The organism is Pseudobacillus sp. 179-B 2D1 NHS, from assembly GCF_045370945.1.
GTDB lineage: Bacteria > Bacillota > Bacilli > Bacillales > Domibacillaceae > Pseudobacillus.
On the sequence record NZ_JBIQDP010000015.1, the window covers coordinates 57,672 to 115,342 of the forward strand.

Annotated in this window: 51 protein-coding genes (1 of these 51 only partly in view); 11 read left to right on the top strand and 40 right to left on the bottom strand. The window is 42.3% G+C overall.

What is annotated here, in order from left to right:
* Positions 1–41: 41 nt before the first annotated feature.
* Positions 42–1,397: a right-handed parallel beta-helix repeat-containing protein gene (locus tag ACH0BF_RS15315; RefSeq protein WP_406909618.1), complete on the bottom strand. Its 1,356-nt coding sequence runs from the start codon at positions 1,395–1,397 to the stop codon at positions 42–44.
* A 451-nt stretch (positions 1,398–1,848) separates the two neighbouring features.
* Positions 1,849–2,910: a permease gene (locus tag ACH0BF_RS15320; protein WP_406909619.1), complete on the bottom strand. Its 1,062-nt coding sequence runs from the start codon at positions 2,908–2,910 to the stop codon at positions 1,849–1,851.
* Positions 2,911–3,578: 668 nt separating this feature from the next.
* Here ACH0BF_RS15320 and ACH0BF_RS15325 point away from each other — a divergent pair.
* Both ACH0BF_RS15325 and hpaB read left to right on the top strand, forming a co-directional pair.
* Positions 3,579–3,851, top strand: a complete 273-nt coding sequence (locus ACH0BF_RS15325) for a hypothetical protein (protein ID WP_406909620.1) — start codon at positions 3,579–3,581, stop codon at positions 3,849–3,851.
* Between the two features lie 356 nt (positions 3,852–4,207).
* Positions 4,208–5,653, top strand: coding sequence for a 4-hydroxyphenylacetate 3-monooxygenase, oxygenase component (hpaB, locus tag ACH0BF_RS15330; RefSeq protein ID WP_406909621.1), 1,446 nt, complete (start codon positions 4,208–4,210; stop codon positions 5,651–5,653).
* 49 nt (positions 5,654–5,702) lie between these two features.
* Here hpaB and ACH0BF_RS15335 read toward each other — a convergent pair whose 3' ends face one another.
* The 4 genes from ACH0BF_RS15335 to ACH0BF_RS15350 all read right to left on the bottom strand — a co-directional run bounded on the left by ACH0BF_RS15335 (position 5,703) and on the right by ACH0BF_RS15350 (position 8,805).
* Positions 5,703–5,870, bottom strand: a complete 168-nt coding sequence (locus ACH0BF_RS15335; protein WP_182917087.1) for a hypothetical protein — start codon at positions 5,868–5,870, stop codon at positions 5,703–5,705.
* 48 nt (positions 5,871–5,918) lie between these two features.
* Positions 5,919–6,866: an alpha/beta hydrolase family protein gene (locus tag ACH0BF_RS15340; protein WP_406909622.1), complete on the bottom strand. Its 948-nt coding sequence runs from the start codon at positions 6,864–6,866 to the stop codon at positions 5,919–5,921.
* Positions 6,863–7,390, bottom strand: a complete 528-nt coding sequence (locus ACH0BF_RS15345; protein ID WP_406909623.1) for a helix-turn-helix domain-containing protein — start codon at positions 7,388–7,390, stop codon at positions 6,863–6,865. Before ACH0BF_RS15345 ends, ACH0BF_RS15340 begins: the two co-directional genes overlap by 4 nt.
* Positions 7,391–7,572: 182 nt before the next feature.
* Positions 7,573–8,805 carry an MFS transporter gene (locus ACH0BF_RS15350; RefSeq protein ID WP_406909624.1) on the bottom strand — a complete coding sequence of 411 codons (1,233 nt, stop codon included), beginning with the start codon at positions 8,803–8,805 and terminating at the stop codon, positions 7,573–7,575.
* A gap of 529 nt (positions 8,806–9,334) precedes the next feature.
* Between ACH0BF_RS15350 and ACH0BF_RS15355 the strand changes: the two genes are divergently transcribed.
* The gene (locus ACH0BF_RS15355) at positions 9,335–9,784 is read left to right on the top strand and encodes a GNAT family N-acetyltransferase (RefSeq protein ID WP_406909625.1); all 450 of its coding nucleotides are present in this window, start codon (positions 9,335–9,337) and stop codon (positions 9,782–9,784) included.
* 370 nt (positions 9,785–10,154) lie between these two features.
* On the top strand, positions 10,155–10,688 hold the full coding sequence (locus tag ACH0BF_RS15360) for an ECF transporter S component (RefSeq protein WP_406909626.1): 534 nt from the start codon (positions 10,155–10,157) through the stop codon (positions 10,686–10,688).
* A gap of 335 nt (positions 10,689–11,023) precedes the next feature.
* Here the strand turns inward: ACH0BF_RS15360 and mqo are convergent, their stop codons facing one another.
* From mqo to ACH0BF_RS15415, 11 genes are all read right to left on the bottom strand, one after another.
* The gene (gene mqo / locus ACH0BF_RS15365) at positions 11,024–12,550 is read right to left on the bottom strand and encodes a malate dehydrogenase (quinone) (RefSeq protein ID WP_406909627.1); all 1,527 of its coding nucleotides are present in this window, start codon (positions 12,548–12,550) and stop codon (positions 11,024–11,026) included.
* Positions 12,551–12,973: 423 nt separating this feature from the next.
* Positions 12,974–13,522: a GNAT family N-acetyltransferase gene (locus tag ACH0BF_RS15370; RefSeq protein ID WP_406909628.1), complete on the bottom strand. Its 549-nt coding sequence runs from the start codon at positions 13,520–13,522 to the stop codon at positions 12,974–12,976.
* Between the two features lie 230 nt (positions 13,523–13,752).
* Complete coding sequence (locus tag ACH0BF_RS15375) at positions 13,753–14,715, bottom strand: tRNA dihydrouridine synthase (RefSeq protein ID WP_406909657.1); 963 nt, start codon at positions 14,713–14,715, stop codon at positions 13,753–13,755.
* 246 nt (positions 14,716–14,961) lie between these two features.
* Positions 14,962–16,335: a 23S rRNA (uracil(1939)-C(5))-methyltransferase RlmD gene (rlmD, locus tag ACH0BF_RS15380; RefSeq protein ID WP_406909629.1), complete on the bottom strand. Its 1,374-nt coding sequence runs from the start codon at positions 16,333–16,335 to the stop codon at positions 14,962–14,964.
* A gap of 219 nt (positions 16,336–16,554) precedes the next feature.
* Positions 16,555–18,351: an ABC transporter ATP-binding protein gene (locus ACH0BF_RS15385; RefSeq protein WP_406909630.1), complete on the bottom strand. Its 1,797-nt coding sequence runs from the start codon at positions 18,349–18,351 to the stop codon at positions 16,555–16,557.
* Positions 18,332–20,074 carry an ABC transporter ATP-binding protein gene (locus ACH0BF_RS15390; RefSeq protein WP_406909632.1) on the bottom strand — a complete coding sequence of 581 codons (1,743 nt, stop codon included), beginning with the start codon at positions 20,072–20,074 and terminating at the stop codon, positions 18,332–18,334. The genes ACH0BF_RS15385 and ACH0BF_RS15390 overlap by 20 nt, the downstream gene beginning before the upstream one ends.
* 74 nt (positions 20,075–20,148) lie before the next feature.
* The gene (locus tag ACH0BF_RS15395; RefSeq protein WP_406909633.1) at positions 20,149–21,336 is read right to left on the bottom strand and encodes an MFS transporter; all 1,188 of its coding nucleotides are present in this window, start codon (positions 21,334–21,336) and stop codon (positions 20,149–20,151) included.
* Entirely contained in the window at positions 21,333–21,773 is a 441-nt protein-coding gene (locus ACH0BF_RS15400; RefSeq protein WP_120036208.1) for a MarR family winged helix-turn-helix transcriptional regulator, read from the bottom strand. Before ACH0BF_RS15400 ends, ACH0BF_RS15395 begins: the two co-directional genes overlap by 4 nt.
* A gap of 111 nt (positions 21,774–21,884) precedes the next feature.
* Positions 21,885–22,799 carry a diacylglycerol kinase gene (locus ACH0BF_RS15405; RefSeq protein ID WP_120036207.1) on the bottom strand — a complete coding sequence of 305 codons (915 nt, stop codon included), beginning with the start codon at positions 22,797–22,799 and terminating at the stop codon, positions 21,885–21,887.
* A gap of 111 nt (positions 22,800–22,910) precedes the next feature.
* Positions 22,911–23,708, bottom strand: coding sequence for an arylamine N-acetyltransferase (locus ACH0BF_RS15410; protein ID WP_406909634.1), 798 nt, complete (start codon positions 23,706–23,708; stop codon positions 22,911–22,913).
* Between the two features lie 118 nt (positions 23,709–23,826).
* Positions 23,827–24,390, bottom strand: a complete 564-nt coding sequence (locus ACH0BF_RS15415) for a thioredoxin family protein (RefSeq protein WP_406909635.1) — start codon at positions 24,388–24,390, stop codon at positions 23,827–23,829.
* Positions 24,391–24,778: 388 nt separating this feature from the next.
* Here ACH0BF_RS15415 and argC point away from each other — a divergent pair, with 388 nt between their 5' ends.
* From argC to ACH0BF_RS15435, 4 genes are all read left to right on the top strand, one after another.
* Positions 24,779–25,816, top strand: coding sequence for an N-acetyl-gamma-glutamyl-phosphate reductase (gene argC, locus ACH0BF_RS15420; protein WP_120036204.1), 1,038 nt, complete (start codon positions 24,779–24,781; stop codon positions 25,814–25,816).
* A gap of 23 nt (positions 25,817–25,839) precedes the next feature.
* Entirely contained in the window at positions 25,840–27,072 is a 1,233-nt protein-coding gene (gene argJ, locus ACH0BF_RS15425; RefSeq protein WP_406909636.1) for a bifunctional ornithine acetyltransferase/N-acetylglutamate synthase, read from the top strand.
* A gap of 62 nt (positions 27,073–27,134) precedes the next feature.
* The gene (argB, locus tag ACH0BF_RS15430; protein ID WP_406909637.1) at positions 27,135–27,905 is read left to right on the top strand and encodes an acetylglutamate kinase; all 771 of its coding nucleotides are present in this window, start codon (positions 27,135–27,137) and stop codon (positions 27,903–27,905) included.
* Entirely contained in the window at positions 27,902–29,068 is a 1,167-nt protein-coding gene (locus tag ACH0BF_RS15435) for an acetylornithine transaminase (RefSeq protein ID WP_406909638.1), read from the top strand. Before argB ends, ACH0BF_RS15435 begins: the two co-directional genes overlap by 4 nt.
* 47 nt (positions 29,069–29,115) lie before the next feature.
* Here ACH0BF_RS15435 and ACH0BF_RS15440 read toward each other — a convergent pair whose 3' ends face one another.
* The 8 genes from ACH0BF_RS15440 to gatC form a co-directional block, all read right to left on the bottom strand.
* The gene (locus ACH0BF_RS15440; RefSeq protein ID WP_406909658.1) at positions 29,116–29,853 is read right to left on the bottom strand and encodes a TPM domain-containing protein; all 738 of its coding nucleotides are present in this window, start codon (positions 29,851–29,853) and stop codon (positions 29,116–29,118) included.
* Positions 29,853–30,431, bottom strand: a complete 579-nt coding sequence (locus ACH0BF_RS15445) for a LemA family protein (RefSeq protein ID WP_406909639.1) — start codon at positions 30,429–30,431, stop codon at positions 29,853–29,855. The genes ACH0BF_RS15440 and ACH0BF_RS15445 overlap by 1 nt, the downstream gene beginning before the upstream one ends.
* Before the next feature lie 101 nt (positions 30,432–30,532).
* On the bottom strand, positions 30,533–31,303 hold the full coding sequence (locus ACH0BF_RS15450) for an alpha/beta hydrolase (RefSeq protein WP_406909640.1): 771 nt from the start codon (positions 31,301–31,303) through the stop codon (positions 30,533–30,535).
* 74 nt (positions 31,304–31,377) lie between these two features.
* On the bottom strand, positions 31,378–32,124 hold the full coding sequence (locus ACH0BF_RS15455; RefSeq protein WP_406909641.1) for a nuclease-related domain-containing protein: 747 nt from the start codon (positions 32,122–32,124) through the stop codon (positions 31,378–31,380).
* Positions 32,067–32,333 (bottom strand): hypothetical protein, encoded by a 267-nt coding sequence (locus ACH0BF_RS15460; RefSeq protein ID WP_406909642.1) that lies wholly within the window; start codon positions 32,331–32,333, stop codon positions 32,067–32,069. The genes ACH0BF_RS15455 and ACH0BF_RS15460 overlap by 58 nt, the downstream gene beginning before the upstream one ends.
* Positions 32,334–32,746: 413 nt before the next feature.
* The gene (gene gatB, locus ACH0BF_RS15465) at positions 32,747–34,177 is read right to left on the bottom strand and encodes an Asp-tRNA(Asn)/Glu-tRNA(Gln) amidotransferase subunit GatB (protein WP_120036197.1); all 1,431 of its coding nucleotides are present in this window, start codon (positions 34,175–34,177) and stop codon (positions 32,747–32,749) included.
* A 12-nt stretch (positions 34,178–34,189) separates the two neighbouring features.
* A complete protein-coding gene (gene gatA / locus ACH0BF_RS15470; protein ID WP_120036196.1) occupies positions 34,190–35,647 on the bottom strand; it encodes an Asp-tRNA(Asn)/Glu-tRNA(Gln) amidotransferase subunit GatA in 1,458 nt (485 codons plus the stop codon).
* A gap of 12 nt (positions 35,648–35,659) precedes the next feature.
* Positions 35,660–35,950, bottom strand: a complete 291-nt coding sequence (gatC, locus tag ACH0BF_RS15475; RefSeq protein ID WP_120036195.1) for an Asp-tRNA(Asn)/Glu-tRNA(Gln) amidotransferase subunit GatC — start codon at positions 35,948–35,950, stop codon at positions 35,660–35,662.
* A 335-nt stretch (positions 35,951–36,285) separates the two neighbouring features.
* Between gatC and ACH0BF_RS15480 the strand changes: the two genes are divergently transcribed.
* Positions 36,286–37,293, top strand: a complete 1,008-nt coding sequence (locus ACH0BF_RS15480) for a ketoacyl-ACP synthase III (protein ID WP_406909643.1) — start codon at positions 36,286–36,288, stop codon at positions 37,291–37,293.
* A gap of 276 nt (positions 37,294–37,569) precedes the next feature.
* Here the strand turns inward: ACH0BF_RS15480 and aceA are convergent, their stop codons facing one another.
* A complete protein-coding gene (aceA, locus tag ACH0BF_RS15485; RefSeq protein WP_406909644.1) occupies positions 37,570–38,853 on the bottom strand; it encodes an isocitrate lyase in 1,284 nt (427 codons plus the stop codon).
* Between the two features lie 373 nt (positions 38,854–39,226).
* On the opposite strand from aceA, the gene ACH0BF_RS15490 reads away from it, so the two are divergent.
* A complete protein-coding gene (locus ACH0BF_RS15490; protein WP_120036192.1) occupies positions 39,227–39,853 on the top strand; it encodes an HAD family hydrolase in 627 nt (208 codons plus the stop codon).
* Positions 39,854–40,079: 226 nt separating this feature from the next.
* Here the strand turns inward: ACH0BF_RS15490 and ACH0BF_RS15495 are convergent, their stop codons facing one another.
* The 3 genes from ACH0BF_RS15495 to ACH0BF_RS15505 are packed head-to-tail and all read right to left on the bottom strand — an operon-like array spanning position 40,080 to position 43,303.
* Positions 40,080–42,050, bottom strand: a complete 1,971-nt coding sequence (locus ACH0BF_RS15495) for an ABC-2 transporter permease (RefSeq protein WP_120036191.1) — start codon at positions 42,048–42,050, stop codon at positions 40,080–40,082.
* Positions 42,025–42,924: an ABC transporter ATP-binding protein gene (locus ACH0BF_RS15500; RefSeq protein WP_120036190.1), complete on the bottom strand. Its 900-nt coding sequence runs from the start codon at positions 42,922–42,924 to the stop codon at positions 42,025–42,027. The genes ACH0BF_RS15495 and ACH0BF_RS15500 overlap by 26 nt, the downstream gene beginning before the upstream one ends.
* A complete protein-coding gene (locus tag ACH0BF_RS15505) occupies positions 42,911–43,303 on the bottom strand; it encodes a GntR family transcriptional regulator (RefSeq protein ID WP_120036189.1) in 393 nt (130 codons plus the stop codon). Before ACH0BF_RS15505 ends, ACH0BF_RS15500 begins: the two co-directional genes overlap by 14 nt.
* Positions 43,304–43,455: 152 nt before the next feature.
* Between ACH0BF_RS15505 and ACH0BF_RS15510 the strand changes: the two genes are divergently transcribed.
* Complete coding sequence (locus ACH0BF_RS15510) at positions 43,456–43,587, top strand: hypothetical protein (RefSeq protein ID WP_259455690.1); 132 nt, start codon at positions 43,456–43,458, stop codon at positions 43,585–43,587.
* A gap of 49 nt (positions 43,588–43,636) precedes the next feature.
* On the opposite strand, the gene ACH0BF_RS15515 is transcribed toward ACH0BF_RS15510, so the two are convergent.
* The 11 genes from ACH0BF_RS15515 to purH all read right to left on the bottom strand — a co-directional run.
* A complete protein-coding gene (locus ACH0BF_RS15515; protein WP_406909646.1) occupies positions 43,637–44,827 on the bottom strand; it encodes a CamS family sex pheromone protein in 1,191 nt (396 codons plus the stop codon).
* A 12-nt stretch (positions 44,828–44,839) separates the two neighbouring features.
* Positions 44,840–46,849 (bottom strand): NAD-dependent DNA ligase LigA, encoded by a 2,010-nt coding sequence (gene ligA, locus ACH0BF_RS15520; RefSeq protein ID WP_406909647.1) that lies wholly within the window; start codon positions 46,847–46,849, stop codon positions 44,840–44,842.
* A gap of 17 nt (positions 46,850–46,866) precedes the next feature.
* Positions 46,867–49,068, bottom strand: a complete 2,202-nt coding sequence (gene pcrA / locus ACH0BF_RS15525; RefSeq protein ID WP_406909648.1) for a DNA helicase PcrA — start codon at positions 49,066–49,068, stop codon at positions 46,867–46,869.
* 35 nt (positions 49,069–49,103) lie between these two features.
* Positions 49,104–49,796, bottom strand: coding sequence for a heptaprenylglyceryl phosphate synthase (gene pcrB / locus ACH0BF_RS15530; RefSeq protein ID WP_406909649.1), 693 nt, complete (start codon positions 49,794–49,796; stop codon positions 49,104–49,106).
* A 158-nt stretch (positions 49,797–49,954) separates the two neighbouring features.
* The gene (locus ACH0BF_RS15535; RefSeq protein WP_120036185.1) at positions 49,955–50,272 is read right to left on the bottom strand and encodes a YerC/YecD family TrpR-related protein; all 318 of its coding nucleotides are present in this window, start codon (positions 50,270–50,272) and stop codon (positions 49,955–49,957) included.
* 21 nt (positions 50,273–50,293) lie between these two features.
* Positions 50,294–51,316 (bottom strand): DUF3048 domain-containing protein, encoded by a 1,023-nt coding sequence (locus ACH0BF_RS15540; protein WP_406909650.1) that lies wholly within the window; start codon positions 51,314–51,316, stop codon positions 50,294–50,296.
* A gap of 39 nt (positions 51,317–51,355) precedes the next feature.
* Positions 51,356–53,092, bottom strand: coding sequence for an adenine deaminase C-terminal domain-containing protein (locus ACH0BF_RS15545; RefSeq protein ID WP_120036184.1), 1,737 nt, complete (start codon positions 53,090–53,092; stop codon positions 51,356–51,358).
* A gap of 257 nt (positions 53,093–53,349) precedes the next feature.
* Positions 53,350–53,964: an S-layer homology domain-containing protein gene (locus tag ACH0BF_RS15550; RefSeq protein ID WP_406909651.1), complete on the bottom strand. Its 615-nt coding sequence runs from the start codon at positions 53,962–53,964 to the stop codon at positions 53,350–53,352.
* 474 nt (positions 53,965–54,438) lie between these two features.
* Positions 54,439–54,819: a DUF302 domain-containing protein gene (locus ACH0BF_RS15560; RefSeq protein ID WP_406909652.1), complete on the bottom strand. Its 381-nt coding sequence runs from the start codon at positions 54,817–54,819 to the stop codon at positions 54,439–54,441.
* A 138-nt stretch (positions 54,820–54,957) separates the two neighbouring features.
* Positions 54,958–56,232, bottom strand: coding sequence for a phosphoribosylamine--glycine ligase (purD, locus tag ACH0BF_RS15565; RefSeq protein ID WP_406909653.1), 1,275 nt, complete (start codon positions 56,230–56,232; stop codon positions 54,958–54,960).
* A gap of 23 nt (positions 56,233–56,255) precedes the next feature.
* Positions 56,256–57,671: the 3' portion of a bifunctional phosphoribosylaminoimidazolecarboxamide formyltransferase/IMP cyclohydrolase gene (purH, locus tag ACH0BF_RS15570; RefSeq protein WP_120036180.1), read on the bottom strand. Its footprint extends 120 nt past the window's final position; only the last 1,416 of its 1,536 coding nucleotides appear in the window; its start codon lies off the right edge, out of view; it ends in the stop codon at positions 56,256–56,258.

Sequence of the window (57,671 nt, forward strand, 5' to 3'; positions counted from 1 at the left end):
ATATTTCCTCCTATTATTTCACACTTAAAATATAAAGTGCTCTATAAAGGAGCAGCAAGCGTCACATGTCTGCCGTCCCCTCCAGCTATTGGAATTACACAAGTATTTGTATTCTTTCCAATCCATAGCTTCATGTTTGTTTTTATACTTATATTAATACCCCGAGCCGCCACATACTTGTTTAGTGACTTGTTTTTCCTGCTAAGAATATTTTCTGAAATCGTCCCTTCATTGTAATTGGAACGAAAAGCAATAGCAGACGTCGCTACATATGAGCGGTCTTGCACATCCTGTATCGTGTTCTTAGTCACCATAAATTGTTTATTACGAATGTATAGATGGATACCATTGGCATAGCAATTTATCAAAGAGTTTCCTTTTATTATCAAATTCTGTGTATAGGAAGCTTGGATGGCACCTGAAATCGTGTTTCCCTGCTGTCCTGCATTTTTTATTTGGTTGTTCTCAATTGTACAATCCCTGGCATGATTAGAAGATGCACCTGCCACAACGATCCCATATCCCTTGCCAATCCCATCAATTTTATTGCCTTTTGCCGTGCATTTCTGGGAGCCGAACACTTCTTTCCCCTCGTTGCCTTTTGCATTAACGAATGCTATGCCGACTTTTGTATTCTTGATGGTATTGTAGTTAAAAGTAATATTTTCTCCACCATGAGTATCCAGCGCCTCCCATAGAGGAATGTCTTCGATAATAGTGTTAGTTACCGAGCTGTTCATGCTTCGGGGATAGTCCCGCAAATTACTGTTGTTAGCACCTGCCCTTGAAAAAAACACGCCATAAGCATTTCCCTTTACTCCCGGAGAAACTCTTTTAATATGACTTTTGTTGATATGCGTATTCTTTACAGATAATCCACCGATACCAGCATAGCCAACATCCTCGATCACTGTGTTCTTTACAGATACTCCCTCGGCAAATTGGGCTTCAATTCCGTAAAAGCCAATATCATGAATAAAACAATCCTCGATGACAACATTTCTAACATAGCTTGTTGCTTTGGCTCCTTTAATCTTTATGCCGACCCCTGCCGTATCAGCGGCTTTATTGCCTGCTCCCTGGAGTTCCAAACCATATATTTTCACCCCATTGCCTACTGTTAAAAGAGTCCTATGCTTTGTATCGTTATAGATTTTGGCACCATAGCCAATAACAGTTGTATTATCTGGTATTGTTAAGCCACTAACCTTAAACGAACTTCCTGCGGGCAATACTACTACCTTGCCCGCAGAATGGATTAATTCATTCTGCAATTCCGTTGTCTTATCAGCTATTCCATAACTTTTACTTTCTTCTGCCTCTACAGTAGAACATTCAAAAACGGATACAAGGATAACCGTTAAGAAACTTACCATGTATATTTTCAAAAGCTGCATCTCGTTCTCCCTTTACAAACCCAGCCCCTTAAAAACAATTAACGATTGCTTATCAGTTCTTTAGGTTTATATATTTTTTTATTTAGTTCATTAGACTTGATCAATAGCTATTTTTCACAAAACACACTATATATTTCGTTCTTTTTATCTAATATTTTATAGGGATTAAGACCCAATACATTCACCCATAGTCTCTAACTGTACGCATAAAGCTGAAAATGATTTGTTGTAATGAGCGCATGTTTTAATTAAATCTTGCAAACAAGGACTGAAGTTATTCATAAATCAAGAGAACATTTACAGAAAAATACACAACGAAAAAGCAGCCGATGATTATCGGCTGCTTTTTCTCTTTTCCATCCTTTATTTGATTCAAATTGGAAGCTAAGACTGTTTAAGTAATCTTGATCTATTATTCTTCGAGGTTGTTAGCATTGGTCTACTCCTGAATTTATAAAAGCCATTTCCCTGCTATGCCGCCTGCTATGCCAAGGATAACAACTGACATGATGACAAAAACCAATACTTTTTTTGGAAATGATTTAGCTACCATTAATAGAGACGGCAGACTAACAGCTGGCAATGTAATCAACAGGGCCGCCGCTGGACCGCTGCCAATCCCGACAGAGAGAAATGTTTGAATGATTGGAATCTCGGCAGCCGTTGGAATGACAAACAGCATGCCGGCAACCGCAAACAAAATGATAGCCATGAGGCTATCCGCTTCTCCTTCATTTAATTGCGGAAATAGCCACACACGCCCGGCTCCTAAAAGCAGCACGGACAGTATATATGCTGGTACCACATAAAGAAGCATGCTTCCTGCGCTCTTCAGCCATCTTGCTAAAAAACTTCCTTCTGGTTTCTCTTCTACCATCATTTGTTCTATATCAACCGGCTCGACATCTTTCACAAATCGGTTCGCCAAGTAACTAACACCAAACGTTAAAATTAAACCGAACACAAGACGCAACAATGTAAATTTCCATGATAAGACAAATGTCATGAAAATAAGTGTAGCTGGATTAATCATCGGATTGCCGATCCAGAAAGCAAGCGCTGCTCCAACAGAAACATTTTTTTTGCGAAGGCCAACGGCGATCGGAGCTGCACAGCAGCTGCACATCATACCTGGGACAGCAGCCATTCCCGCAATGGCAGTGCTGCCAAATGATGATTTTCCAAGAAATTTAAGAAGCCATTGTGTCGGAAGTAATACTTGCAGCAAAGATCCTAGCAGGATGCCGAGAACCGCTGCTTTCCATACGGATGAAAAATAAACAATTGCGTAATCCACAGCCGACTTCCACGAAGGCGTGACATCCGATAGATTCCCTAAAATAGAAGAGCCGATGGAATGTGTATGAGCGGATAAAATAGATTTATTATAATAAGGCCACCATTTTACATAAAGTAACCCAGCAGCTGCAATGAGTATAAACGCAACCACAAACCACAGTGTTTTCCGCTGTTCTGATTGTTGATGTTGAGATGTAGTGTCTAACTGTGACATGGGACCCTCCTGTATATATTATTTTCTAGACATAATATTATATCACAAAAGCGGTAATTGATTATTCTTCCCTCCCTGTGATTATTGCAGGAGCCAACCGGAATCCATTCATTATCTTTTTTAAAGGTGTGTAAGCTGTCTATCCTCTTAGTCCTCTAAGTTATTCCCCCTCTCGTTTCCAATTGATTCTTATATTTTATTCAATGATCTTATGTAATTTAAACGCGAATAGAAAAGACATAGAATTTTACTAAATTGCTTGATAGGTACCACAATAGACTCTGAAGTACTAACTGAAGAAGTGCAGCCACTTCCTTTCTGTTGATAGCCCTCCCGCCAGTATTTAACTGTCATCAAAGTGAATTTCTAATAAGTCTTTAAAAGCATTTGGGATAAACAGGTCATTACCTATTCTCTTGTTTTTCTCTTTCTTTTATCCACCTTGCTTTTCACTCTTGAACAAGTAAAAATCTCCTTCCATTATTGAAAGGCCTTTCATTTTCAGCGTTAAAAGAATATTCAATTTTATCTCAAAAAAGGTGTTGACCCCACTATATAATTTGTTTAAACTTATAAAAAATTAACGGTTGATTAGGGAATTTAAACAAATAAAATAAAAATCCAGTTAATTGAAAGACACATCTTGATAGGGAAAGACACAAAAGAATTTGCAAAAAGAAGAAGTTTTCTGTTGCGCAGCTAATCAGACAAAAGAGAAAAAGTCAAATCTTCATGTAGCGATGCAGAGTCTACAGGAGGAACTTTATTATGTATGGAGGAAACTTGCTATGTGGATCATCACTGTTCATTCTAAAAGCAATTTAACTGTATTTGAATTTGATACTCAAAAAGAAGCAAAAGAAGCTTTTAAAAGAATTCAAGGTTATAAAATACTTACAGAAGTTATTTACTTTAATGATCACTCCTTAGTAGAAGCGTAGAGCTTGACGACACGTTGCACAATAGCTCTTTATCCATCCGCTGTCGAATTTTTATCGGCGGCGGATTTGCTTTTATCCTAAAAAAACACGTTAGCCCTTATATAAATAAACCAATTGATTGATGCTCCCCCAACAGCAAGCTGATGCTCTCCTGTAACTTAAATGTCTATTCACTATATTCCTTCCTCCTGGCTGCCTAATTTGGACATTCACCCTAACTATTCATATTTGCTGGCTATTTAAAACAAAGCTTTTCACTTTTAAAAAATACGGAACAGACTAGCATGTTAGCTAATAAAATGAAACAATAGCTGAATGCATTTTGGGAATTCTCAATAAATTGAGGGAGTGATGACGTGGGAGCTATTAACGGAAAAGACTTTATTAGCCGCTTGGATCAACTGAATACTGAAATTTGGTTTGACGGTGAAAAAATCGAGGGAAAGATCTCTGAGCACCCTGCCTTTAAAGGACTTCTTCAGACAAAAGCTTCCCTCTATGATTTACAATGTGATCCCCATTTAAAAGAAGAGATGACTTTTCTTTCCCCAGAAACCAAGGAATCGATCGGGCTGTCCTACCTGCAGCCTAAAACAAAAGAAGACTTAATGAAACGGCGGAAAATGACGGAACGTTGGGCAAGGCACACTGGAGGTATGATGGGAAGAAGCCCTGACTACTTGAACACTGTTTTGATGAGCTTTGCCTCTTCTTCAGAATTGTTAACAGGCAAAGCCAATTGTTTTCCAGAGAATATTCAATCATTATATAAATTGGCACGAGAAAAAGATCTTTCGTTTACACATACGTTTATTACACCTCAGGTCAACCGTTCCCAAGTCTATATCGAATGCTCCGATGAGCCCATCTCCGCTAAAGTGATTGATAGAAATAAAGAAGGCCTAGTCATTAAAGGGGCTCGTCTCTTGGCTACTCAAGGAGGATTAACTGATGAAGTATTGGTGTTCAATGCCCCTAGGTTTTTCTGTGATGAAGCCTTTGCTTTTTCCATCCCTTCTGACACAAAAGGATTGAAATTTATTTGCCGTGACACCCTGGTGGGAGGGGAATCTCTTTTTAATCATCCACTCAGTTCTCGTTATGAAGAGATGGATTCTATCCTTGTCTTTGACGACGTATTGGTTCCCTGGGATCGGGTATTCTTTTACGATAATATGGAAGCCGCCAACACCTTCTTTGCTCACAGCTCTTTCTCTCCCTTTGCTATACATCAAGTAGTCACTAGACAGATCGTTAAAACTGAATTTATTTTAGGCATGGCTGAGCTGCTTATTGAAACAATTAATGTTAGTGAATATCAACATATTCAAGAAAAGCTGTCAGAGATCATTATCGGTCTTGAGACAATGAAGGCATTATTAGAGAAGTCAGAGAATGATGCAAAGCTCGATGAATGGGGCTCTATGCGGCCTAGCTTTATTCCACTTCAGGTGGCTAGTAATGTTTTTCCTAAGATTTATCCTCGCTTTAGTGAGATTATCCAGTTAATCGGAGCCAGCGGGATGGTTTCTTTGCCAACAGAAAAAGCCTTTCATTCAGCTATTAGAGCCGATCTCGACCAGTACCTGCAAGGAGCCAGTAAAACAGCGGAGGACCGGATCAAAATATTTCGTTTGGCCTGGGACCTTACCATGAGTTCGTTTGGCACAAGACAAACCCAATATGAAAGATATTTTTTTGGCGATCCTATTCGATTATCAAGCACTTTATATAAAGACTATCCAAAGGATGACTATGTTCAAGTGATTAACGAATTTCTGCACTTGAAAGCTCAGGGCTAGTATACCTTTCTATGTTTATCGCCAGTTTAGAAACTTTGAGAATCAGCTCTCATAACATTAAAGAGCCTTCTTCATGTAAAGGCTCTTGTTCATTCTTATTTCTGTTATTTATTTTTCTTGATAACTTATCAATATCTTCTATTGGGAGCAGTACGCCTGAATCCTCATGTAAAGAAACGGAAAATCTCAAGGCTGCATCTGCTTCCTTTCCTGCCATTCATTTTCTGATCTTTTAAACTTTACATTTCAACACAACTCTAGTAACTCAGACAGATTTATGGCCACTCGTAACATATCTCTCCAACCATGCAGCCATTAGCTGTAACCCTTCTTTATGAAGCGGCCGCTCTAAAATTGTTTTCATCAACTTTTTCATTTGCAAAATGTTCTTCGGCTCCTTTTGCTTTCGCAGGCCATGCTCCATGCCTTTAACAATATGATACTCGCTCTCTCCTTGTACAAGCCCGGCCAATTCCTCCAATACAGAACTTTCCACAAGCGGATCCTTGTCACCATGCAATGCAAAAACGGGACAGGTCACTTTCTGCAAAGCTGCTCTTGTATTATAGGCCTCGTGCTCACGGAACCATTTCGCCGGCTGCCGCACCCCCTGAATTCGAATCGTATCACGGCTTGATTGCTTTATTTTTTGAAATATTTTTTCCGTCTTTTTTTCATTTTTTTCATCTACTTTCAGTTTCCGGTTCAACCAGCCTTTCCATCCCGGCATGGCAAACAGTTCCCGATAGGCCTGCTGACGTTGATGATAAAGTGCCTCCATTAAGTTATCAACACCTCCAGAGAGAAGCATGCAGCCATCCACGGTCATCTCTGCAGCAATGTCTGTTGCCAAAATAGTGCCTTCACTGTGACCGCACACAATCACAGCTGACACGTTTGGCTGTGTCTGCAAAAAAGTGACGGCTGCTTTAGCATCATGCAAAAGATCAGACAAGCCCGCGTTTATCAAGCTTCCACTCCGCTTTCCTGCTCCACGCTTGTCGTAGCGCAGCGTGATAAAGCCGAGTTCTGTGAAAAAGTGGGCTAATTCTTGATACAAATAAGTTTGATACTTCCCTTTGGGTCCGTTTCCATTACGGTCAATCGGACCAGAGCCAGCAATCAATAAAATAGCCGGGAATGCTCCTTCTTGTTCCGGGCATGCGAGCGTCGCAAAAATGTCCTTTTCAAGAATAACCTCTGTTTCAATCATGACTTCTCCCCCTCGGGAATAATGATGGTTGCTAATTGTTTTACCTTCCGCTCTGGTGATGGTTCATTCTGAACAGCCTCCATAATTAACGTACCAATTTTGACAGCCAGTTCTCTGAACTCCTCGTCGGTAACATGCAGCTCCGCCACACGGTAGCTCACGCCGTCTTTTTGCAAATCGACATTATCCCCGCTTAAATACTGGTCGTACATGCTAATTAACTGGGCTACGAACGTAGTAAATAAATCCAAATGCTCTGCTTTCGATAAATTCAGAAAATCATTAGGCGTCTGTTGTTTTAACGCAAACACCTTTTCAATTGTTCCGCGAACCGGGTTTTCTTGCACTACTTCAATAAAATCAGCATCAAGGAGCGTATTGATATGGCGATACAACGAAGGGATCGGTACATCTGTAATCCGCTCTGCTAGTTGCTGAACCGTCTGTTCTTTGTTGCGGACAAATGATTGAATAATTTTCATCCGGACGGGGTGCAAAATTACTTTTAAATTTGATTTACTCATTCTATTCACCTCTTTATTATTAATTATGATAATAATATCCTTTTTAATATAAATCAACAAATAAGGAATCTGATTTTTTCGAGAGTAACCAAATAAGCGGTCCTTATTGAGCCAACAAAAAACCACCAGTCAAAGATGCCATCGCCTCTTAGCTGGTGGTTATATGAACACTTTTTTTCAGTTTACAATTCGTATTTCTCCATAGGCTGTATAGCCGTGAGTTTATTTCTAAATGTCCTTTTTCTAAGTGTAAGCATAACCATAAAGGAAATGCAGTATAAAGCGGCCAGATAAATCATCGCCACGGTCATATCATAGCTTTGTAAGATGTAGCCAACGAGAATAGGTGAAAGTCCTCCGACCGCTCTGCCGAAATTAAAAATCGTGTTCGTCGCTGTACTGCGAATTTGAACCGGATAATAACTGCTTATTAATGCCCCGTATCCGGCAAACATTCCATTTGAGAAGAAGCCGACAATAGCACCGCCTATTAATACACCTGCGCTCCCAGTAGCATAGGAGTATAAAAACACCGCGCAAGCAGAAGCAAGAAGGAAAATTCCAAAGGCACGCTTTGATCCAAACCGATCCATAAACTGTCCAAAGGTCAACATACCGACTATCATCCCAACTGCTGTGCTAATTGTCCAAAGAGCCGAGCTTGAAACAGACAACCCTTGTGACTGCTGCAGCATGGACGGCAGCCAGATCATTAACCCATTGTAGCCAGCAATCTGAACAGTTGCCATAATGCTTAATGCGATAGTTGTCATCGTTGTCCGAGGAGACTCAAACAACTGAATTAACTTTCCTTTTGCCTCTTTACTACCTGCTTTTTTATCCTTTTGGGCAGCCAGCCATTCTGGGGATTCTGCCAAGTTTCTTCTTACAATCACAGCAAAAATAACAGGCACCACTCCAACGAAGAACAGGGCTCTCCATCCCAACACAGGGAGAATCACCGCACTTAAAAGCGCTGCCAGAATTACACCGTATTGAGCGCCTACACTGACATAAGAAGAAGCTCTCCCTTGTTTATCCTTTGGCCAGGCCTCTGCAACTAGCGCCATACCAATCCCATATTCTCCGCCAGCACCTAATCCTGCAATAAATCTAAATAGGTAGACTTGTTCCATATTTGTTGCCAACCCTGTTAAAGCTGTGCCGACAGCAAATAATAGAACAGTATAAGTAAACACTTTCACCCGGCCAAACTTATCCGCTAACACGCCGAAAATCATGCCGCCTAAGAGCATGCCGATATTGGTGATGGAAGAGATCAGCCCGCCCGTTGCCAAATCAATATGAAACTCGGCAATAATCATAGACATCGCAAAAGAAATAAACATGATATCCATGCCTTCTAAAGTTAAACCAGCTACTGATGCTACCACTGTTTTTTTACGGTAATCCATTTTGTAACACCCTCTCATGTTTTTCATGATGAAACATATCTCTTTTGTCTTTTGAGGGAATGGATGTATAATTTTCCATTCTCTTTTCAAGCCTCACAGGACTTTGTTTAAAAGAGGTATTGATAATTTTAGACAAAATAAATACCCTTTCGTCTGAGAGGACAAAAGGGCATAAATAGGCATAGTTAAATAGAATATCCAATATTCATTCGCCCTTTTCAGCCTCTCAGGACCGTATTAAAGGTAATGTGATGTCGATATTTATACTAGCACACTAAAAGACTCGCTTCAATACATATATTATGGAAGAAGGTTTTATTTGTACAGCATGATAAAGTCCTCCATTCGTTTCTATAATCAAGAGAGAACTCACTAATCATTAGATAATAAATGACACGGGGATAGTCAAAGTATCCTACTTATTAAGTTTCTAGATATCGATAATGACCGTGCTTACAGTTTAAGTCATTTGCTGCTCGGTTCAGCTATATATTATTCACCCATCATTCTTTTTTACTGAGGTGCTATGATGACTATAAGAAAAGCCAACCAGCTAGAAACCCACTATATTCTTCATCTTACTGGGAATGTACTGCAGGAGAGTTCCATGGGGCACATAGCCAACAGTCCCCACATTGCTTACCAGATGTTTATGCCCTATATTCAAAATGGTGCTTACTATTTAATCGAGGAAGACAAACATCGGCTAAAGGGCTGGCTTTTGCTAGGAGTAGATAGAAATGTCATGACGGGTCATGACATGGGGCACCTTCTCCAATTATATGTTTTTCCTAGATACAGAAAAGCGGGTATCGGAAGAGAATTATTGAAAGAAGCTATCAAACAACTGCAGCTCCACGGAGCAAAAACCATCCAGCTTAATGTCTACGCCGGTAACCCGGCAAAAGCTATGTACGAACAATTTGGCTTTACTGATGTTTCTACCATTATGGAATTAAAGGTCGATGAAAAGTATTAAATAAGAATGAAGTTCTCTTTCGTTTATGTTTAGAACACAAAAATGGATGTGTTCTCTTTTTTGGTGGCAGAATGCTGCCTGGCAATTAAAGTCCTATAATGGCAAGCCCCATAAAAGCAGGTCATCCTTTTTCGGATACCTGCTTTTTTATAATGGGAAAGACGCACTTTGCCTAATTATTCTTTTCAAAGCCCTTCTTATTTTACATACAGGAGAAGCAATCATGGTGACGCTAAATATTCTCACCTTACAGCTAATTGAATGGCCATGAACTTTTTTAATATGGTTATTACTAGAAAAATAGTATTAGGTATTTATTAAGTAGTCGATTAGGAGTATGATAATATTTAAAAAAGAAAGAGGTCATCATATGGATTCGACATTCTCACCGGCCAGCGCAGCCAAAACTAAAACAAGAACCATCGTCATTAATGCGCTGTTTATTACGCTTACCCTTGTAGCTACCATGTTTATTAACATCAGGCTCCCAATCATGGGCAACGGAGGCCTCATTCATTTGGGGAACGTGCCTCTTTTTATAGCAGCCCTCGTTTACGGCCGAAAAACAGGAGCTGTAGCAGGTGCCTTCGGAATGGCATTATTTGATCTTTTCTCCGGCTGGACCATATGGGCGCCGTTTACATTCGTTATCGTAGGTGCAATGGGATTTGTAGCTGGTCTTATCTCTGAAAAGATGCCCGGCAAAAGAGCGGTTGTCAATACCCTGGCAATTGTCGCTGCCTTGTTGATAAAAATTGTAGGCTACTATTTTGCTGAAGTTATCCTTTATGCTAACTGGGTACAGCCATTCGGCTCTATTCCGGGAAATGTAATGCAGGTTGTCACCGCTGGTCTTATTGTTGTACCAATTGCAGGACGTCTAAAGAAAATTGCTAGAAAATAATAAATAATGAAGAAAATCCTCTTAGCTGGCCTTCACTAAGGGGATTTTCTTCTTTTTATGCTAACAAAGCCTAAAGATTTCACTCACTTATGACAAATATTTGATTGCACTTTAAATTTTTTACTGTTTGCCCAGTTTTAAAGACGATATGACAGAAGTGATCTTCTTAAGAAGTCAGGAAATGCCGTTTTTGACCGCATCTTTTCTCTCTTACATAGGAAAAAGACTCCCCACCAAAAGTGAGAAGTCCTTTTTCATAGAGTCGTAAAACTCGTATACTATCATTATATTATATGCTTGATCTTTCGGTCACAGCCCTTTATTCGACCTGCTTATTAGGATACAGACACACTTTCGCCGGCTGCCTCTAGTGCTTTACTGTCGCTTAAACCAAGTGCTTGCGCTGTTGAAGTGTGAACTTCATGCAAAAGCTCTGGATTTTTCATGAGTGACATGCCGTAAGAAGGAATCATTTCTTTGATCTTCTGTTCCCATTCTTTCATATGTTGCGGGAAGCACTTTTGAATGACCGCAAGCATAACCTGAACGGCAGTAGAAGCTCCTGGGGAAGCACCTAATAATGCTGCGATCGAACCATCAGCTGCACTTACCACTTCCGTACCAAACTGAAGCGTTCCTTTGCCGCCTGCCTCTGTATCTTTAATAACTTGCACGCGCTGGCCGGCAACAACAATATCCCATTCCTCGCTCTTCGCATTCGGAATAAACTCACGCAACTCTTTCATCCGTTGTTCTTTTGACAACATAAGTTGCTGGATCAGATACTTTGTCAACGCCATCTCTTTCACTCCTGCCGCCAATAACGTTGTAATATTGTGCGGTTTTACAGAGGAAATCAGATCCATGTTTGAGCCATTCTTTAGAAACTTAGGCGAGAAGCCAGCGAACGGACCAAACAGCAATGATTTTTTATTATCGATATATCGTGTATCAAGATGCGGAACAGACATTGGCGGAGCCCCAACTTTGGCTTTTCCGTATACTTTTGCATGATGTTGTTCCACTACTTCTTGATTATTACATACCATGAATAATCCGCTAATCGGAAATCCACCAATATGTTTTCCTTCAGGAATGCCTGATTTTTGCAGTAACTCTAAGCTTCCTCCTCCAGCTCCAAGGAAGACAAAATCGGCAGTATGGTATTCCATTTTACAGCCATCCATATCATGTACTTTTACTTCCCACAAACCATTTTTTGTGCGTTTAACACCTTCAACACTATGTTTATAATTGATATCGACATTTTGAGTTTTTAAATGATCAAATAGCATGCGTGTTAAGGCGCCAAAATTGACATCTGTCCCCGTGTCAATTTTTGTTGCCGCGATGGCTTCGTCTGCTGGACGGTCCTGCATAATAAGCGGAATCCATTCTTTCAGTTTTTCTGGATCATCAGAAAACTCCATCCCTTTGAAGAGAGGATTTTTTGACATTTCTTCAAAACGTTTCTTCAAGAACGCTACATTTTGCTCACCCTGCACCATACTAACGTGAGGTAGTGGCATGATAAAGTCCTGTGGATTATTGATCAGCTTACTATTTACAAGGTAGGACCAAAATTGCATTGAAACTTGAAACTGTTCGTTAATATTTATCGCTTTGCTAATATCTACAGACCCGTCTGGTTTTTCAACTGTGTAATTAAGCTCGCATAGTGCTGCATGCCCTGTTCCTGCATTGTTCCACTCGTTAGAGCTTTCCTCTCCAGCATCCGCAAGCTTTTCAAACACTGTAATATTCCAGTCCGGTGCTAATTCTTTTAGGAGTGTTCCTAAAGTCGCACTCATGATTCCGGCGCCAATTAAGATGACGTCTGTTTTATTTTCTCTGCTGCTCATTTTTACCATCCTTATACCCTAAGATTTGCAGAAAAGATGTAGCCGCTCCTTCTTAGGCATCACAAGCAAGCCAAGGCGTGACCTGATCACACACCTTTTCTGTATCAATTGCATCCTATTTACAGTATATCACTATTATTTATAGATTAAAATATCACTATTATATGATGGTTATAATCCACTAAATATATGGGAAAATTTTAAAATCCGACCAAAAAGTTTTCATCCAGCTTGCTGCAAGTAAAAAAGCAGCTGCTCCCCCATACCGAATGCTATCGAGATGCGCCTAGCCCCCACATATGTTGAATGTCCCCTTCAAAGCGGCTGGTTGTTTAAAAGACAAAAGAGCGGTTGTTATGCGATTTCTCCCTATATTCCTTAAGACGCTCATTAATCCAGAATGGGCAGCCGTGCTTTTTTCTTTTATTTCTTCTTAATTCTTCCCATCACAATGGTATTGTAGTAGTTTCCATCAGTTAATAATTTGTCATCTTTCAAAATGCCTTCTATTGTAAAGCCAAGACTTTCATAGAGTTTTACTGCTTTGTCATTCGTTTCAAGAACATGTAAGCTTATTTTTCTTATTCTATTCGAGTCTCCCCATTGAATTAATTCTTTTAAAAGATTTCGTCCAATGGCGTATCCCCAATAATCTTTTAAAACAGCAATACCAAATTCCACTCTATGGGATGTTCTTCTCAATTTGTTTCCGACCGCTCTTACAAACCCTACAATTTGATGATCAACTTCAGCTATTAGAAAGAGGTTGTTACTACCTTCTGTATCGTCTGCAATTATCTTTTTGAAGCCGGATTCATCTATAAAATCTTCTCCCTGTTCTCTATCTAAATTCTCGGTTTCCCCATCTATTTGTAATCTTACCTCAGACAAGGCTTTCACATCTGTTTCCACTGCGGATCTAATTGTGTAAAACAAATCATTAATAAAAAATTTTTTCGATTCACTCCTCATAAAAGACGCTCCTCCGGATAATTCACATTTTGAAAGGCGCTGCGGAACGCTTCAAGAATTTATATTGAAAGGGAAAAGCATTAAAACGGGCACTTCCAAAACTTGCAAACAAGATAGAGAAGGGAGAAGATTAAAATACACTATAATCTTCTCCCACTCTCTTCTCTTCATTAGATACAGCTCCTTCATGGACTGCATCTTTTAAAACACGTTTCACTGTCCCCGCCCCATCAACATTCTTTTTCAAAGTTATCAAGCAATGCCCGCACTTCATCTGTTGATTTTGTGTTCATTAATTGGTTTCTTAATTCACCAGCTCCACGGAATCCTTTGACATAAATTTTGAAAAAGCGATGAAGCCCTGTGATGGAACGTGGCAGTACTTCCGCATATTGATCTTGAAGATCAAGCTGCAGTCTTAAAAGATCAAGATACTCTTTACTGCTATGCTCTTTTGGCTCTTTTTCAAAAGCAAAAGGATTTTTAAAAATACCTCGCCCGATCATCACACCATCAATACCATATTGTTCAGCAAGCTGCAGCCCAGTTTGACGGTCAGGAATGTCTCCATTGATTGTCAGCAGCGTATTTGGGGCGATCCGGTCACGTAATTTTTTGATTTCCGGAATTAGCTCCCAATGCGCAGCTACTTGGCTCATTTCCTTTCTTGTGCGTAAGTGAATAGAAAGGTTCGCAATATCCTGTTTTAAAATATGCGTTAGCCACTCTTCCCACTCATTTACATCCTCATAGCCAAGCCGTGTTTTCACACTGACAGGCAATCCGCCCGCTTTTGCTGCTTGAATAAGTTCTGCCGCAACGTCTGGACGCAAAATAAGGCCACTGCCTTTCCCTCTTGATGCCACATTTGGTACAGGGCAGCCCATATTAATATCGATACCTTTAAACCCTAACTCTGCCATGCCAATACTCATTTGACGGAAATATTCGGGATTATCCCCCCAAATATGTGCTACCATTGGCTGTTCATCTTCTGTAAAAATCAAACGGCCACGCACACTTTTCATACCATCTGGATGACAATAGCTATCCGAGTTTGTAAACTCTGTGAAGAATACATCCGGTCGACCGGCCTCACTTACTACGTGACGAAAAACAACATCTGTCACATCTTCCATTGGTGCAAGTACAAAAAATGGCCGTGGTAAATCACGCCAAAAATTATCTATCATTTCAAACTCAAATCCTCTCACTATGAATACCACTTCAAATTCTCGGTCAAAAAATATAAAATCAAATGTCCTGCTTCTTTTTCACTTATATCATGCCTAATAACTTATTATCAAACACAAGTATGTTGGATATTTATCATTTATAAAAATCGGCAATGGTTATTTTACTAAAATCAACCCCGAATGATATTGTTATATGCAAAAAAGCAGGTGGTATAGATTTTTTCTATATCAACTGCTTTTCTATTATACCAATTCCAACCACGCGACCGCTTCACAATGTGTCGTTTGTGGAAACATATCAACTGGCTGTACATCAAGTGTTCTGTAGCCACCGTCTTCCAGTATGCGCAGATCACGTGCTAAAGTAGCCGGATTACAGGAAACATAGACGACTTTTCCCGGCTTCATATCAATAATGGTTTCTAAAAGGGTTCCATCACAGCCTTTTCGGGGCGGGTCGACAACGAGGACATCTGCTCTGTTGCCCTGCTTATACCATTCTGTGATCACCTCTTCTGCTTTGCCAACGGCAAATTCAGCATTTTCAATTCCATTCAGCCGGGCATTTCTTTTTGCATCTTCAATGGCTTCTGGCACCACTTCAACCCCAAAAACTCTTTTGGCTTTTTGGGCAAGAAATAGGGAGATCGTGCCGATGCCGCAATAGGCGTCAATGACTGTTTCATTTCCGGTGAGATCCGCATATTCAAGCGCTTTGTCATACAGCACTTTCGTTTGTACCGGATTCACCTGGTAAAAGGATCTAGCTGAAATCGCGAACTTGACGTCGCCGATATAGTCATAGATCACTTCGCTTCCCCAGAGCACCTTTGTCGTCTCTCCCATAATAACGTTTGTCCGTTTTGAATTAACATTATGAACAATTGATTTCACATGAGGCAGCCTCGTGATCATCTCTTCTACAATTTTATCTTTATGGGGAAGCTCAGCTGTCCGGGTAATAAGGACGATCATTAGTTCCCCTGTTTGCTTTCCATAGCGGGCCATAATGTGGCGAAGCACCCCTTTGTGAGCCACTTCATCATATGCTTTAATGTCTAACTCACTGCAAATCTCCTTTACCGCCTGGATCGCTTCATTTACTTCCGGAAGCTGGATGATGCTCTCATTCGTATCAACAATTTCATGGCTGCGCGGCTTGAAGAAACCAGCAATCAATTTACCGTTCCTCTCTCCCACGGGTACCTGCGCCTTGTTACGGTAATACCATGGCTCTTCCATGCCTAAAACAGGATGCACGTTCACATCCTCAAGTTTTCCAATCCGGGTAAGTACTTCCCGGACTTGCTTTTCTTTAAATTGCAGCTGTCCTTCATAGCTAATGTGCTGCAGCTGAGTTCCTCCATATTTGTGCATGTCAGCAGCTGGCACATCTATACGGTGTGGGCTTCTTTCAAAAAGTTCAATCAGCCGGCCGAAGCCATAGCCTTTATTTATTTTCGTCACTTGAATGCGGCCTGTTTCTCCTGGCAGCGCACCCGCTACAAACAGCGGATAACCTTCTACTTTTGCTACCGCATTTCCATCATGAGTTAAATCTTCGAATTGTACTTCTATCATTTGATTTTTTTGAACAGGGGCTTGAATTTTTGCCACGATTATCCACCCTTTTTGTTTTTTCTTAAGAATCGAAAGCTATTCTATCACAGTTTCCTCAGAATTCGCAAAAAAGCCAATCTCAAGAAGTTTGTTTCCCTTTATGATAAGATAAAATCTTTTCTTAAAAAAAGAGCTCGAATGAAAGATTACATTCCCTCTGCTCATCATAAAACAAAGCCTGCCTTTCACCCATTTATAACGGTGAAAGGCAGACTTTTATAACTGCGAAGCCGTGGCGAGACTGGCGTAATGCCCTTCCGTCTCTATAAGTTCTTCATGATTTCCTCGTTCAACAATCCGTCCTTGATTAAGCACAAGAATTTGGTCGGCCCGGCGGATCGTGTTCAACCGATGGGCAATCACAACGGTCGTCCTTCCTTCCATCAGACGATTGAGTGCTTCTTGAATATGCATTTCAGTAATGGTATCAATGCTGCTCGTTGCTTCATCTAAAATTAAAATAGCAGGATCTGCTAAGAGGGCTCTCGCAATAGCGAGCAGTTGCCTCTGTCCCTGGCTAATCCCTGAGCCTTCAGACTGTAGTTTTGTTTCATAGCCGTCCGGCAGCTTCATAATGAAGGAATGGGCATTGGCAGACTTGGCTGCTTTCACTACTTCTTCATCTGTTGCGTCTAAACGGCCATAGCGAATATTCTCTTTAATCGTCCCTTCAAATAAAAAGGAATCCTGGAGCACAAAGCCCATATGCTTTCTCAGTTCTTGACGCGGGATAGTGGACGTATTATAGCCATCTATGAAGATGGCTCCGTTGTCCGGATCATAAAAGCGGGCGAGAAGATTAATGATCGTTGACTTCCCTGATCCTGTCGGTCCGACAAGTGCTACCATGTCTCCTTTGTCCGCTTTAAAACTGACCTCTTTAATCGTTTCATTTCCCTTCTCATAAGAAAAGGATACTTTCCGAAACTCAATATCTCCGCGAACATGGTGTAATGGAAACTCATCAGCTTGCTCTTCTTCCTTTTCTGTATCTAAAATATCAAAGACTCGCTCTGCTCCGGCAAGTGCTGAAAGCAAGGTGTTAAATTGATTTGCAAGATCATTCAGAGGACGCGTAAACTGCCGCGAATACTCGGCAAACACGACAATGACCCCAACAGTCACATAGCCATGCAGTGCTAATAATCCCCCTGCTCCGGCAATTAATGCGAAGCTAATATTATTCAGCATGTTCATCAACTTCGGAATAAAGCCCGAATATGTCTGCGCCCAAAAGCCAGTTTCCTTCAACTTTGCATTTCTTTCATTAAAAGCGAGCGCAATCTTTTCCTCTTGGGAAAACATCTTGACAATATGTTTGCTTGACACGGCCTCTTCAATAAACCCGTTTAACTCACCTAAATGGCGCTGCTGCTCCTTGAAAAACCGCCGTGTCCGGCTTGTGATCCATTTCATGCCAATGTATAGAAGCGGAACAATCAACAGAGTTATCGCTGTCAACATCGGGCTTAAATAAAGCATAACGATTACCGCTCCTGTCAGCGTCAATACACTGGAAGCAACTTGAATTACGGAACTGTTCAGCGTGCTGCTGATATTTTCAATATCATTCGTTACCCTGCTCATCAGCTCTCCATGCTGGCGTTTGTCAAAGAAGGATAACGGCAGTTGTTGAAGATGAGTAAATAACTCGGTTCTCATTTCAAATACCGTCTTCTGGGCAATACCGACCATCCAGTAGCTTTGTAAAAAAGTAGCTAAAGAATAAAAAATATAGACAACCCCAAGCAGGGCAAGCAGAAGAACAAGACCTTTTTCATCTTTCGTAATGATGAAATCATCAATTGCCATTCCAACAAGATACGGTCCGAGCAGACCCAACGCAGAACTAGCGGCCACCATGAGAACAACAAGAAAGAGAAGTCCTTTCCTTCTTGCCAAGTATCCAGCCAGCCTTTTCAACGTTGGCACAAGTTCCTTCACTTGCGGCTTTGATCCGGGATGACCGTGACGGCTATGAGAATGAGCAGGCTTAATGGCTGGCCTTGACATACGGCATCCCTTCCTTTCCGTATTGGGAAGCTAAAATGCGTCGATACAGTTCGCTTCCAGCTATAAGATCTTCGTGACTGCCAGATGCGGTAATACGGCCGTCTTCCAGCAAAATAATCTGGTCTGCCTGCAGTGCTGTGCTAATTTTTTGTGTAATAATTATGGTTGTGCAATTCTCTTCCTGGAGAGCAGATAAGAGCCGTGCTTCTGTTTTTACATCAAGAGCGCTTGTGCTATCATCCAACAGCAATATGAGCGGCTTGCGGATAAGTGCGCGGGCAATAGACAGCCGCTGCTTTTGACCGCCTGATAAATTAACACCCTTCTGTCCGATCATCGTTTCATATTTATTCGGCAACCGTTCAATGGTTTCCTCAATTTGAGCTCGCCGAGCCGCTTCCACTATTTCTTCCATAGAAGCATCTTCTTTTCCCCAAGAGATATTCTCTCTGATAGTCCCCGTAAACAAATGGGATTCCTGCGGCACAAAGCCAATTTGTTCACGAAGGGCCGCCGGCTGAATAGAGCTGATGTTCTGACCATCAATTAAAATTTCACCTGAATCCGGTTCGTATAAGCGGGGAATTAAATAAAAAAGCGTTGATTTCCCGGATCCGGTTGCCCCTAAAACGGCTGCTGTTTTTCCAGGTTCAACCGAAAAAGTAAGCCCATCGAGAACAGGCTCCCTAACCCCCGGAAAAGAAAAAGTGACATGTTGAAATTCAATTTTACCGCCTAAAGGTTGAAAGTCACTTCCTTTTAAACGCTGGTCCCCTTCTTCCTCCGGCTGTTCAAGGAGCTCGCCAATTCGCTGACTCGAAGCCCGTGCTCTTGAAAAAGCCATTAAGATAAATGTAAACATAGATAAAGAAGAAATAATCCGCGTAGCATAGTTAATTACAGCAACAATCTGTCCTGCCGTTGCTGAACCGCTTGTGAATTCAGAAAAGCCGAACCACAAAATAGCAATCAAGCTGCTATTCATGACAAGAAGCAGAACAGGAGTCGTCGTTTCTACCGTACGCAGAACACGGGTCGTCTGTGTCATCAGCTTTTCGCTCGCCTGCCGAAAACGGCTGACTTCATATCTCCATCTGAGAAAAGCTTTAATAATACGAATGCCTATCAAGTTCTCCTGCATGACATTATTTACACCATCAAGCCGCTGCTGAACTGATTGAAAGAGAGAGGCACTTCTCTTCATCATATTTATTAGAAAAACGAGCATAAGCGGGATCGTTATCAGCAGAATCATTGTCAGCTTGGCATGAATAAGCAAAGCCATTACCGTGCCGAATATGACCATCAAAGGAGCACGCAACATAATCCGCAAGCTCATAAAAACGGCATTTTGCAGCTGAGTCACATCATTGGTCATTCGTGTAATTAAAGAAGAGGCCGCAAACCGGCTGTAGTTGGCGAAAGAAAATGACTGGACTTTTTCCATCATTTTCTCACGCAAATCAAAGCCGAAGTTTTGGCCGACGTGAGCGGCCACAAACGAGTTAATAATCCCGGAAGCAAAGGCAAGCAAAGACGTGCCCAGCATGAGAGCTCCCCATATATAAACAGCTCTCATATCATGCTTTATGATGCCTTCATCAATGATCTTGGCCATAAATAGCGGATGGGTTAGTTCAACTGCCAGCTCTATAAGCATTAACAGCCAAGCAAAAGCCATGTAATTTTTATACGGTTTTAAATAAAACAATACACGTTTCAAGGCCCTCTCCCCTCTCCTGCTGGCTCAATCTTACGACTGTGTTTTTACCAGTATAGTCCAAGCGATGGACAGCATCAAATCATTTGACGCTGCTTTTCTTGACGTCCATGCATCAACAAATAAACGAATAAACCTACTAATACATAGACCGCACAGTAAACATAAAGCATTCTAAAACTCATTCCTGTGACTGCCCAGCCGATAATAAAAGAACCAAGGCCAATGCCGAAATCGAATACAGACAGAAATGTAGCTGTCGCCAGCGCTTTCTTCTGAGGAGCTGCTTCTTGAATGGCTATGGTTTGAAAGCTCGGGAACAAGGTGCCCCAGCCGATGCCGATCATCCCGGCTGCTATAAGGAAAACAAGGGCTGTTGATGTTTGGCTAAGCAGAAGCAGGCCGGCTGAAAAAAGGAAAATGGCCGGATAGACAATTACATTCGCTCCATATTGATCAAACCATCTGCCGGTAAACGGACGGGACAGCAATAAAACGACCGCATAGACGATAAAGAAATAGCTGGCCACTTCTCCTACTTGGATCTCTTCTGCATAAACCGAAACGAAAGATAAGATTGATGAATAAGCGATCGAGAAAAAGGCGCCAACTACTGCGATCGGCAGCGCCGAAAACTCAAACAAATCTTTAGGATTAAACTTCACTTGAAAAATAGACATCACTCGAATCTCGTGTCTGCTTTCTTTCACATTGATTAACAGGCTGGTCACAAGAGCAAGGCCTGAGATGACGATACACATAACAAACATCGTAAAGCTGCCCCATTGCCGCATCACTGTTAATCCTAGGAAAGGGCCGATAACCATCGCCAGGTTCGTAGACATGACGTAGTAACCCATCCCCTCCCCGCGGCGCGAGCCGGGAATAATTTCAGCAACCATCGCTCCTGTAGCTGTGGTTGCCATTCCGAACCCAATTCCGTGAATAAATCGAATAGCCAACATCGTCCCCAGCGTGTCAGGGAAAAAGTATAACACCGATGCTCCCAAAAAAATCACTTGTGAACTGATCAATATGGTTTTTTTTTCCAACCGCTCAATCCACTGGCCGGCAAAGGGACGGACCACAATAGCCGAGATTAAGAAGCAGGTGGTGAGCAGTCCAGCCTGTGCCGCACTTCCTCCTAATTCCTGAATGGCATATATTGGCATAGTAACTAATAGAAAATAAAAAGCAACGAACAAAAAGAAATTGCTCGCTGATACACTAATGAAATCCTTCGTCCATAAAGGCTCCTTATTCATTTCTGTTCTTCCTCTCCTTGATGACTTTCCAATGCAGACAGCCATTCTGTCATAAGCTTCTGCAATTGCTGTTGATGTTCTTTACCAAATCCTTTAATTGTTTGCTGATTCATCTCTAATACCGCTTGTTCCCAAACAGGATACTCTCTTTCGGCAAGCTCCGTCAGTTCAATGAATTTAACCCGTTTATCTGCACCCGGCACCTGCCGTACATACCCTTGCTTGACGAGACGCTGAATCGTCCGAGTCATTGGAGGGGCTTCAACAGCCAAATATTCACTGAGCTCTTTTTGTGTGAGTCTGCCTTTTTGCTTTAACACATACAATACGGACCATTGTGCACTGTAAAGACCGTACTTTTGTAATACCGTATTGTTGCGCTTCATGATCTGCCTTGACAACTGGTGAACAGAGTGAAACAAAAGATGCAATTCCATATCTCTTCTCCTTTAATTACCTAGGTAACTATTGCAACTTTTCTATTGTATCATAGTTTTCTCTAAAGAAAATAAAAAACTGCCGAATTTTTTCGGCAGTTTTTGCATGGCTTAATAAATTCGATCTTGAGGGCGAAGTTGATCAACAGGAACAAATACTTCAAGATGGCGATACAAATTTTCAAAATCAGCAGGCAATGAGCCCCCCGGTTCACCGTCAAGATTCAGCAGCACTTTTTCCGGCGCATGAATCTTAATGCGATTTGCTTTCGTGTAAATGACATGAGGATCGTTTAAGTGTTCGCCTCTCAAAGCGAGCGTAGCAATCCGGATGAATTCAGCCAAGTTAGTTTTCTTTAGAATTAATAAAGAAAACAGACCGTCATTCACAGAAGAGTCCGGTGCCAGCTTTTCAAAACCGCCAACCGAGTTTGTCAACCCAATTAAAAACAGCATGACCTCTCCCTCAAACAGCTTGCCATCATATTCAATCGTTACCTCAGATGCTTTAATGGAAGGAAGCATTTCAATTCCTTTTAAATAATACGCTAATTGACCGATCATCGTTTTTAGTTTGCTCGGCACTTCATATGTCAGCTCTGTCAGGCGCCCGCCGCCCGCAATATTAATAAAGTATTTATCATTCATTCGTCCGATATCGACCGGAATGGTTTTCCCAGCTGTAATGATGTCTACAGCTCCATCAATGTCACGGGGAATTTTTAAAGCTCTGGCAAAATCATTGGTTGTCCCCATCGGAATCACACCAAATTTCGGGCGATATTCCTGTCCCGCTAAACCATTGACGACTTCATTCAACGTTCCGTCACCGCCAGCAGCAATCACCACATCAAACCGGCGCTCTACCGCAATTTCAGCGGCTCTCGTCGCATCTCCTGCTCCGGTAGTAGCGTGAGCGGATGTTTCATAGCCCGCTTCTTCAAGCTTTTGCAATACCTCCGGCAAATGCTTTTTGAACAGTTCGCGCCCTGAAGTAGGATTATAAATAATTCTTGCTCTTTTCATCTCTATCCATCCCAGTCTCAATTTATAATCATGTTTAATTTTACCACTCATATTTCCGCTTTATATCTTACTACTTTTTTTGGAAAAAAGCTATTTCTCCTTTTCTGACAACTATTCAAATAAGTAAATGCCCCTATCAGCTAAAAAGCTGAGTGACTCTTCCATTCCCTTTTCATCAATCCGGAATGCCTCTACTATTGCACGCTTCCACTGAGTCGGCTCACGAAAATGATACTCCCGGATATCCCGGTAATTCATTACTTTAAGCGTATGATTCCGTAAAAAGTAACAGTTATTTCCTTGAAAACGAACAGCTGAGATCCGCCGCATCGTAATATTGCTATCACAATCCTTATAGGATGCCTCAATGTCTTGCTGGAGCTCTTCTTCCGTAAGAGCCTCCCAAATGATCTGCTTTGTAACGAACGTCTTTCCATGGGACCTCCGTTCAAGCTGAAATCTTTTTTCGTTGCGGTTTGTGAAAATAATTTCTTCTCCAAACCCATGGAGAACGTGTTTCGGGCGGCTATTTAATTCAATGGGCCGTGTGATCGGGGAGCCATAGCCAACGTCTACATAAAATTCCTTGTCGGCCATATGAACCATGATCGCTGCATGTCCCGGCAGCACGCGTACGAATGAACACGAAAATCCCAATTCTTCAAGGAGCCTTGCAAAGTTCATATTCAATGAATAGCACGTGCCTCCCCATCCCCTGCTCTTCAGATTCATGACGAACTCGGTAAAACCCGGCACTTGGCAACCCTGCTCATTAAAATAATGAAATTTACTAAATGTTTCATATGGGATCAGCGACAAATGATGCTGGATAAGCCGCTGTAAATAATTCAAGCTCGGTTTTTCCCTGTTAATTTTCAGCTGTTCTAAATATGCTGATACAGCATCCATATGTCCACCTTCTTAATTCTTTTGTTTATCGTAACATGAAAATGGAATCGTTTCCTGTATGACACTTCATAAAAAAACAGGCTTGGGAAGTTTCCCGAAAGCCTGCCTTCAAATAAAGTTAAAACAGCCGCTCAGCTAATGATGTTTTGATGCTTCGGTACACTTCCTGCCATAGCTCCCTTTTAGTAAGGTATGCTTCTTGCAACTCCTTATACATCTCTTTCTGCCTGTCCGCAAACTCCTCATGATCAAGAGGCGGCAAGCTGGACCTCTTGCTGTTTACAAGCTCTTGTAACTCCTGAGCACGCGGCCCCCATACTGCTTTTTCTTCACCTTGTTCGTTCATAAAGATGAAGATCGGGATTGCCCGGGACGTTCCATTCGTCAAATATTGATCCATGAGTTCTAAATTTTGATCTCTATATAAGAAGCGCACTTCCATGCCAGCATGACGAGCAATTTCTAGCAGGATTGGTACATTCAGCATGGCATCGCCACACCAATCCTCCGTCAATACAATGACCTTCAGCTGTTCTGTCTGCAAGCCTGTTAAGAAAGAAGCTTCATCCTTTTGAATTTGAAAAGAGGATTGAATTTGTTTAACTCTTTCCTTATTCTCTTTCATATTTTCAATATATACATCCGCCGGGATGCCTTTTTGAAACCAATCCATCAAATTCATGGTCTTTTCCTCCGCTTATTGATTAAGAAGCCTCATACTTCTTCGTTTGTTATTCGCTATTCTCTCCAGAAACCCTTTTATTCTTCCCTTATTTATAAAAAGCTTTCCAAGGTAGAGACAAACTCTCTGATTGATACTCAAAAACTCATCAGAACCTATCTTCCAACACGCACAACCTAATGAGGAGCGCGAACGGATCATAGCAATTATGACTATCGCATACAGGTCGGCGTTAAATGATCAATAACTTGGGCTCCTTTCTTTATTATCTCATAAAGCAGAGCTTTTTTCTAAAAGTGGTTGATTTAATTCGCTAACCAATTTATAATTATAAAAAATTATTAATATTTATGTAATTTAATAAATAAAAATACAACAGGAGGACACAATGAAAGCAGCAGTTATTGGGGCCACTGGATATGGAGGAATTGAACTTATACGCCTTTTATCCAACCATCCAAATTTCACCCTTCATTCTGTATATTCATCGAGCAAGGATCAAGTACCAGCAACGGATGATTATCCTCATTTAAAAGATATTTGTCCTTTGCCTTTAAGAAAAATTGATGCAGAAAAAATTACGAGCGAATGCGATGCGGTGTTTTTAGCCGTCCCTTCAGGAGCCTCAACTACCCTGTCGCCTCAGCTCTTGAAAAATAACACGAAAGTCATTGATTTATCAGGGGATCTTCGTTTAAAAGATCCAGAACATTATGAAAAGTGGTATAAAAAACAGCCAGCTGATCCCTACATACTGGAGCAAGCCGTATATGGCTTAACGGAGTGGAATCGGAAAGCGGTCAAAGATGCAGTCCTTCTATCCAATCCAGGCTGCTATCCGACAGCTGCCTTACTCGGTCTTGCGCCAGCTATTCAGGCGGAAGTGATTGATGGCACCGGCCTTATTATCGATGCCAAATCCGGTGTATCTGGTGCCGGCCGCGGACTTTCACTTGCTGTCCACTTCGCCGAAATGAATGATAACTTTAAAATCTACAAGGTTAATCAACATCAGCATATCCCCGAGATTGAGCAGCAATTAAACCTCTGGGATAACAGCAGCAGCCCAATTACTTTTTCTACTCACCTTTTACCTATCACCCGTGGAATTATGACAACCATGTATGCTGAAATGAAAAAGCCAATGACTACGGAAGAATTGCATCAGCTATACGAAGAAACCTATCAGAACGACTTTTTTGTGAGAGTCCGGCCGCCCGGCGAGTTTCCGGGTGTGAAAGAAGTGTCCGGCTCCAATTTCTGCGACATTGGAGTAGCCGTTGATGAACGGACAAACAGAGCAACGATCGTCTCAGTCATTGATAACTTAATGAAGGGCGCGGCAGGCCAGGCCATCCAAAATGCGAACTTAATGTTCGGTTTTGAAGAAACCGCTGGCTTACGTGGATTCCCGATGTATCCATAACTTTCTTTAGGAGGAAATAACCTATGCATGCGATAAAGGAAACTACTCATATAAAAGTGCTGCCTCAAGGATCCATTGTCTCACCAAAAGGATTTTCTGCTGCCGGGGTGCACGCTGGCCTGCGTCATTCTAAAAACGATTTAGGCGTTATCTTCAGTGAAGTACCCGCCCAAAGTGCAGCCGTTTATACGACAAGCCATTTTCAGGCAGCACCGATTAAAGTAACAAAAGACAGCCTAGCAGTAGAAAATAAGCTGCAAGCCATCTTAGTAAACAGCGCTTGTGCCAATGCCTGCACAGGAAAACGCGGACTTGCTGACGCTTATCAAACACGCCAATGGCTCGCGGAACATCTAAATATCCCTGAACACCTAGTTGCCGTTTCTTCAACTGGTGTCATCGGTGAATATTTGAAAATGGATAAAATGAAAGCTGGTATTGCGAATTTGCAACCCATTCCAGAAGCAGCCGCTGCTGAACAATTTGAGGCCGCCATTTTAACGACTGACCTGGCAACCAAAAAATGGGCTGTAGAAGCAACGATTGATGGAAAAACCGTCACGATGGGCGGCGCTGCCAAAGGCTCAGGGATGATCAATCCAAATATGGCCACGATGCTTGCTTATGTAACCACTGATGCGGTGGTTTCTGCAGATCATTTACAAACGGCTTTGAGTGAGATTACTGATCAAACATTCAATCAAATCACAGTAGACGGCGATACATCAACAAATGATACGGTCGTCGTGATGGCAAACGGCCTGGCAGGCCACTCCCCTCTATCTCCTGATCATCCGGAGTGGCCAGTCTTTCTCTCCATGCTTCATGAAGTCAGTGAGCAGCTCGCCAAAAAGATTGCCCGTGATGGCGAAGGTGCTACAAAGCTTGTTGAAGTAGAAGTGCTTGGTGCTGTGTCCGATGAAGATGCAAAGAAAGCAGCGAAGGAAGTCGTCGGCTCCAATCTCGTTAAAACAGCAGTGTACGGTGCCGACGCTAACTGGGGCAGAATTATTAGTGCCATTGGCTATAGCGATATTGAAGTTAACCCTGAAACGATAGACATCTCAATCGGCGACTATCCGATCCTTTCTCAAAGCGAAGTAGCTGATTACTCAGAAGAAGCGGTCATTGAGTATCTAAAAGAAGAAGAAATCAAGATTACAGTAAATCTTCACCTTGGCGAGGGGCACGGTTTAGCCTGGGGCTGTGACCTTTCCTATGACTATATCAAAATTAATGCGAGTTACAGAACATAATTTTTTATAAAAGGAGCCTGCAGACCACTGGCTCCTTGCTATCTTTTAACAAGGAGGAGCTTATGAAAACCATCGTTGTGAAGTGCGGCGGCAGTGTACTGAGCGAGCTATCAGAATCATTTTTTGACAGCATGAAAGAATTAAAAGAGCAAGGATTTGCCATCGTATTCGTGCATGGCGGCGGACCTGAAATTAACTCCATGCTCGAAGCCTTGCAAGTCAAGAGTGAGTTTAAAAACGGTTTGCGTGTGACATCTGAACAAGTGCTTAAGACGGCTGAACTAGCTTTGGCTGGCAGCTTGAACCGCAAGCTGGTCAGAATGCTTGAAGAACACGGCATTCCAGCAATCGGCTTAAATTCAAGTGACAATGGCTTGCTGAAAGCTGACTTTATCAATCAGGAGCAACTTGGCTATGTCGGCGATGTAACAGCAGTAAACAGCCATTTTATTCAATTATTATGCGAGGAGCAGCTGCTTCCTGTGATGACCCCGCTTGCAGCAGGACCAAACGGAACGGTATTAAATATCAATGCGGACCACGCTGCCTGTGCGGTGGCTAATGCCCTGCAGGCTGAGCATTTTCTTATGGTAACTGACGTCGATGGCGTATTAAAAGACGGCCAGCTTGTCCCGACGCTCACTAAAGCAGAAACAGAAGCACTCATTGATACTGGGGTCATTAGCGGCGGAATGATCCCAAAGGTACAGTCTGCTCTAAAAGCTTTTTCTGACCATGTGCAAAGCGTACATATCGTTTCTGGCAAAAAAGCCTTTTATGAACAGGGAGAATGGCTCGGAACAAAGTTTGTAAAGGAGAAGGTGACAATATGAGCAGTTTATTTCCAACGTACGCCCGCTGGGATATCACGCCAGTTTCAGCTAAAGGGGCTTGGCTGACAGATAATAACGGAAAAAAATTTTTAGACTTTACGACCGGCATCAGTGTATGCAACCTTGGACATGTGCCGGACAATGTGAAACAAGCGGTGCAGGACCAGATTGAAAAATTTTGGCATACGTCTAACCTATTTCAAATTGAGCTTCAGGAAGAAGTAGCCAAACAATTGGCAACCGCTTCGGGACTTGACTTAGTCTTTTTTGCTAACAGTGGAGCAGAAGCGAATGAAGCAGCGATCAAATTGGCTCGTAGAGCAACTGGCCGGCCTAAAGTAATTACGTTTGTTGATTCTTTCCATGGACGCACATTTGCCACAATGGCAGCGACCGGTCAAGAAAAAATAAAAACCGGCTTCGGCCCGATGCTTGAGAAATTTGAATACGTCCCTTTCAATGATCTCAAAGCTTTGAAGAAAGCCATCGACGGAGAAACAGCCGCCATTATGTTTGAGGTGATTCAGGGCGAAGGCGGACTAAACGCCGGTGAACCGGAATTTCTGCGCCAGGCTGAGGAGCTTGCTCATAACAATGGCTCACTTGTCATTGTGGATGAAGTTCAAACAGGGATCGGACGCACCGGCAAACCCTTTGCCTTCCAGCATATTACACTTAATCCGGACATCGTTTCAAGCGCTAAAGGCATTGCCAGCGGCCTGCCACTCGGTGCGATCATCGGTAAAAAAGAATTGGCCGAAGCCTTTTCACCAGGGTCTCATGGCTCTACATTCGGGGGCAATCCTGTCTCTCTTGCTGCAGCAAAAGAAACACTTAAAACAATTTTTGAAAACAGCTTTTTAGAAGAAGTAACAAGAAAAGGCAACAAGCTTTCCTCCCTGCTCGCAGGTGCCCTGTCTTCTGTCCCTCAAGTAAAAAAATTGAAAGGCAAAGGCTTGATGATCGGCATCGAATTGAATGAGGAAGCAGCACCGTTCATTCCGGCAGCACGCGCCAAAGGACTGTTGATTTTAACAGCCGGCACGAATACGATTCGTTTGCTTCCTCCTTTAAATGTAACAGATGAGGAAATTGAGCAAGCGGCAGCTATACTCGTTGATACCATTAAAGAGCTTGCTTATGAAAAAACAGCCGGCAACTAAAAGAAGGTGACTCTTTGTGAGTCACCTTCTTTATCTCCTTTATATACTTACCAGCTTCTTCCGGCACCGCCTCCACCTGAGGAGCCGCCTCCTCCTCCTCGTGGGCCGCCACCCCCGCCGCCGCGAGACAGAATAGCAAAAAATATTTGTGTTAAAAAGCCGCCAAAAAACTTCATGTCGAGAAAGATAACAACCACGGCAATAATGATAAGCAGAAAAGGGTTGATCTCTATGCCTTCATCAGCCTGGTAAGGAGTCGCTTCTGCCGCATGACCATCCCAGCCATATTCAGCAGCCGTTTCATTATATAAAGCTTTATAAGTGTTCATAATCGCTTCGGCTGGTTCTTCATTCTCCAAATAAGGAAACGCATACTCGTCTAAAATCCGGCCGACTTTTCCATCAGGCAAAGCTCCCTCGAGTCCATAGCCGACTTCTACTCGGACCTTTCTTTTTCCCTTGTCTCCTTCAGTGGTCACAACGAGTAGCACACCGTTATTTTCTTTTTTGCTGCCAATTCCATATTGGCGAAACGCCTCATTGGCGTACTGTTCAACTGGCTTCCCTTCCGTCGTTGGTACGGTCAGCACAGCGACTTGAGCAGTGGTCGCATCTTCAAGCTGCCTGCCCAGTTGGACAAGCTCGGCTTTTTGCTCAACAGACAATACACCTGAAAAATCCTGGACATAAATGTCGCCTCGCGGAGCCGGCGCTGCCAGAGCAGGCAAAACAAAAGCTTGAATAGAAAGAATTGCTGCTGCCAAAAAGAAAGCAGCTTTTTTCATCATTGCTGCACACCTTCAAAGTCTACTTTTGGCGCCTCCTGCGCTCCCGCTTCTGCTTTGAAGTATTCCTTTTCATCGAAGCCGAAGATACCCGCCATTAATGAACCAGGGAATCGTTTTACTCTCTTATTAAATGTTGCTACTTGAGCGTTATAATCTTGACGAGCAACAGCTAACCGATTTTCTGTACCGGCGAGCTCATCTATTAATTGTCTGAAATTAGCATCCGCCTTTAATTGCGGATAGTTTTCCACAACGACAAGCAACCGGCTCAACGCTCCCGATAGCTCATCATTCGCCTCAGCCTGCTCTTTCGGAGAACCAGCTCCTGCCAGCTTAGCACGAGCATCGGACACATTTTTCAGCACTTCTTTTTCATGACTCGCAAATCCTTTTACTGTATTTACTAAGTTCGGAATCAAGTCCATTCTTCGCTGCAATTGATTCTCTACCTGTGCGTATGCCTGGTCGACATCCTCTTCTTTTTCAACCATACCGTTGTAGCTTGATATGAGCATCGCCGCCAATATAACAACGATAATCGCAATAATAATAAGCGGGCCCCACCCTTTTTTCATTCTCTTCACCTCTTTATTCTATCTTTTTGTATTTACCTCTTTTTATGCAGCAGAAAACCAAAATAAAACACCTCTCTAGGCTAGAGAGGTGAAATAATGAGTTATTTTACAGCTGCATAAGAATGAACAGCAGCATAGGTGCGGATAAAGCGGGCCGCTTGCTCAACAATAAATTCCTTGTCATGATCCATAGAAGCGACATGATAAGAGTTCGGCAGTGTCACAAGCCGCTTGTTCTTCGAAGACAGTGCCCGATAAATAAAGACTGTGTTTTCAGGAGGAACTACATGATCTGTAAAAGATTTAATGCATAGGGCAGGAACCTCAATTTCACCGAGGACCGTTGGGGTCTCAGCCATTAATTCCTGCAACTCATGGATCGCCCGGACTGGCGCTTTTTCATACGTAATTTCATGAATGCCTTCTGCCTTAATATCAGGAGCGCCCTCTTTTATAAACCGAGGAGCGGAAGAGCCTCTTAAATACTCAAAAGCCGGAAGAGTTAAAGCCGCATTAATCGTAATCATCCCTTCAATGTCTTTGTATTCAGCCGCAAGCTTTAATGCTAAGGTCCCCCCCATCGATTGTCCCATCACAAATACTCTTTTTCCTCGCTTCTTTAATTGCCAATAGCCTTGCTTTAAGCTTTTATACCAGTCTTCATGTGTGCACTTCTCCATATCAAGATAATGAGTGCCATGTCCTTTTAAGCGGGGAGCCAATACGGTAAATCCCTGCTTCGCAAGTTGTTCTCCTAAAAACCGTACACTTTGCGGCGTTCCAATAAATCCATGAGAAATCAAGATCCCGATGTCATTTCCTTCAAAGTAAAATGATTCTGCTCCTGGAATAACTGCAAATTGTTCTTTCATAGTTGGCTCCCCTTTCAATTCCGATTATTTTTATGGGTTATATACAGTTTAATCCTTTAATGCCTATCTGTCAACTAGGAATTAAAATTTAACATGTATCTTCTTCCTTTGTTTTTACTCTCGGAGATTAAGTTCATAGAGGAAAGGAGATAATGAGCGAGCCATGGACAAGGAACTTGAAAAAATTCACGTAGCTGGCGATTTGTAATTGTAGAGTGCAATAAGAGGAAGTACTCTTGAAGAGCACGAACATGAGCATCACGCGTGGAAAACAGACAGGCTGGACAATGCCATTTTCGAAGGTGACGTACCATAGAAAACTTGTAACATTGAGGACAAGATATTCCCTTTATTAAGTCCTCCTCTTTCAGCTGAAAACGTTGCAAAATATCGATCTCAAGAGGGACATGTTGCTGAACAAAGAAGGAGGAAAGTGTTCGCTGATCCCTGTTCGTAAGCGTCTTGCTGGCGAATTTTTCATCCAAGGAGCTTAAAAAAGAAGGAAGCTGTCCCAGTTGGATCACTTGGAGATTGTGCTTAAAGGACTTAATAATTGCTTTCTTGTTGGTAAAAACAGTTATCGTATGAATCTTTAGGCTAGGCTGCTTATACTGTGCAAACCATTCCTGCAGCAATACTCTTTGACGGGCTGTTTGTAAAACAGGATTAAGAAACCTCTCTTCTTTTCCCTCCATAATGCGGATCATTTGCTGGAATTGTTCCTCAAATACAATTGTTCCTGCTATATTTTTCATTTCCATAATCAATAAATAGCCAGGAGCGAGGAGTAATGTATATATCTGGAAAAATTGATCGCACACTCGCAGCCGGAGATCATGAAGGAAAAGTGACGTGGGTTCGGATCGATTTCTAGATAAAAATCAATCGACTGTTCCCTACGAAACCCTGCCTTCGAAATCGCTAACTCTTCTTCAATGAGAGGTCTTTTAATATGGTGATCAGGCAGCCTTCGCAGGAGAGCCTCCAGCTTCAATATTTTCACCGGAACCTTGCGTTCTTTGACAATCATAGCACCACTCCTTTTGGCATGATCATATCGATCGCTTCTTTTTAGGGCAAATCCCCTATTTTAGAGAAAAGTCTGCGATTTATCAGGGATCATGAGGAAGATATCTAGGATAGGAGAGGCGATCTCATCAATTATCCGCTATTTATCTGAGGATTAACTTTTTATCAGAGATTGTAGATTTTATATTTGGAATTAGACTCGCTTTCTTATGAATTACTCGCTGTTTATCAAGAATTCAACTTTTTATCATGAATGATTAGCTATATATCTGGAATTACCCACACTTTTTCATGAATCATCCTCTATTCATCAAGAATTTGCTTTTTTATCATAAATTGCAAGCACTATATCCAGCATCATGCACGCTTTATCTAAAAAAGCCTCTCAAGCAGACAGCTTGAGAGGCTTCCTATTTAACGCTTTTTAATTTCTTCGAGCAATAGTTTATTTAGTACAGACGGATTGGCTTGTCCTTTAGAGGCTTTCATAATTTGACCGACAAGGAAGCCGACTGCTTTGCTTTTACCATTCTTAAAGTCTTCGATGGATTGCGGGTTCGCATCAAGTGCTTCTGTAATAAACTTGAGCAATTCGCCTTCATCGGAGATTTGCACAAGGCCCTTTTCTTTAACGATCGTTTCCGGATCGCCGCCGTTTTCTACAAGCTCTTTAAAGACTTTCTTCGCGATCTTAGAAGAAATCGTGCCTTTTTCAATTAAAGCGATCATTCCTGCTAAGTTCTGCGGTGTCAGTGCAACCTCGCTTAGCTCTTTTCCTTCGGCGTTCAAGTAAGCGGACACCTCACTCATGAGCCAGTTAGAGGCTAGTTTAGGATCGGCTCCTTTTTGAACAGTCGCTTCAAAAAAGTCAGACATTTCTTTAGTAATGGTCAACACGTTCGCATCATGCGCCGGCAGACCAAGTTCATTCATATAACGCTCTTTTCGCTGATCCGGCAGCTCTGGAATCGAAGCGCGGACACGTTCTTTCCATTCGTCGTCAATGTACAGCTCAACGAGGTCCGGTTCAGGGAAATAACGATAATCATCCGAGCCTTCTTTTACACGCATAAGCAATGTTTTGCCTGTAGATTCATCAAAGCGGCGTGTTTCCTGATCGATCACACCACCGGTAGACAATACATCTGCCTGGCGCTTTTCTTCATACTCTAGTCCTTTTCTAACAAAGTTGAAAGAGTTTAAGTTTTTCAATTCAGTTTTTGTACCGAATTCCTCCTGGCCGTATGGGCGAAGAGAAATGTTCGCGTCACAGCGAAGGGACCCTTCTTCCATTTTACAGTCAGATACTTCTGTATATTGAATGATGGACTTTAATTTTTCAAGATATGCATATGCTTCTTCAGGTGTGCGGATATCCGGCTCAGAGACGATTTCAACGAGCGGTGTGCCTTGACGATTGTAGTCAACGAGCGAATAACCGTTACGGGAGTGCGTTAATTTCCCAGCATCCTCTTCTAAGTGAAGACGAGTAATGCCGATTTTTTTCTTTTGGCCATTTACTTCAATTTCAATCCAGCCGTTTTCACCGATTGGCTTGTCAAACTGCGAAATTTGATAAGCTTTCGGATTGTCCGGATAAAAATAGTTTTTACGGTCAAACTTCGTTTCCGTATTGATCTCGCAGTTCAATGCCATAGCCGCTTTCATCGCAAACTCGACTGCCTGCTTATTTAAAACAGGGAGCACACCTGGATAAGCAAGATCGATGACTGTTGTATTTGTGTTTGGCTCTGCTCCAAAATGAGCGGGAGCAGAAGAAAAGATTTTAGATTCTGTTTTCAGCTCTACGTGGACTTCTAGCCCAATAACCGTTTCAAAGTTCATGTGTGTCACCCCTTACAGCGATGGTTTCTGTTGATGAAAATTAGTTGCCTGCTCGTATGCATAAGCCGTACGGTAAACAGTTTTCTCATCAAAGTGCTTGCCGATAATTTGCAGACCAAGCGGCATACCGCCTGAGAATCCACACGGCACGGAAATTCCCGGAACTCCTGCAAGGTTAACAGGAATCGTTAAAATATCGTTCGCATACATCGTTAGCGGATCATCAATATTTTCACCAAGTTTAAAAGCTGGTGTCGGTGTAGTTGGCCCGATAATGACATCATAATTTTCAAATACGTCCTCAAAGTCTTTTTTGATTAATGTACGCACTTGTTGAGCTTTTTTATAGTATGCATCGTAGTAGCCAGAGCTTAAAGCAAATGTACCGAGCATAATACGGCGCTTTACTTCATCGCCAAAGCCTTCTGCACGTGTCTTTTTGTAAAGATCAATCAAGTTTTCTGCATTCTCAGTGCGATAGCCATAACGGATACCGTCAAAACGAGCAAGGTTAGAAGACGCTTCGGAAGAAGACAATAAATAATAAGTAGCAAGTCCATATTTAGAATGTGGAAGAGAGACTTCCTCCCATGTCGCGCCGAGCCCTTCTAACACTTTCAAAGCATCTAATACAGATTGACGCACGTCTTCTGAGACCCCTTCGCCAAGGTACTCTTTTGGCACAGCAATTCGTAAACCTTTAATATCACCTGTCAAGGCATCCGAATACGTATCAACTGGTACATTAGCAGAAGTGGCATCCATTGGATCTAAACCAGAAATGGCCTCAAGCAAACGGGCGTTATCTTCTACATTGCGTGTCACTGGTCCGATTTGATCTAAAGAAGAGGCAAAAGCGATCAAGCCGAAACGGGACACACGCCCATATGTTGGCTTCAAGCCAACAACCCCACAGAAAGCGGCCGGTTGGCGGATCGAGCCACCTGTATCGGAACCGAGTGAGAACGGTACTTCCCCTGCCGCAACCGCTGCAGCCGAACCACCTGACGAACCACCTGGTACTCTGCTTAAATCCCATGGGTTCGCTGTCTTTTGATAGCTAGAATTTTCTGTCGAAGATCCCATCGCGAATTCATCCATGTTAAGTTTTCCAATCGTAATCGCTTGAGCTTCATTCAGCTTGTTCATAACTGTGGCATCATAGATTGGATCAAAGTTATTTAAAATTTGGCTGCCGCTCGTTGTGCGCAACCCTTTTGTCACAATATTATCTTTAATGCCAATTGGCATGCCGAACAGCAATCCTTTTGCCTCATCGGTGCCAATTTTCGCCTGCAAGGCTTCTGCCTGTTTGCGGGCATTTTCTTCATTTAATGTAATAAATGCTTTGACTTTATCTTCTACTTCGCTAATTCTTTTATAAGATTCATCCACTAAATCAGGAATGGATACTTCTTTCTTATGTAAAAGGTCATGAAGCTCAGTCAACGTATGATTAAATAATGACATCTTGTTCTCTCCTTACTCAATGATCGCCGGTACCCGGATTTGTCCATCTTCGTGATCTGGAGCATTTTTCAATACTTCCTCGCGCGGCAATCCTGGTTCAGATTTATCTTCGCGCAGTACATTTTTCATGTCCAATACGTGCGACGTTGGTTTCACACCTGTTGTATCCAATTCATTCAACTGCTCAGCAAATTGAATAATGCTATCGAGCTGAGCTGTAAATGTTTCCACCTCTTCGTCTGATATAGCCAGACGTGCAAGATGAGCGACGTGTCTAACTTGCTCTTCGGAAATTCGTGACAATTTCCTTCACCTCCAAGAAAAATATAAAACGGTCACAATACTATTCATCTTATCAAATATTAAGGCTCACTAGCAATATTTCAACGGATTTCTCCAGCCTTTATTTTATCACTCTTTCTTTCATTCAAATAGCTTCCATGAAAAGAAGTCTATTTACTGTTAAGTGATGATCAAGCGGTTTAATTTTTATTGGGCTAACTAAGCAAGTTACTTCAATAAGGAGTAAACATTTGTTATGAAAAAAGGAATTTAAATTGATTTTTCATCACATAAATCGCTATAATTAGTACTAGGTATTAACACTAGATTGCAAATAAAAATAAGGGGTGGATTCTATGATAGGTGCGAGAATAACTGCTATTGGTACATACGTACCCGAAAAAAAGTTAACCAATGTTGAACTGGAGCAAATGGTTGAAACAAATGATGAGTGGATCATTCAAAGAACAGGGATTCATGAACGCAGAATTAGCCGTCCTGATGAATTTACCAGCGATTTATGTGAAGCTGCCGTAAGGAATTTAATGCAAAGATACAACAAAAACGTTGAAGATGTAGATATGATTCTTGTGGCAACGAGTACACCAGACTTCCCATTTCCTTCTGTTTCAAGTATCATACAAAGCCGTTTAAATATTGCTCGAACAGGGGCCATGGATTTAAGTGCGGCATGTGCAGGGTTTGTTTATGCATTGCATACGGCCCATTCTCTTATCGCCTCTGGACTCCACAAAAAGGTGCTTGTTATTGGAGCAGATACACTCTCAAAAATTACAGATTATAGCGATAGAAGTACATGTGTTTTATTTGGTGATGGTGCTGGTGCGGTATTGGTTGAAAAGGATGAACAATCAAAGAGTTTTATTGGGTTCAATCTGGGAAGTGACGGAAGCGGCGCACAGCATGTATACCGTTCTGGATTATCCAAAAAGGTCAATGGAATTGAGTTAGTCGATACTCAATATCTTGTGCAAAACGGCAGGGAAGTTTTTCGATGGGTTGTAAGGAATGTTCCTGATAGTGTAAAACAAATTTTAGAAAAAACGAGTACAAGTTTAGAACAAGTTGATTGGTTTATACCTCATAGTGCTAACTTGCGACTCATTGAACCGATTTGCGAGAAATTAGAATTTCCGATGGAAAAAACTCTTTATAGCCTAGTCAACTTTGGAAATACTTCCGCTGCAACTATTCCTTTAGCTCTTGATCTTGGAATCCGTGAGGGAAAAGTTAAAAATGGAGACAGAGTTCTCATGTATGGTTTTGGTTCTGGTTTAGTTCACGCAGGCCAACTTTTAGAATTAAATTTTGACGAACAAATTCATACTCCCGCACCGTTGTAACATAAAAAATGGTGAGGAATTTTACTTCAGCAATCAGGTGCATTAGTTGAAGCAGAATGAAGCAACTTTATTATTAATTTTTGAGTGCGGACGTATAAACTAATCAACTCTAAAGAGCCTTCCTACACAATAAAATGTAGCAAGGCTCTTATATTTTTATGTGAAAAATTAACTAACTCTATTATTCTTTACATTTACTTTATTTTGCCGTTCGCAGTTCCCTTCTTCTCCAGTGTAAAAAACTGCCTCCAAACAAATGGGAGGCAGTTTTTCTTATTAAGATTGTGTCTGGAATTGCTCTTCCTCTGTTGAGCCTTTTAGGGCTGTTGTGGAAGATTCACCGCCTGAGACAACCATCGATACTTGGTCAAAGTAACCAGTACCAACTTCGCGCTGGTGACGCGTAGCTGTATAGCCGTCTTTTTCGGAATCAAATTCTGCCTGTTGCAGTTCGGAGTAAGCACCCATGCCACGGTCTTTATAGCCAAGCGCCAATTGGAACATGCTGTGATTCAAAGAATGGAAGCCTGCAAGTGTAACGAATTGGAACTTGTAGCCCATTTTGCTAAGCTCCACTTGGAAGGTCTCGATTGTTTCATCATCCAATTTCGCTTTCCAGTTGAAAGAAGGCGAACAGTTGTAAGCAAGCATTTTTCCAGGAAATTTCTCATGGATCGCTTCAGCAAAGCGGCGTGCTTCTTCAAGGTTTGGTTCAGATGTTTCACACCAGATAAGGTCTGCATACGGAGCATACGCCAGACCGCGGGCAATCGCCTGATCAAGGCCTGCTGTTGTACGGTAGAAGCCGTCCGGTGTCCGCTCACCAGTAATAAATGGAGCATCCGCCGGATCAAAGTCGCTTGTGATCAAGTCAGCGGCATTCGCATCTGTACGGGCAACAAGAATGGTTGGTGTTCCCATAACATCAGCCGCAAGGCGGGCGGCAATCAAGTTTTTCACGGCTGTTTTAGTTGGCAGAAGAACTTTTCCTCCCAAGTGACCACATTTCTTCTCTGAAGAAAGCTGATCTTCGAAGTGAACACCTGCTGCACCCGCTTCGATCATTCCTTTCATTAATTCAAACACGTTCAACTGGCCACCAAATCCTGCTTCAGCATCTGCCACGATCGGCGCAAAGTAATCAATGGAATCGTCGCCTTCCATATGAGCGATTTGGTCAGCACGCTGTAACGCTTGGTTAATCCGCTTGACTACATTTGGAACGCTGTTCGCAGGGTATAAGCTTTGGTCTGGGTACATATGGCCGGAAAGGTTGGCATCCGCCGCCACCTGCCAGCCGCTTAAGTAAATAGCTTTGAGCCCGGCCTTTACTTGTTGGACAGCCTGGTTTCCTGTTAAAGCACCAAGAGCATTGATAAAGCCTTCTGTATGGAGGTAGTTCCATAGCTTTTCCGCTCCGCGGCGTGCCAATGTATGTTCAATATCGATCGATCCACGCAGCTTAATCACTTCTTCTGCAGAATACGGGCGAGTGATCCCCTGCCACCTTTCATCCTTTTCCCATTGTTCTTGTAATTGTTGTACGCGTTCGTTTGTCATTTTAATTCCTCCCATATGTTTTTTATGACTGTTGCGCAATAGCTGTTTTAAAAAATTATGTAACAGCACTGCTTACTTCTATTCGGCAATACCCCTTTAATGCCGCTGTTGTTCGTATATTAACCCCTTTTGTTATAACACAGTTGTTATCTTATGATTGTATTATATAACAGTCATCGCAAAATGGAAACCCTATTTTCAAACAATTTTAAATTTTCTTTTCGACAAAAGAAGACTGCCGAGAAACCCACGGCTACCACGCCAAGGTCAAGCGGCAATTAGACTGGGGAACGGCTGAACCAACCGCTAAACACTCCTACCTAATTGGTGTGATAAAATGAGCATACATTAAGAAGACGAGGGGGGATGAAACATGTTTAAGTGTGTAGTTTTTGATGTAGATGGAACCATTCTAGATACAGAAAGAGCGATACTAAAGTCTCTGCAAAAGATTTTAAGAGAAGAACAAGGGAAGAAGTATCCGTTAGAGGAATTAAGATTTTCCTTAGGCATTCCTGGTAAAGAAACGTTAAAGAAGTTGCAGATCTCGGATATAGATCGGATTCATTTAAAATGGTCTAAGGCCGTGCTCGATTTTTCTGGTGAAGTTTCTATATTTGCTGGTCTGGAAGAAGTGATTCATTATTTACATCAGAGTAAGATAAAAACAGGCATTGTTACTTCCAAAACAAAACAGGAACTTATGGATGAATTTGACCCGTTCGGCTTACGCCCATTTTTTGATCACACCATTTGTGCAAACGATACAGAAAAACATAAACCCCATCCGGAACCTCTTTTAACATGCCTCAAAATACTGGGGTGCGAACCCGAAGCTTCATTGTATATAGGCGATTCTATTTATGATATGCAATGCGCACAACAGGCTGGTGCAAAATTTGCTTTAGCGTTATGGGGGGCCAAAGCAATCAAGGGCTTTGAATCCGCTCATTACATATTGGAAGAACCACAAGATCTTTTAAATGTACTTAAAACTTAAAAAAACACACTTGCGAATTATTGAATAAACAGGAACAATAACTGAACAGTATGCAGATTTAAGCAGCTTTATGGTTATATATTTAAATCCGCTGCATTATTTTTTTACATTTAAATCTGAATAACTGTATTTTACCCCGTTCTGAATTTAGAACGGGGTTATACTAGTTTAATATTTTAACATTAAGTACCTTTACTATCTATCGGCACCGCAGGATGTTTTTCTATTATTCTTTTACTCCAACGACGGATACCTCTCTGCTTCCTTTCCATCTGACTAATAAGGTCTTGTTGCTCTCTTGTTCTAAATGTTTAGGATTCATCAATTGCTTCAGTTGATTAAAGTCCTTCACTTTTTCCGCCGGCACCGGAATGTCGTTCAGTGCCGATTCCTTCTCACTGAAAGAGGTATCATATATATAACTAATTAACTGCTGGCGGCGCTTCCTTGTATTGGTAGTTAAAATATATGCTTCCTCGACCTGATCAGCTGAAGCAAAATTATTGCCGCCTTTTACTTTTCCATGAATGTAACTCATTGTTTGATTTTGATCCATATAGATTGGCACAGACATCATTTGTCCGTCGGTGAACCAAAATTGCACTTCTCCCACTTGAGAAAAGTCATCTACTTTAAATTGGCGTGAGGGTTCAGTTAAAATGTCATTTTTAAGTGCCTGCATCAACGCTTGCATCTCTTCCCGCTCAGTGACACGCAGCTCTCTCGTTCCACGAAAATCAGTGACCGCTAAATAACTGATTTTTTCCGGTCGGGAAATGGCAAATATAGGACTAGTTGTTTGTTTAAACTCTTGATTGTTTCTTAATCCCTTCGTCATTTCAGTTAACTGCTCATCCTTCAGATAATATTGCCGCTCTATCCGGCTGCCGTCTTTCAACCTATAGGTTATTCCAACTTGATAGCCTCTTTGTTTAGAGGGCTCCCCATTCTTTATCAACTGTTCATGGAGGGAGACAGCCTGACGGATGGATTCTTTTTCTTCCATCTCTGCCACCCTGTTTTTGTTAATGGCCATAGAATTAGGAAGATCCATCGAATGATAATCCACATTGTCTCCCACATATACTGCCGCAATATCGCTTTCTGCTGGGAGCCTTTTTTCATACATACTTGCAGCAATTGCAGTCGGTATAAGCAGCACGGCGAGTGCGACAACATAAAGAACAAACCCTTTCCACGGCCAGGAGAGCCGCAGCGTTTTCTGAACAATCATTTGCATAACGGTATAACCAGCGAATGCTCCGATGAGATAGCCAAGCATCGTCCATCCGAATGCGCCATCAAGAAATTCAGCAAAGTACAGTCCGCCTGCGAGCATCGCAAATAAGGTAAGACTAAAAATAAATAGCGTCCGGAAAAAAGGAAAAGCAATCGTTTCATCCACTGCTTCTGCCGGTCTTATTTTGTAAATCCAATAAGAAACAGCAACGAGCAGAACAATCAATCCAGCATATAAAGCAAGTTCTAAACTGCTGAACGGCCTTTCTAAAATTGACGCGGCCCTCACTAGAAAAATCCCTTCGGTCATCACTCTATCTATATAAACATCTGCCGCAAGTCCATTAATGAAAAAGCGAGCATTTCCTAAGACGAGCATAATGAGCGCACCCGGTAAAATAAGGACACCGTACGCCATCACACCCTGGAGCAGCGTGGCACCGATAAATAATCCAACAAAAATAGTGACGGCGAACAGCAATAACACAATTAATAGCGAAAGGCCAATCCAGCCAAAAACATCACCTACTGTGTAGAGCGGCGGTGTAATAAATGAGCGCAGGGCCAATAGTACAATTCCAGTCAGCAGGATCGGAAGAATCAGCGCCACACTGCCGGCTGCGTATACATGCGTCAGCAATGTTTGCCGCTTGAATGGCAAGCTATGCATAAAATCAGAGGACCCTTTTTTCGTCATATAGCTAGTCAAAATTAATCCTGTAATAACCGGAAAAATAAGGTAAGTAATGTATTGGAAAGGATAAGAAAAAGTAAAGACTCCATTTTTCCCTTTAGGAGGGAGATAGCTTTCCAGCGATTCTGCATTCATAAAGACCATCCACATCCCAAGTGGCAGGACGATCAGCAGTGCGAGTGCAAAAAAGACACTGATCCATAAAACAGAACGGGCATGCTGCTGAAACAGCCCTTTATTAAACGATAAGATTCCGGATTTCATAGCCGACACTCCCCATTTCATACGTAAATATTTCTTCAAGAGTTAGCGGCAGGATATCAAATATTGCCGGCTCAAATACTTGCACATGCCGGTGAATGTCCTCCTCTTGCCCGCGCACGATACAAATAAATACACGCCCCCGCTTCTCGTAGTGAAGAAGATCCAGGCCGTCAAGAAACACCTGATCCGGCACCTTGCGAAAGGCTACTTGCACCTTGCAGACGTCTGTCTTTAACTCTTCCAATTCGCGTTCAAACAGGAGCCCTCCCTTATGCATAATACCGACACTGTCACAAAAATCCTCCATCTCGCGCAAATTGTGAGAAGAGACAATAACAGTCATTTCCCTTTCGCTCACATCTTGGATAAGCAGATTCTTCACTTGCTGACGCACGACAGGATCAAGGCCGTCAAATGGCTCATCCAGTACAAGCACGTCCGGCATGGCAGACAAAGTTAAGATAAAAGCGGCCTGTCGCTGCATCCCTTTTGACATTCGCGAAAGCTTTGCATGCGGATCAAGGGAGAAATGCCCATGCAGTTGTTGGAATCGTTCACCATTCCATCTCTTGTAAACTGCTTTATAAAAAGAAGCCATCTGCATCAGCGTTGACTGTTGAAAGAAATAAGGTTGATCAGGAATGAACAATACTCTTTCTTTCACTTCTGGCCTTTCATAAATAGACACTCCTTCGATTTTGGTCATACCTTTATCTGGCCGGATAACGCCAGTAATAATTTTTAGAAACGTTGTTTTTCCAGCTCCGTTCGAGCCGAGCAATCCGTAAATGGACCCTTTTTTTACATGGATAGATACATCTTTGACTGCTTCATAGCGCCCGAATCGCTTCGATACTTGTTCAGCTGTTATCATTCTCGCTCCCCCTTTCCGGCACATCCATTTTTTCGATCAAACGGATCACATCTTCTTTTGGTACGCCTAAAAATAAAATTTCCTCGACAATTCTCTCCAGTTCTTTCTTCAGCACCATCATCCGCTCCTCGCTCATTTCTTTTTTCACAGGGGAGACAAAGCTTCCTTTGCCTGGGATAGAGTAAATATATCCCTCCCGTTCCAATTCGCGGTACGCCTTTTGAATCGTATTCGGATTAATCGTTAAATCCTGGGCAAGTGAACGGACGGACGGCAACTGTTCGTCTTCCTTCCACACTTCACGAATAATAAGTTCTTTCAGCTTGCTCATCAGCTGCTCATAAATCGGTATACGACTCCTCGTATCAATCGTAAACATCGCTTCGCTTCCTTTCAGCCAACCGTATTAACTGTATTAATATATATAATACAGTTTTAAGGAAATATCAACCTTTTTGAAATAAATGTTCCAAAGAGGTAGCCAACAACACAAATATGGTATAATTAGTAAAAAGAGCGTGAGGTAAATGTATGGGATTCTTTATAGCAATCATTCTGCTGATCTACTTATTTGACTTCACAAAATTGCGGCAGCAAAATAAAACAATCATTCAGCAAAATGAAAAGATGATTTCTTTGTTGGAGGAAATAAGAAATAAATAACTAAAAAAGATGCCCAAAAAGCTTAAGCTTTTTGGGCATCTTTTAATTGTTACTCATATATATGCACTTGCGGTTCCTTTTCATTAGCTTTTTTCACAATAAGTGCTTCCGGTCCATTGACTGAAGAGATCGTTACTTCAATAGGAACATAGGCTGGGAAGTGGTCCATCACCAGTCCGGTAACAAACTGTGTAAAGCCGATGGCCTCTGCCTTTCCATAAAACTGAATAGGAATCTTAATCTTTAAGTCAACAAGTTCTTCGCCGTTATATAATGCAGTTCCAACCACACCATTATAGTTTTTAAAATACTTCTCCACATCTTGCTTGAAATTTAAAAAGTATGTGGTGTCATCACGATGATCTTTCTCTGCTTCTGCCGATGGGAAAAGATAATATTTTTCATTCACTTTCTCCCATCCTCTTATTCTATCTTCATCAGCATCAAGATGCGTGTAAGCAATAAAATTGCCAGGCACAACGGAATTTTGAGGAGCCTGCTTAAACAAAGCGATCGTTACAGGAACATTCTCCAATCCTTTCGTCTTTCTGACTCGTTGAGCTACTTCCTCCGCTATTTTCTTGCCTTCACGCTCTACTTCTTCATCAGGGATTTTGTAATCATAGACAGCCCCGTACTTCTCTTTTGTATAGTAGTGTACAGAGTTTAAAGCAAGCCCAATAACAGCTCCTGATAATTGCAATGAATTGTTATCTGTTTTTGTCAGGTAATCATGCTCCATTACATGCGCCAAATAAATCGGGCTGTCTTCGTTGCGCTGCTCCACTGAGCCTTTTCCGCTGTCCGGTGGATTCAACCCAAGATTTTTTACTGGATCCATATTTTTTTCTTTCAATTGCTCATTTTTTTCTTTCAGCTGTTCAGGTGTATACTTCCGTTTCAGCCATGCCTTGATCGTATCGCCGTCAAGCATTTGCCCTTCCTGGAATAAATAATCTTTCGGAGAAAAGTTGTCTTGGGCAATTCTCATTAAACCCGTTTCAAATTCCACTATATCGTAGCGTGTATTAAGGTTGGAGACGACCATTCCTCTTGCCTTTCCTGGCTTAAATGGTACGATCGTCCGGTAAAAATTCTCGGAGATTTGATAGTTTGGAATGATCGCTTTCTCCTGCTTTCCATCTTCCTGGATTACTTCATCTTTTTTATCTAATTTCGGCGCGCATCCGCTCATGAGAAGCATCGCTGCGAGTGCCGCCGAAAATACTTTTTTCTTCAAAAGAGCCACCTCTTACTTATTAAGTTCAACCAACAGCTTTTGTTCATCCCATACTTCAATAGCTAGCTGCACCGCTTTTTCCAATTTAGAACCCGCTTCTTCACCAGCAATCACAAGATCCGTATTTTTGCTCACACTGCCCGCCACTTTTCCGCCAAGAGCTTCAATCCGCTCTTTTGCCTCGTTGCGAGTTAACTCATGCAGTTTCCCGGTTAAAACAACTGTTTTCCCCGCAAAGAATGAATCAGATGCTGCTACCGCTGCAAGCTTCGGCCCTTTGTAAGTCATATTGACCCCCGCCGCTTGCAGTTTAGCGATCAATTCTCCCACTTCCGGTTGATCAAAATACGTGACAACAGCCTCGGCCATTTTATCGCCAATCTCATGAATAGCTGTTAATTGTTCCATAGTTGCTTCGGAGAGTGCCTGCATCGTTTCAAAATGCTGGGCAAGTGTTTTAGCCGCTTTAGCTCCAACATGGCGAATACCAAGACCAAACAATAACTTTTCAAGTGAATTGTCCTTTGATGCTTCAATAGCCTCTAACAAGTTATCTGCCGACTTTTCTCCCATCCGCTCAAGCTGAATGAGCTGCTCTTTCGTTAGACTATACAAATCAGAGACATCCTGTACGAGACCGCTTCTATATAGCTGAGCTACCACTTTCTCTCCTAACCCGTCAATGTTCATCGCATTGCGAGAAACAAAGTGAATCATGCCTTCCCGTATTTGTGCGGGACATTGCGGATTTATGCAGCGAAGCGCTACCTCACCTTCCAGGCGGACAAGTTCGCTGTTACATTCCGGACAATGGGTCGGCATCTGAAACTCTTCTTCTTCGCCTGTCCGTCGTTCAGCAATGACATTGACAACCTCAGGAATAATATCCCCCGCTTTTTTAATGACCACAAAATCACCGATCTTGATATCTTTTTCTCGAATTAGGTCTTCATTGTGCAGCGTTGCCCTCTGTACGGTTGTTCCAGCTACTTTGACCGGTTGCAATAAAGCGGTCGGTGTCACGACACCTGTCCGGCCCACACTTAACGTAATGCCAGTTAACTTTGTGACAACCTCTTCAGCTGGAAATTTGAAGGCAATCGCCCAACGTGGACTTTTTACTGTTGCTCCCAGTTCCTTTTGCTGTTCAAGCGAATTCACTTTGACTACGATGCCATCGATCTCATAAGGCAGCTTTGGCCGTTTATCGGCCCAGCCGCCAATATACTCGATGACTTCGTCAATCGTGCGGCACACTTGGCGCTCTTTATTTGTTTTAAATCCCAGACGGTCTAACATCTCCAAGCTTTCGCTATGAGTGTTAACCCCTAGCGTTTCCGCTTCGGCTACTCCATACAGAAAAATGTCCAAGTTGCGGGAAGCTGCAATCCGCGGGTCCAGCTGGCGCAGAGACCCAGCTGCTGCATTGCGGGGGTTTGCAAAAGGCTCTTCTCCCTTTTCGTCACGAATGGCGTTTAAAGCAATAAAGGATTGCTTTGGCATAAAAGCTTCTCCTCGTACTTCCATTGTCAGCGGCTCTTTTACACGTAAAGGGATAGAACGGATGGTCCTTAAATTCACGGAAATATCTTCACCGACCGTGCCATCCCCGCGTGTTGAGCCTTGAACGAATAATCCATCCTCATATTTTAAAGAAACAGCCAGACCGTCGATTTTCAATTCACATACGTAGGAATAGCTATCTTCATCCAGTGTCTGCTTTACCCGGCGGTCAAAATCCCGCAAGTCTTCTTCATTGAATGCATTAGCAAGGCTCAGCATGGGGGCATCGTGCTGCACTTTCTTAAAGGCATCTAGCACCTGGCCGCCGACACGCTGGGTAGGTGAATCAGGGGTTTGCAGTTCAGGGAACTCCTCTTCCAGCTTAAGCAGTTCCTGTGTTAAGCGGTCATACTCCGAATCAGGAACAGAGGGCTGGTCCAGCACATAATATTCATAATTATACTGATTTAATAGATTATGAAGCTCCTGTGCTTTCTTTTCAGCAGCTTGCAAGTCCATATTGACCACTCCTTCATTTATGCTTTTTCAATTGGGGCAAACGCAGCCAGAAGACGTTTAATGCCGATCGGGCTTGGAAAAGCAATATCTAATTCCATGCTTTCCCCGCTGCCTTTTACACTGACAACTGTTCCTGTCCCCCATTTTTTATGGCTCGCCTTGTCTCCGACCTTCCAATCAGAATTGATATTGGTTGTCTTTATTTGCGGTCTAGCAACCGGACGGCGGGCAGGTTGTGTTTTTAAACCGAATGATGTAGTAACCTTCTTGCTCGCTGCCAGATCATCAATTAGATCTGCCGGGATTTCGCTAATAAATCGCGAGACAGGGTTCATATTTGTCCGACCATACAGCGTCCGCATTTGAGCATTCGTCAAATAAAGCTCTTCTTCTGCCCTTGTAATGCCGACGTATGCCAGCCGTCTTTCTTCTTCCATTTCATTCTCATCCATTAAGGAACGGCTATGAGGGAAGACTCCTTCTTCCATTCCCATTAAAAAGACGACTGGAAACTCTAATCCTTTTGCGGAGTGAAGTGTCATTAAAACAACAGAATCCTGTACTTTTTCCTCTTTCCCCACTTCATCAATGTCTGCAACGAGTGCCAAGTCTGTGAGAAAAGCGACCAAGCTTTTATCTTCACTGTTGTCTTCGAAATTCTTTGTAACGGATAGAAACTCTTCGATGTTTTCCAGTCGGCTTTGGGATTCAATTGTCTTTTCCACTTTGAGCATGTCACGGTAACCCGTGCGCTCTAATACTTCTTCCACCAGCTCAGAAACCGATAAATATTCCTGCTGTTGAGTGTATGTTTCAATGAGTCTGCGGAATTCCAGGGCCGTCTTCGCCGCCTTGCTACTAATGCCGATAAAATCCGCTTCTGCTAAAGCTTCATACATCGTTAAGTCATTGTCTTGTGCGTACCGTGATATTTTATCAAGGGAGGTAGAGCCCAGTCCACGCTTTGGCACATTGATCACACGTTGTAAGCTAATATCATCTGCTGGATTAGCGATCAGCCGCAAATACGCCAGCAAATCCTTGATCTCTTTACGATCATAGAACTTGATGCCGCCCACGATGTTGTAATCAATGTTCGACTTCATCAATACTTCCTCAATTACACGAGATTGAGCATTCGTGCGGTATAAAATCGCGATGTCTGAACGCTTTCTTTGACCGCTCGCTGTCAATTCTTGAATCTTCCCTGCCACAAACTGAGCCTCCGTCTGCTGATTATCACCACGGAAGTACGCAATATTACAGCCGTCCGTATTTTCAGTCCATAAGTTTTTCGGCTTGCGATTTAAATTATTTTTGATTACCTCATTTGCAGCGTGCAAAATCCGCTTTGTTGATCGGTAGTTCTGTTCCAAGAAAATGGCCCGTGACTGCGGGTAATCCTTCTCAAAAGAAAGAATATTGGCAATGTCTGCTCCCCGCCAGCCGTATACACTCTGATCTGAGTCACCTACTACACATAAGTTCTGAAAACGGCTCGCCAGCAGCTTTACTAACATGTATTGTGCTCTATTCGTGTCCTGATACTCATCGATGTGGATATATTGAAATTTCCGCTGGTAAAACTCCAGCACTTCCGGCACCCGCTGAAACAGTTGAATCGTCACCATAATTAAGTCATCAAAGTCGAGCGCCTGGTTTTTCTTCAGTCGCTTTTGATATTCCGTATATACTTCGCTGACGATTTGATCCATATAACCGCCTTGCCGTTTGCTAAATGTTTCAGGATCAATCAGCTCATTCTTTGCTGAACTAATCGCTGCCAGGATGCCGCGAGGGTCAAACTTTTTTGGGTCAAGGTTTTTTTCTTTTAATATCCCCTTAATGACCGATTGCTGATCTGTTGTATCTAAAATTGTAAAATTACGGTTGTAACCAATCCGATCAATATCTCGACGTAAAATGCGGACACAAGCCGAGTGGAAAGTGGAGATCCAGACTTCCTCTGCCGCCCCACCAAGCAGCGCGCCGATCCGATCTTTCATTTCTCGTGCTGCTTTATTGGTAAAGGTAATAGCCAGAATGTTATACGGATTCACGCCTCTTTCTACCATCAAGTAAGCAATCCTATGAGTCAATACCCTTGTCTTTCCAGATCCTGCTCCCGCCATAATAAGCAACGGTCCCTCTGTCGTTTTGACAGCCTCCTTCTGCTGCTCATTCAAACCTGTTAATAGCTTTTCAGTTAAAAATTGCATCGTACTTTCACCGCCTATTAGAACGTTCGTTCCTATTATATCTGATTTTTGACTGCTGCAACTGTTTGAAGTGCTTGATTTAAATTTTCATATACGGCATTGCCCACAACAATCACGTCTGCATACTCAGCTACTTCTTTCGCCTGCTCCGGCCCAGTAATACCTCCACCATAAAAAAAGACCGTTTGATCAAGCGTCTGGCGTACGGCTTTTACGGCAGCTATATCTCCATATGTCCCACTGTATTCCAAGTAAAATAAAGGCAGTTGAAACATTTTTTCAGCCATCATGGCGTATGCTGTAATGTCTTCTATCGCAAGCGGAGCCTTTGCTTCCGTTAATGATGCCGCTTTGCAATCAGGATTTGCAATGCAATAGCCTTCTATATAAATTTCATCCCAGTCCATTAGATCTCCGTACTCTTTCACCGCCTTATGATGAAGACCGGTCACCCATTCCGAGCTGCCGCTGTTTAGTACCATCGGAATAAAGTACAGGTCAAATCCTGGGGTAATCGATTCAATCGTTGATATCTCTAGTACGCATGGTACCGTATAACGGCGGACACGCGCCATTAAATTCAGTACATTTTCTAAAGTAACTCCATCACTGCCACCGATCATAATGGCATCAGTTCCTGACTCGCATATCTGCTCGAGCGCTGAGTCATCTATCTCCTTATTTGGATCTAACTTAAACACATGACGCCATTCACGCACATCATACATCTAGCAATTTCCTCCATTCTTTTATCCATGCCGACTGCCTAATAGCAAATTTGCACCTCATCATTATAACATTTGTTTCTCCATGCTAAAACAAAGGTCTGACTCCCATCGCATGAATCAATTAACGCGATGAGGGCCAGACCCTATTTTTGTTCTTTTTATGGTTGTTTTTTTTCCAAAACTTGCTTTTCCTTTAAGCGGTCCAAAACAAGCTGGTAGGCATCATTTCCATAATTCAGGCAGCGCTTCACTCGTGAAATGGTAGCGGTAGATGCACCCGTGCCGTTTTCGATTTTATGATAGGTTTTGCCTTCTTTAAGCATACGCGCTACTTCCAAACGTTGGGCCAAAGACTGAATTTCATTTACCGTGCAAAGATCATCGAAAAATAAATAACATTCTTCTAAATCGCGAAGTGAAAGAACCGCTTCAAACAACTGATCCAATTCCCTTCCGCGCAGCTTTTCAATTTGCATATTAAGCGTCAAACCCCTTTTTTAGTTATTTCGCAAAGTTACCATCTTGTTTAACCCTTTAGAAGCAGGAATAATATTGATCCACGTCTTTCCCTTCACAAATCCCATTGGAGCCCCATCTTTAAAAGGTAAAATCCGCCCGTCTACATTTGACCACTCTGCCGTATGAACCACTCCATTCTGAAGAAGGTAAGCATTTCCTCCCGAAGAAAGATTGATATCAAGACGGCCTTCCCCATCTGTCACTCGATGCTCCGCTTCGATAATCAGGATATTAGCTGCACTGACGGCTTTTTTCGTTTCCCGGTCCACCTGCTGTTCCTCTCCGACAAATCGTTCATATTCCTTTTTGTCAGCGTCATACTTGTACTCCACCTGAAAGGCCGGCTTGCTAGAATAATTAATCTGAACAGACGGTGCTCTCTGTTCAGCTCCTGCAATCGCATCCGATGACTTGAGAAAATTCAGCCGGTCTGGCATCCCTTTCATCTTATATCCGTTGATCTCCGCCTGTTCATACATCTTGTCAAACTGGATATAAGAATTATGCGGTGCTTTACGAGAAGCATCCCTCATAAAAATTGTGTTGTCGTGCTGGATGCCATTTATTTGATCGATCTCTCCACTAAACAGCCTCTCCTTTGCTTCAGGACTATATCCGTGAGCAATAAATAAACTGTCGTATCCTTTAGCTAAATCAATAAAGTAGTCTCGGGCACTGCGAACAGGCCCTACTTCTTTAGGTTGTTCACTTTGATAAATAGCAAGAAATCTTGTCATATCCCCTTCAACTAATACTTCATACACCACGTCTGCGGCAGCTAGGCCCGTTTGCGGCCGTGCCTGCGGGTGATTATTAATTACTACGGCGACTGCACGCTGTTCAGGCCGTTCTTCCACTCTTTTTCCAGTTAAAGGAAATTTATATGTCTGTCCCTTGGCTTCCTGCACGCTGTCTTTTTCTATCTTTGTCTCTTTCTCTCCCCAGCAGCCGCCCATAAGCAAAGTGCTCGTTAACAAGGCGAGCATGGTCAATTTTTTCATACACAAACTCCCATATATATTTCTCTATACTTTACTATTTTAACGCATTATCGTTGGAAAGAGTACCGTTTTCTTCATTACATCATACATTCCTTGCGGAGTAATACGAATATATGGCAAATGAGTAGATGATAAAAATAATAGAGTATACAGAGGATCATCATATAAATAACCTCTTTCCACTAGAAGCCCCTTTAATTTTTCTTCTTCATCCATAATGTCCTCAAATGGCTTAGTGGACATTAGTCCTGAAAGCTCTAACGGAATCTCATAAATTACTTTTTCACCTTCAGCGAGGACAATTCCGCCACCCATTTCTTTCATCCGATTAAATGCTCGCTCCATCTCACGTTTACACTTTCCGATCAAAAGAATATCTCCCGTATTGGAAAAAGAAGAAGCAAGCCCTTCTACCTTTGAAGTAAATCCTTTAAGAGTGGTATTCACTCGCCATTTTCCCTGGCGATCGAGCAATACTAAAAAGCTCTCATCATCCGTGGTAGAAATCTCTTCCGCTGACATATCTCTTTCAAGTGAGTACGGCTTTGTTATTACGTTGTTAATAAGCTGCACTCCAAAAGGCATAGAAAATTGCAAATCTTCTTCTTTCAAGCTATAATCCAAATCAAGCGGACCAAATCCAAACTCCTCCCATCTTATAGTTGGGAAAGGCATAATTTCCTCTTCTCTCTTCACCCATTGCCCTTTTGACAACACAGAAATAGGCGAAGGATGGAATTCGTCCCTTAACACGTTAATATTAGCAATACGTCCCGGCGCAATCATGCCGTGTAAATGATCTATACGGTAATACTTTGCCACATTGTAGCTAGCCATATGGTAGGCATCAATGACTGGAATATCATATTCAATTGCTCTAGCAATCATCCAATCTAAAATGCCCTCTTTATAAAAGGAAGGGCTTGCGCCATCTGTTGTAAACATCATCATATCATATTGTTTAAGGCCCATGTCTTTCATATCCTGAAGCAGCACTTCAAGATCCGGCCGGATGGATGAATGGCGCAAGGAAACCATATAGCCAGCCATAAGTCGCTTATAGATGTCCTTTCCGTTCATCGCCTCATGATCGCTATCTGCTCCAAGCAGGGCCATCTTCGTTAGTGTTTTCTCGGAGGCGCCCGGAAAATGACCTTCAATTCGTTTGCGAAGGCGCTTTGTTTCCTGTATCCAGTGCAGCATCATCTCATCGCCAGCCAGAAGCTTCGGCCAGCCAGTCAGTTCGCCTCCCTGTACAACGGCATCATGCTCCATCCAAGCTTTCACCGCTACGTTAGAGACAACCTCTTCTTCATTCGCCAATTCTGTTTGGCCGTCGTAGCGGCACCACCAGTACATGCTGACAGGAAGTGACCGAAATTCTTCTAACAAAGAAAACGCTTTCTTTTCTTCTAATGACAAAAACAACATTAAGTTATCGTTAATAGATGTAGTTGTGCCTGTTTTCGCTGCAAATTCTGCGAAGCTTTGCGGATTGTAAAGTAAAAACGGATGGACATGCGGTTCAATATAACCCGGAACGAGAGTTTTGCCACTGCAATCATACACTTCGCCTTGATCAGCCTCTGGCATTTCTTCTCCTACATAAACGATACGATCTTCATATATCCATATATTCGCAGTTATCCATTGCTTTAGCACCGAATGCAAAAAGCGGGCATTCTTCAGCACTAGCGTCGGAGAAAGTTCACCATTCACTACCGCTACATGTTCTCTTAATTGTTTGTTTTTCCACTGATGTCTTTGTTCTAACATTTATCTAAACACCCCTCCTGCAAGGAAGCTATTATCCCGTATTTTAGATTAGTGTTATCTTAACATATTTCATAGTTTAAAGCATTAAAGAAATTGATTTTTTTTGAACAATATGTGAAAAATTGCGCATACTATTTCATATGGTGTTTTTCCTTTATATATGAACGTTTTTCTCCCCCTTATTTTCTGAATTTCCTTTCACACATGAATTGATTTCTCGCTAAAAATAGTCCCAGGAATCTGTCTGGGACTATTTTTCATTTTGTATTCATAGAGTTATAAAATGCAGCCGAGAAGACAGCTCTTGATGCCCGATGGGTTCCATAAAACTTCACATCACTAAAAATACCTGTCTTATCGATATTCTTCATTATTAAAGAAGCCTGATAAGCCCAATGCTGATCATTCACATCTGAGTATGTATTCGTTGCCTTCGCTAAATCGGGATTTACTTTAAACGCCCGCTGCACAATGACAGCCATTTCATTGCGAGTTAAATATTCATCCGGCCGAAACGTTTTATCCTGAAACCCGCTAATAATGTTCGCTTCCCGGATGGCGGCAATATCAGCAGCAAAACGTTTTGTTTTGGGAACATCCTTAAACTGACTCATCACCTTAGGTTTAAGCTTTAATACCCTGTTTATAATAGCCGCAGCCTGCCCTCGTGTAACAGGCTCGTCCGGTCTAAATATATGATCATCAAACCCTTCAATCACCTTTTGTTTAGAAAGAACATCAATCGCCGCGTATGCTTTATCGGTCTCCAGCACATCTATGAAACTGTCACCAATGGGTAATTTTTTAATTACGCGCTTTGCTCCGGCATATTTCGGTCCCCAGTATGCATTATCTAACGATACAAGCGCCACGCCTTTACTCGTTGTTGCATTTAATACTTTGTTATAACCTGCATAGATAGCAACATATTAACATAAACACTAAGCTGAAGCCTGTCACGAAGGCAATCGAGCGCTGAATTAATAATGGTCTATCTACATATAATTTCTGATTTTGAATTGTTCCGCCTGTTAAGTGAGAGATATAAGCAGGAAGTATAGGAAAAATACATGGTGAAAAAAACGATAATAACCCTGCTCCCAACGCAACAATTAATGAGATTTGTTCCATCCTGACACCCTTTCATTGTGCTCTCTCTCATTTTGAGCGTTTTTTGTTAAGAATTTATGAAGATCATAAAAAAGACAGAAGGACACTTCCTTCTGCCTTAGTGAGCTATTTAAACTTTTATACCAATGATAGATAGGAGATGATCATATTTGATGAGCTTTTTATCACTTTGTTGAATAATGGTCAGTTTTTTTGCTCACTCCTTCATTGCTTTGTTAAACAGCGTCAATACAGTTAATCAATCTGCTTTCAATATCCCTTGCCACTTCTTTTAATTTGTCATTTTCAAGCATGGAGATTAAAATTGTCGGCTTTGGCATCCCAACTTTTGTCTGGCCGTTCTCTTCATAAGCAACAATTTTACACGGCAGAAAGTAGCCGGCAAGACTTTCTTCTTCTAGCACTTTTTTAGCTTCGTGCGGATTGCACACTTCCAGCACGATAAACTTCTTGTTAAAATCCACTCCCTTTTCTTGCAGTTTTTCCTGAATGTCAAATTGCCAAAGCACGCCAAACCTTTCGCTTTTCAAGGAGCTCTCCAGCCTAGAAATAGCTTCTTCTAAAGAAGCAGATACGACTTTTGTATAATGAAACATGCCTTTCCGCCTTTCTGTTTTGTAATCTTCCATAATTATTACTTTCCATAGGAAGCGGCTTACAAACATGATTACTTGACTGCCCTTTTGTGAAACACAAAAAAACAAGGCTCCTAAAAAGAGCCTTGTTCCGCTACATTATTTTATTGACTGGGCACTGGCAATGGCCCGGCTGCCAATATCTTTCCGGTAGAAAAAGTGATCTGTCTCAATCGCTGCTACTTTCTTATAGGCTTCTTGTCTGGCCTCCTGAATAGATGGAGCTATACCCGTCACAAGCAGTACCCGGCCTCCATTTGCACAGACCGTTCCTTCCTCGTCCTTAAATGTTCCTGCATGCAATACAGCAGAAGCTTCTATTCTCTCAATCCCTTTAATCGGGTGGCCTTTTTCATAGCTTCCAGGATAGCCCTCTGCTGCAAGCACAACACCGAGCACTGCCTCATCTTTCCATTTCAGCTCAGGATCTTTTCCTGACAGCACATCTAAGAAAACCTGGGCAAGATCTGATTCAAGCCGCGGCAACACCACCTGTGTTTCCGGGTCGCCAAAGCGGGCATTAAATTCGATTGTTTTTGGCCCCTCTTTTGTCAGCATTAATCCTGCGAAAATAATACCCGTGAACGGGCGTCCTTCCGCTGCCATCCCTTTGGCAATCGGGAGCAGAATTTCCTGAATGGACTGCTCAATCACATCAGCTGAAATATGAGGGATCGGAGAATAAGCCCCCATGCCGCCTGTATTCGGACCTTCATCGTTGTCAAACGCCCGCTTATGATCCTGAGCTGGTTCCATCGGATAGACATGCTCACCATTGACAAAGGCCATTAGAGAAAACTCTTCTCCTTCAAGGTACTCTTCAATGACTAGTCTCGAAGAAGCCTCGCCAAACTTTTTAGCTACCATCATCTCTTCAAGGGCAGCGAGCGCTTCCTCCAGCGTCATGGCGACCGTCACGCCTTTTCCAGCTGCAAGCCCGTCTGCTTTTAATACAATCGGTGCTCCCTGCTCTTCAATATATGCTTTTGCTTCCTTGTAATTATCGAAAGAAGCATAGTGGGCAGTAGGAATATTGTATTTTTCCATCATCATCTTAGCAAATGACTTGCTTCCTTCAAGCTCCGCTGCCGCTTTGTTCGGTCCGTATACTTTTAATCCATTTTCTTGAAAGTGATCGACAATCCCGGCGGAAAGCGGATTTTCAGGGCCAATGATAGTTAACCCGACGTTCTGGCTGATAGCGAACTCGCTTAACGCGATAAAGTCCATTTCATCAAGCTCTACGATTTCTGCATCCTGGGCAATACCAGCATTGCCCGGTGCACAAAAGACTGTCTGCACTTGCGGGCTTTCCGAAAGCTTCTTACAGATTGCATGTTCTCTGCCTCCGCGGCCAATAACAAGAACGTTCATATCTTTGTTCCTCCCCCGCTTGATTAATGTTTAAAATGTCTAATGCCGGTCATCACCATCGCAATGCCGTATTCGTCCGCTTTTTTAATAGAATCTTCATCTTTAATGGACCCGCCCGGCTGGATAATCGCTGTAATGCCTGCTTTAGCTGCTGCTTCTACCGTATCATTCATCGGGAAAAACGCATCAGAAGCAAGGGCTGCTCCATTTGCTTTTTCTCCAGCTTGTTCAAGGGCAATTTTCGCTGCGCCTACGCGGTTCATTTGTCCTGCCCCAACACCGAGTGTCATCCTATCATCTGTCACAACAATGGCATTGGACTTGACATGTTTTACAACTTTCCAGCCAAGCTTCATTGCCGCCCACTCTTCTTTTGTCGGCTCACGTTTGGTAACCACTCGGAGGTCCGCATCGTCAAGTGAATGGAGGTCTAGATCTTGAATAAGCAAGCCGCCCTCTACAGATGTTAATACCTTTTCACTGCTATTTCCTTTATCAAACGGCAACGTTAACAGGCGAATGTTCTTCTTTGCTGTTAATATAGCAAGCGCTTCTTCTGTAAATTCCGGGGCAATGATGATTTCCAAGAAGATTTCGTGCAGTTTTTCAGCAAGTGTTCCATCTACAGGACGGTTCAACGCCACAATTCCTCCGAAAATAGAAGTTGGGTCTGCTTCATAAGCTCGCTCATACGCTTCCTGGATCGTACTGCCTACGCCAACACCACATGGATTCATGTGTTTCACTGCTACCGCCGCTGGCTCGGCAAACTCCTTAACGATTTGCAAGGCAGCATCAGCATCACGAATGTTATTGTACGAAAGCTCTTTTCCATGCAGCTGTTTGGCACGCGCAATCGAAAAGGCAGAGCCAAGCGGCTGTTCATAAAAAGCAGCTTTCTGATGTGGGTTTTCTCCATAACGGAGCGGCTGCTTTAACTCATATGTAACTGTCATTTTTTCCGGTTGCTTTTCATCTGTTAGTTCTGTCATGTAGTTAGCAATCATCGCGTCATAAGCTGCCGTGTGACGGAACACTTTTGCCGCCAGCTTTCGTCTTGTTTCTTTTGTTGTGTCTCCAGATGACTTTAATTCTGCCAATACTGTTTCATAATCAGCTGAATCTACAATCACTGTTACGTATTCATGATTTTTAGCAGAGGCACGCAGCATAGCTGGTCCGCCGATATCAATGTTTTCAATGGCATCATCTACTGTTACATCGGGTTTGGCAATCGTTTGTTGGAACGGATACAGATTGACACAGACAAGATGGATAGGAGTAATCTTTTGTTCCTCCAGCTGTCTCGCATGATCAGCTTCTCCTCTTTTTGCAAGAAGGCCTCCATGGATAAATGGATTTAATGTTTTCACACGGCCTTCAAGAATCTCCGGAAACCCAGTCACATCACTGACACTCATGACCGGCAGTCCGGCTTC

What these genes read in the sequence shown, in the direction of transcription:
- gatB (WP_120036197.1), bottom strand. Translation starts at nt 34,177, where the DNA reads ATGAACTTTGAAACGGTTATTGGGCTAGAAGTCCACGTAGAGCTGAAA.
- ACH0BF_RS15445 (WP_406909639.1), bottom strand. Translation starts at nt 30,431, where the DNA reads ATGAAAAAAGGGTGGGGCCCGCTTATTATTATTGCGATTATCGTTGTT.
- ACH0BF_RS15415 (WP_406909635.1), bottom strand. Translation starts at nt 24,390, where the DNA reads ATGAATTTGATGGATTGGTTTCAAAAAGGCATCCCGGCGGATGTATAT.
- ACH0BF_RS15360 (WP_406909626.1), top strand. Translation starts at nt 10,155, where the DNA reads ATGGATTCGACATTCTCACCGGCCAGCGCAGCCAAAACTAAAACAAGA.
- ACH0BF_RS15440 (WP_406909658.1), bottom strand. Translation starts at nt 29,853, where the DNA reads ATGAAAAAAGCTGCTTTCTTTTTGGCAGCAGCAATTCTTTCTATTCAA.
- ACH0BF_RS15345 (WP_406909623.1), bottom strand. Translation starts at nt 7,390, where the DNA reads ATGAGTAAATCAAATTTAAAAGTAATTTTGCACCCCGTCCGGATGAAA.
- ACH0BF_RS15450 (WP_406909640.1), bottom strand. Translation starts at nt 31,303, where the DNA reads ATGAAAGAACAATTTGCAGTTATTCCAGGAGCAGAATCATTTTACTTT.
- gatA (WP_120036196.1), bottom strand. Translation starts at nt 35,647, where the DNA reads ATGTCATTATTTAATCATACGTTGACTGAGCTTCATGACCTTTTACAT.
- ACH0BF_RS15535 (WP_120036185.1), bottom strand. Translation starts at nt 50,272, where the DNA reads ATGCAAATTGAAAAGCTGCGCGGAAGGGAATTGGATCAGTTGTTTGAA.
- ACH0BF_RS15405 (WP_120036207.1), bottom strand. Translation starts at nt 22,799, where the DNA reads ATGAAAAGAGCAAGAATTATTTATAATCCTACTTCAGGGCGCGAACTG.
- ACH0BF_RS15460 (WP_406909642.1), bottom strand. Translation starts at nt 32,333, where the DNA reads ATGATTGTCAAAGAACGCAAGGTTCCGGTGAAAATATTGAAGCTGGAG.
- ACH0BF_RS15480 (WP_406909643.1), top strand. Translation starts at nt 36,286, where the DNA reads ATGATAGGTGCGAGAATAACTGCTATTGGTACATACGTACCCGAAAAA.
- ACH0BF_RS15500 (WP_120036190.1), bottom strand. Translation starts at nt 42,924, where the DNA reads ATGATAACAGCTGAACAAGTATCGAAGCGATTCGGGCGCTATGAAGCA.
- ACH0BF_RS15395 (WP_406909633.1), bottom strand. Translation starts at nt 21,336, where the DNA reads ATGAATAAGGAGCCTTTATGGACGAAGGATTTCATTAGTGTATCAGCG.
- ACH0BF_RS15320 (WP_406909619.1), bottom strand. Translation starts at nt 2,910, where the DNA reads ATGTCACAGTTAGACACTACATCTCAACATCAACAATCAGAACAGCGG.
- ACH0BF_RS15510 (WP_259455690.1), top strand. Translation starts at nt 43,456, where the DNA reads ATGGGATTCTTTATAGCAATCATTCTGCTGATCTACTTATTTGACTTC.
- ligA (WP_406909647.1), bottom strand. Translation starts at nt 46,849, where the DNA reads ATGGACTTGCAAGCTGCTGAAAAGAAAGCACAGGAGCTTCATAATCTA.
- ACH0BF_RS15435 (WP_406909638.1), top strand. Translation starts at nt 27,902, where the DNA reads ATGAGCAGTTTATTTCCAACGTACGCCCGCTGGGATATCACGCCAGTT.
- ACH0BF_RS15410 (WP_406909634.1), bottom strand. Translation starts at nt 23,708, where the DNA reads ATGGATGCTGTATCAGCATATTTAGAACAGCTGAAAATTAACAGGGAA.
- ACH0BF_RS15545 (WP_120036184.1), bottom strand. Translation starts at nt 53,092, where the DNA reads ATGTTAGAACAAAGACATCAGTGGAAAAACAAACAATTAAGAGAACAT.
- mqo (WP_406909627.1), bottom strand. Translation starts at nt 12,550, where the DNA reads ATGAGCAGCAGAGAAAATAAAACAGACGTCATCTTAATTGGCGCCGGA.
- ACH0BF_RS15505 (WP_120036189.1), bottom strand. Translation starts at nt 43,303, where the DNA reads ATGTTTACGATTGATACGAGGAGTCGTATACCGATTTATGAGCAGCTG.
- ACH0BF_RS15335 (WP_182917087.1), bottom strand. Translation starts at nt 5,870, where the DNA reads ATGGCAGGAAAGGAAGCAGATGCAGCCTTGAGATTTTCCGTTTCTTTA.
- ACH0BF_RS15385 (WP_406909630.1), bottom strand. Translation starts at nt 18,351, where the DNA reads ATGTCAAGGCCAGCCATTAAGCCTGCTCATTCTCATAGCCGTCACGGT.
- argB (WP_406909637.1), top strand. Translation starts at nt 27,135, where the DNA reads ATGAAAACCATCGTTGTGAAGTGCGGCGGCAGTGTACTGAGCGAGCTA.
- ACH0BF_RS15340 (WP_406909622.1), bottom strand. Translation starts at nt 6,866, where the DNA reads ATGATTGAAACAGAGGTTATTCTTGAAAAGGACATTTTTGCGACGCTC.
- ACH0BF_RS15490 (WP_120036192.1), top strand. Translation starts at nt 39,227, where the DNA reads ATGTTTAAGTGTGTAGTTTTTGATGTAGATGGAACCATTCTAGATACA.
- pcrB (WP_406909649.1), bottom strand. Translation starts at nt 49,796, where the DNA reads ATGTATGATGTGCGTGAATGGCGTCATGTGTTTAAGTTAGATCCAAAT.
- aceA (WP_406909644.1), bottom strand. Translation starts at nt 38,853, where the DNA reads ATGACAAACGAACGCGTACAACAATTACAAGAACAATGGGAAAAGGAT.
- argC (WP_120036204.1), top strand. Translation starts at nt 24,779, where the DNA reads ATGAAAGCAGCAGTTATTGGGGCCACTGGATATGGAGGAATTGAACTT.
- ACH0BF_RS15315 (WP_406909618.1), bottom strand. Translation starts at nt 1,397, where the DNA reads ATGCAGCTTTTGAAAATATACATGGTAAGTTTCTTAACGGTTATCCTT.
- ACH0BF_RS15350 (WP_406909624.1), bottom strand. Translation starts at nt 8,805, where the DNA reads ATGGATTACCGTAAAAAAACAGTGGTAGCATCAGTAGCTGGTTTAACT.
- ACH0BF_RS15375 (WP_406909657.1), bottom strand. Translation starts at nt 14,715, where the DNA reads ATGATAGATAATTTTTGGCGTGATTTACCACGGCCATTTTTTGTACTT.
- ACH0BF_RS15495 (WP_120036191.1), bottom strand. Translation starts at nt 42,050, where the DNA reads ATGAAATCCGGAATCTTATCGTTTAATAAAGGGCTGTTTCAGCAGCAT.
- argJ (WP_406909636.1), top strand. Translation starts at nt 25,840, where the DNA reads ATGCATGCGATAAAGGAAACTACTCATATAAAAGTGCTGCCTCAAGGA.
- ACH0BF_RS15560 (WP_406909652.1), bottom strand. Translation starts at nt 54,819, where the DNA reads ATGTTTCATTATACAAAAGTCGTATCTGCTTCTTTAGAAGAAGCTATT.
- pcrA (WP_406909648.1), bottom strand. Translation starts at nt 49,068, where the DNA reads ATGCAATTTTTAACTGAAAAGCTATTAACAGGTTTGAATGAGCAGCAG.
- ACH0BF_RS15400 (WP_120036208.1), bottom strand. Translation starts at nt 21,773, where the DNA reads ATGGAATTGCATCTTTTGTTTCACTCTGTTCACCAGTTGTCAAGGCAG.
- ACH0BF_RS15540 (WP_406909650.1), bottom strand. Translation starts at nt 51,316, where the DNA reads ATGAAAAAATTGACCATGCTCGCCTTGTTAACGAGCACTTTGCTTATG.
- purD (WP_406909653.1), bottom strand. Translation starts at nt 56,232, where the DNA reads ATGAACGTTCTTGTTATTGGCCGCGGAGGCAGAGAACATGCAATCTGT.
- ACH0BF_RS15370 (WP_406909628.1), bottom strand. Translation starts at nt 13,522, where the DNA reads ATGAGGAGTGAATCGAAAAAATTTTTTATTAATGATTTGTTTTACACA.
- ACH0BF_RS15355 (WP_406909625.1), top strand. Translation starts at nt 9,335, where the DNA reads ATGACTATAAGAAAAGCCAACCAGCTAGAAACCCACTATATTCTTCAT.